At 45.8% G+C, this 57,671-nt stretch carries 53 protein-coding genes and 1 pseudogene (2 of these 54 cut by a window edge); 30 read left to right on the top strand and 24 right to left on the bottom strand.

Features of this window, described 5'->3' with window-relative positions; translation table 11 throughout:
- The 6 genes from C9I99_RS06390 to C9I99_RS06415 form a co-directional block, all read right to left on the bottom strand.
- Positions 1 to 1,280: the 5' end (the start) of a formate dehydrogenase subunit alpha gene (locus C9I99_RS06390; RefSeq protein ID WP_107348042.1), read on the bottom strand. It extends 1,576 nt beyond the left edge of the window; 1,280 of the gene's 2,856 nt are visible here — the first part of the coding sequence; the start codon lies at positions 1,278 to 1,280; its stop codon lies beyond the left edge, outside the window.
- Positions 1,281 to 1,293: 13 nt separating this feature from the next.
- Positions 1,294 to 1,533, bottom strand: a complete 240-nt coding sequence (locus tag C9I99_RS06395) for a twin-arginine translocation signal domain-containing protein (RefSeq protein WP_107348043.1) — start codon at positions 1,531 to 1,533, stop codon at positions 1,294 to 1,296.
- 184 nt (positions 1,534 to 1,717) lie between these two features.
- Positions 1,718 to 2,317, bottom strand: coding sequence for a TorD/DmsD family molecular chaperone (locus tag C9I99_RS06400; protein ID WP_107348044.1), 600 nt, complete (start codon positions 2,315 to 2,317; stop codon positions 1,718 to 1,720).
- A 9-nt stretch (positions 2,318 to 2,326) separates the two neighbouring features.
- A complete protein-coding gene (locus C9I99_RS06405; protein WP_107348045.1) occupies positions 2,327 to 4,006 on the bottom strand; it encodes a 4Fe-4S binding protein in 1,680 nt (559 codons plus the stop codon).
- Positions 4,007 to 4,291: 285 nt separating this feature from the next.
- Positions 4,292 to 5,038, bottom strand: coding sequence for a DUF3306 domain-containing protein (locus C9I99_RS06410; RefSeq protein ID WP_107348046.1), 747 nt, complete (start codon positions 5,036 to 5,038; stop codon positions 4,292 to 4,294).
- A complete protein-coding gene (locus C9I99_RS06415) occupies positions 5,028 to 5,498 on the bottom strand; it encodes a DUF3305 domain-containing protein (RefSeq protein ID WP_107348047.1) in 471 nt (156 codons plus the stop codon). The genes C9I99_RS06410 and C9I99_RS06415 overlap by 11 nt, the downstream gene beginning before the upstream one ends.
- A 251-nt stretch (positions 5,499 to 5,749) precedes the next feature.
- On the opposite strand from C9I99_RS06415, the gene fdhD reads away from it, so the two are divergent.
- From fdhD to pbpG, 7 genes are all read left to right on the top strand, one after another.
- Positions 5,750 to 6,667, top strand: a complete 918-nt coding sequence (gene fdhD, locus C9I99_RS06420; protein WP_107348048.1) for a formate dehydrogenase accessory sulfurtransferase FdhD — start codon at positions 5,750 to 5,752, stop codon at positions 6,665 to 6,667.
- Positions 6,667 to 7,581 (top strand): helix-turn-helix transcriptional regulator, encoded by a 915-nt coding sequence (locus tag C9I99_RS06425; protein ID WP_107348049.1) that lies wholly within the window; start codon positions 6,667 to 6,669, stop codon positions 7,579 to 7,581. Before fdhD ends, C9I99_RS06425 begins: the two co-directional genes overlap by 1 nt.
- Before the next feature lie 542 nt (positions 7,582 to 8,123).
- Positions 8,124 to 10,109: an SDR family oxidoreductase gene (locus C9I99_RS06430; RefSeq protein WP_107348050.1), complete on the top strand. Its 1,986-nt coding sequence runs from the start codon at positions 8,124 to 8,126 to the stop codon at positions 10,107 to 10,109.
- 11 nt (positions 10,110 to 10,120) lie between these two features.
- A complete protein-coding gene (locus tag C9I99_RS06435) occupies positions 10,121 to 10,639 on the top strand; it encodes a DUF2505 domain-containing protein (protein WP_107348051.1) in 519 nt (172 codons plus the stop codon).
- Positions 10,640 to 10,721: 82 nt separating this feature from the next.
- Positions 10,722 to 11,357 carry a TetR/AcrR family transcriptional regulator gene (locus tag C9I99_RS06440; RefSeq protein WP_244916301.1) on the top strand — a complete coding sequence of 212 codons (636 nt, stop codon included), beginning with the start codon at positions 10,722 to 10,724 and terminating at the stop codon, positions 11,355 to 11,357.
- 206 nt (positions 11,358 to 11,563) lie between these two features.
- Complete coding sequence (locus C9I99_RS06445; protein ID WP_107348053.1) at positions 11,564 to 11,935, top strand: hypothetical protein; 372 nt, start codon at positions 11,564 to 11,566, stop codon at positions 11,933 to 11,935.
- A 96-nt stretch (positions 11,936 to 12,031) separates the two neighbouring features.
- Positions 12,032 to 12,928, top strand: coding sequence for a D-alanyl-D-alanine endopeptidase (gene pbpG / locus C9I99_RS06450; RefSeq protein ID WP_107348054.1), 897 nt, complete (start codon positions 12,032 to 12,034; stop codon positions 12,926 to 12,928).
- A 79-nt stretch (positions 12,929 to 13,007) separates the two neighbouring features.
- Here pbpG and C9I99_RS06455 read toward each other — a convergent pair whose 3' ends face one another.
- From C9I99_RS06455 to C9I99_RS06475, 5 genes are all read right to left on the bottom strand, one after another.
- Entirely contained in the window at positions 13,008 to 13,898 is an 891-nt protein-coding gene (locus C9I99_RS06455; protein ID WP_243734335.1) for an alpha/beta hydrolase, read from the bottom strand.
- A 357-nt stretch (positions 13,899 to 14,255) separates the two neighbouring features.
- Positions 14,256 to 14,615: a phasin family protein gene (locus C9I99_RS06460; RefSeq protein ID WP_107348056.1), complete on the bottom strand. Its 360-nt coding sequence runs from the start codon at positions 14,613 to 14,615 to the stop codon at positions 14,256 to 14,258.
- A 45-nt stretch (positions 14,616 to 14,660) separates the two neighbouring features.
- The gene (locus C9I99_RS06465) at positions 14,661 to 15,311 is read right to left on the bottom strand and encodes a phasin-related domain-containing protein (RefSeq protein WP_107348057.1); all 651 of its coding nucleotides are present in this window, start codon (positions 15,309 to 15,311) and stop codon (positions 14,661 to 14,663) included.
- A 232-nt stretch (positions 15,312 to 15,543) separates the two neighbouring features.
- Positions 15,544 to 15,825, bottom strand: a complete 282-nt coding sequence (locus C9I99_RS06470; RefSeq protein ID WP_107348058.1) for a polyhydroxyalkanoic acid system family protein — start codon at positions 15,823 to 15,825, stop codon at positions 15,544 to 15,546.
- A 170-nt stretch (positions 15,826 to 15,995) separates the two neighbouring features.
- The gene (locus C9I99_RS06475) at positions 15,996 to 16,511 is read right to left on the bottom strand and encodes a lecithin retinol acyltransferase family protein (RefSeq protein ID WP_107348059.1); all 516 of its coding nucleotides are present in this window, start codon (positions 16,509 to 16,511) and stop codon (positions 15,996 to 15,998) included.
- A gap of 253 nt (positions 16,512 to 16,764) precedes the next feature.
- Here C9I99_RS06475 and C9I99_RS06480 point away from each other — a divergent pair, with 253 nt between their 5' ends.
- Entirely contained in the window at positions 16,765 to 17,919 is a 1,155-nt protein-coding gene (locus C9I99_RS06480) for a transglycosylase SLT domain-containing protein (protein WP_166645367.1), read from the top strand.
- A 517-nt stretch (positions 17,920 to 18,436) separates the two neighbouring features.
- Here the strand turns inward: C9I99_RS06480 and C9I99_RS06485 are convergent.
- Both C9I99_RS06485 and C9I99_RS06490 read right to left on the bottom strand, forming a co-directional pair.
- Positions 18,437 to 20,476: a sensor histidine kinase gene (locus tag C9I99_RS06485; RefSeq protein ID WP_243734336.1), complete on the bottom strand. Its 2,040-nt coding sequence runs from the start codon at positions 20,474 to 20,476 to the stop codon at positions 18,437 to 18,439.
- 8 nt (positions 20,477 to 20,484) lie between these two features.
- The gene (locus C9I99_RS06490; RefSeq protein ID WP_107348061.1) at positions 20,485 to 21,981 is read right to left on the bottom strand and encodes a sigma-54-dependent transcriptional regulator; all 1,497 of its coding nucleotides are present in this window, start codon (positions 21,979 to 21,981) and stop codon (positions 20,485 to 20,487) included.
- A 284-nt stretch (positions 21,982 to 22,265) separates the two neighbouring features.
- Between C9I99_RS06490 and C9I99_RS06495 the strand changes: the two genes are divergently transcribed.
- The 10 genes from C9I99_RS06495 to C9I99_RS06540 all read left to right on the top strand — a co-directional run bounded on the left by C9I99_RS06495 (position 22,266) and on the right by C9I99_RS06540 (position 35,053).
- Positions 22,266 to 23,078 carry an ABC transporter substrate-binding protein gene (locus tag C9I99_RS06495; RefSeq protein ID WP_107348062.1) on the top strand — a complete coding sequence of 271 codons (813 nt, stop codon included), beginning with the start codon at positions 22,266 to 22,268 and terminating at the stop codon, positions 23,076 to 23,078.
- Positions 23,079 to 23,780, top strand: a complete 702-nt coding sequence (locus C9I99_RS06500) for an ABC transporter permease (RefSeq protein ID WP_107348063.1) — start codon at positions 23,079 to 23,081, stop codon at positions 23,778 to 23,780.
- A gap of 13 nt (positions 23,781 to 23,793) precedes the next feature.
- Complete coding sequence (locus C9I99_RS06505) at positions 23,794 to 24,501, top strand: energy-coupling factor ABC transporter ATP-binding protein (RefSeq protein ID WP_107348064.1); 708 nt, start codon at positions 23,794 to 23,796, stop codon at positions 24,499 to 24,501.
- A complete protein-coding gene (gene mobA / locus C9I99_RS06510; RefSeq protein WP_107348065.1) occupies positions 24,485 to 25,069 on the top strand; it encodes a molybdenum cofactor guanylyltransferase MobA in 585 nt (194 codons plus the stop codon). Before C9I99_RS06505 ends, mobA begins: the two co-directional genes overlap by 17 nt.
- Positions 25,066 to 26,835 (top strand): bifunctional molybdopterin-guanine dinucleotide biosynthesis adaptor protein MobB/molybdopterin molybdotransferase MoeA, encoded by a 1,770-nt coding sequence (locus C9I99_RS06515; protein ID WP_107348066.1) that lies wholly within the window; start codon positions 25,066 to 25,068, stop codon positions 26,833 to 26,835. Before mobA ends, C9I99_RS06515 begins: the two co-directional genes overlap by 4 nt.
- A 652-nt stretch (positions 26,836 to 27,487) precedes the next feature.
- Complete coding sequence (locus tag C9I99_RS06520; protein ID WP_107348067.1) at positions 27,488 to 28,204, top strand: DUF3581 domain-containing protein; 717 nt, start codon at positions 27,488 to 27,490, stop codon at positions 28,202 to 28,204.
- A gap of 178 nt (positions 28,205 to 28,382) precedes the next feature.
- Positions 28,383 to 28,943 carry a hypothetical protein gene (locus tag C9I99_RS06525; protein ID WP_107348068.1) on the top strand — a complete coding sequence of 187 codons (561 nt, stop codon included), beginning with the start codon at positions 28,383 to 28,385 and terminating at the stop codon, positions 28,941 to 28,943.
- A 270-nt stretch (positions 28,944 to 29,213) separates the two neighbouring features.
- On the top strand, positions 29,214 to 30,392 hold the full coding sequence (locus tag C9I99_RS06530; RefSeq protein ID WP_107348069.1) for an efflux RND transporter periplasmic adaptor subunit: 1,179 nt from the start codon (positions 29,214 to 29,216) through the stop codon (positions 30,390 to 30,392).
- 13 nt (positions 30,393 to 30,405) lie between these two features.
- A complete protein-coding gene (locus C9I99_RS06535; protein WP_107348070.1) occupies positions 30,406 to 33,537 on the top strand; it encodes an efflux RND transporter permease subunit in 3,132 nt (1,043 codons plus the stop codon).
- The gene (locus C9I99_RS06540; RefSeq protein ID WP_107348071.1) at positions 33,530 to 35,053 is read left to right on the top strand and encodes an efflux transporter outer membrane subunit; all 1,524 of its coding nucleotides are present in this window, start codon (positions 33,530 to 33,532) and stop codon (positions 35,051 to 35,053) included. Before C9I99_RS06535 ends, C9I99_RS06540 begins: the two co-directional genes overlap by 8 nt.
- A 544-nt stretch (positions 35,054 to 35,597) precedes the next feature.
- Here the strand turns inward: C9I99_RS06540 and C9I99_RS06545 are convergent.
- Complete coding sequence (locus tag C9I99_RS06545) at positions 35,598 to 37,166, bottom strand: BCCT family transporter (RefSeq protein ID WP_107348072.1); 1,569 nt, start codon at positions 37,164 to 37,166, stop codon at positions 35,598 to 35,600.
- A gap of 254 nt (positions 37,167 to 37,420) precedes the next feature.
- On the bottom strand, positions 37,421 to 38,365 hold the full coding sequence (locus tag C9I99_RS06550; RefSeq protein ID WP_107348073.1) for a Gfo/Idh/MocA family protein: 945 nt from the start codon (positions 38,363 to 38,365) through the stop codon (positions 37,421 to 37,423).
- A 105-nt stretch (positions 38,366 to 38,470) separates the two neighbouring features.
- Here C9I99_RS06550 and C9I99_RS06555 point away from each other — a divergent pair, with 105 nt between their 5' ends.
- Positions 38,471 to 39,223 (top strand): phosphatase PAP2 family protein, encoded by a 753-nt coding sequence (locus C9I99_RS06555; protein WP_107348074.1) that lies wholly within the window; start codon positions 38,471 to 38,473, stop codon positions 39,221 to 39,223.
- 124 nt (positions 39,224 to 39,347) lie between these two features.
- On the opposite strand, the gene C9I99_RS06560 is transcribed toward C9I99_RS06555, so the two are convergent.
- The gene (locus tag C9I99_RS06560) at positions 39,348 to 39,704 is read right to left on the bottom strand and encodes a helix-turn-helix domain-containing protein (protein ID WP_107348075.1); all 357 of its coding nucleotides are present in this window, start codon (positions 39,702 to 39,704) and stop codon (positions 39,348 to 39,350) included.
- A gap of 272 nt (positions 39,705 to 39,976) precedes the next feature.
- On the opposite strand from C9I99_RS06560, the gene C9I99_RS06565 reads away from it, so the two are divergent.
- Positions 39,977 to 40,357: a hypothetical protein gene (locus C9I99_RS06565; protein ID WP_107348076.1), complete on the top strand. Its 381-nt coding sequence runs from the start codon at positions 39,977 to 39,979 to the stop codon at positions 40,355 to 40,357.
- Positions 40,358 to 40,474: 117 nt separating this feature from the next.
- Positions 40,475 to 40,924: a DUF411 domain-containing protein gene (locus C9I99_RS06570; RefSeq protein ID WP_107348077.1), complete on the top strand. Its 450-nt coding sequence runs from the start codon at positions 40,475 to 40,477 to the stop codon at positions 40,922 to 40,924.
- 69 nt (positions 40,925 to 40,993) lie between these two features.
- On the opposite strand, the gene C9I99_RS06575 is transcribed toward C9I99_RS06570, so the two are convergent.
- Positions 40,994 to 41,956 carry a hypothetical protein gene (locus C9I99_RS06575; protein WP_107348078.1) on the bottom strand — a complete coding sequence of 321 codons (963 nt, stop codon included), beginning with the start codon at positions 41,954 to 41,956 and terminating at the stop codon, positions 40,994 to 40,996.
- Between the two features lie 274 nt (positions 41,957 to 42,230).
- Between C9I99_RS06575 and C9I99_RS06580 the strand changes: the two genes are divergently transcribed.
- Together C9I99_RS06580 and C9I99_RS06585 are read left to right on the top strand one after the other, a co-directional pair.
- Positions 42,231 to 42,926 carry a DUF2786 domain-containing protein gene (locus tag C9I99_RS06580; protein WP_107348079.1) on the top strand — a complete coding sequence of 232 codons (696 nt, stop codon included), beginning with the start codon at positions 42,231 to 42,233 and terminating at the stop codon, positions 42,924 to 42,926.
- 212 nt (positions 42,927 to 43,138) lie between these two features.
- The gene (locus tag C9I99_RS06585) at positions 43,139 to 44,443 is read left to right on the top strand and encodes an inosine/guanosine kinase (RefSeq protein WP_107348080.1); all 1,305 of its coding nucleotides are present in this window, start codon (positions 43,139 to 43,141) and stop codon (positions 44,441 to 44,443) included.
- A 78-nt stretch (positions 44,444 to 44,521) separates the two neighbouring features.
- Here C9I99_RS06585 and C9I99_RS06590 read toward each other — a convergent pair whose 3' ends face one another.
- Positions 44,522 to 45,157, bottom strand: a complete 636-nt coding sequence (locus tag C9I99_RS06590; protein WP_107348081.1) for a LysE family translocator — start codon at positions 45,155 to 45,157, stop codon at positions 44,522 to 44,524.
- Between the two features lie 48 nt (positions 45,158 to 45,205).
- Entirely contained in the window at positions 45,206 to 46,045 is an 840-nt protein-coding gene (locus C9I99_RS06595; RefSeq protein WP_107348082.1) for a helix-turn-helix domain-containing protein, read from the bottom strand.
- 60 nt (positions 46,046 to 46,105) lie between these two features.
- Between C9I99_RS06595 and C9I99_RS27760 the strand changes: the two are divergent.
- Positions 46,106 to 46,237: pseudogene (locus tag C9I99_RS27760) on the top strand (MFS transporter); the annotation flags it as partial.
- A 219-nt stretch (positions 46,238 to 46,456) separates the two neighbouring features.
- Here C9I99_RS27760 and hrpA read toward each other — a convergent pair.
- Positions 46,457 to 50,371, bottom strand: coding sequence for an ATP-dependent RNA helicase HrpA (gene hrpA, locus C9I99_RS06605; protein ID WP_107348083.1), 3,915 nt, complete (start codon positions 50,369 to 50,371; stop codon positions 46,457 to 46,459).
- Positions 50,372 to 50,553: 182 nt separating this feature from the next.
- On the opposite strand from hrpA, the gene C9I99_RS06610 reads away from it, so the two are divergent.
- Positions 50,554 to 51,087, top strand: a complete 534-nt coding sequence (locus C9I99_RS06610; protein WP_107348084.1) for an LA_2272 family surface repeat-containing protein — start codon at positions 50,554 to 50,556, stop codon at positions 51,085 to 51,087.
- 430 nt (positions 51,088 to 51,517) lie between these two features.
- Complete coding sequence (locus tag C9I99_RS06615) at positions 51,518 to 51,973, top strand: tellurite resistance TerB family protein (protein WP_107348085.1); 456 nt, start codon at positions 51,518 to 51,520, stop codon at positions 51,971 to 51,973.
- Between the two features lie 96 nt (positions 51,974 to 52,069).
- Here C9I99_RS06615 and C9I99_RS06620 read toward each other — a convergent pair whose 3' ends face one another.
- Together C9I99_RS06620 and C9I99_RS06625 are read right to left on the bottom strand one after the other, a co-directional pair.
- Entirely contained in the window at positions 52,070 to 52,906 is an 837-nt protein-coding gene (locus tag C9I99_RS06620; protein ID WP_107348086.1) for a hypothetical protein, read from the bottom strand.
- A gap of 77 nt (positions 52,907 to 52,983) precedes the next feature.
- Positions 52,984 to 54,024 (bottom strand): DUF1214 domain-containing protein, encoded by a 1,041-nt coding sequence (locus tag C9I99_RS06625; protein WP_107348087.1) that lies wholly within the window; start codon positions 54,022 to 54,024, stop codon positions 52,984 to 52,986.
- A gap of 170 nt (positions 54,025 to 54,194) precedes the next feature.
- Here C9I99_RS06625 and C9I99_RS06630 point away from each other — a divergent pair, with 170 nt between their 5' ends.
- Together C9I99_RS06630 and C9I99_RS06635 are read left to right on the top strand one after the other, a co-directional pair.
- Positions 54,195 to 55,187 carry a LysR family transcriptional regulator gene (locus C9I99_RS06630; RefSeq protein ID WP_166645368.1) on the top strand — a complete coding sequence of 331 codons (993 nt, stop codon included), beginning with the start codon at positions 54,195 to 54,197 and terminating at the stop codon, positions 55,185 to 55,187.
- Positions 55,188 to 55,196: 9 nt separating this feature from the next.
- Entirely contained in the window at positions 55,197 to 56,123 is a 927-nt protein-coding gene (locus C9I99_RS06635; RefSeq protein ID WP_107348089.1) for a LysR family transcriptional regulator, read from the top strand.
- 55 nt (positions 56,124 to 56,178) lie between these two features.
- Here C9I99_RS06635 and C9I99_RS06640 read toward each other — a convergent pair whose 3' ends face one another.
- The gene (locus C9I99_RS06640; RefSeq protein WP_107348090.1) at positions 56,179 to 56,616 is read right to left on the bottom strand and encodes a MarR family winged helix-turn-helix transcriptional regulator; all 438 of its coding nucleotides are present in this window, start codon (positions 56,614 to 56,616) and stop codon (positions 56,179 to 56,181) included.
- A gap of 100 nt (positions 56,617 to 56,716) precedes the next feature.
- On the opposite strand from C9I99_RS06640, the gene C9I99_RS06645 reads away from it, so the two are divergent.
- Together C9I99_RS06645 and C9I99_RS06650 are read left to right on the top strand one after the other, a co-directional pair.
- Entirely contained in the window at positions 56,717 to 57,208 is a 492-nt protein-coding gene (locus C9I99_RS06645; protein ID WP_107348091.1) for a DUF2798 domain-containing protein, read from the top strand.
- Between the two features lie 54 nt (positions 57,209 to 57,262).
- Positions 57,263 to 57,559 (top strand): DUF3861 domain-containing protein, encoded by a 297-nt coding sequence (locus tag C9I99_RS06650; RefSeq protein WP_107348092.1) that lies wholly within the window; start codon positions 57,263 to 57,265, stop codon positions 57,557 to 57,559.
- A 50-nt stretch (positions 57,560 to 57,609) separates the two neighbouring features.
- Here C9I99_RS06650 and C9I99_RS06655 read toward each other — a convergent pair whose 3' ends face one another.
- On the bottom strand, positions 57,610 to 57,671 hold the 3' portion of the coding sequence (locus C9I99_RS06655; RefSeq protein ID WP_107348093.1) for a helicase-related protein. 2,317 nt of this gene lie beyond the right edge of the window; only the last 62 of its 2,379 coding nucleotides appear in the window; its start codon lies off the right edge, out of view; its stop codon occupies positions 57,610 to 57,612.

The raw sequence follows: 57,671 nt of genomic DNA on the forward strand, positions 1-57,671 counted from the left end.
TAGTCGACATCCCAGACTTTTGCCCAGTGTTTCCAAGCACCTTCAGACAGGCCGTAGTAGCCCGGTAGGTTGTCAGAGAGTACGCCAAAGTCAGTTGCACCCTGTACGTTATCGTGACCACGGAAAATATTAGCACCGCCGCCTGATTTACCCATATTGCCAAGCGCCAGCTCGAGAATACAGTAAGCTCGGGTGTTATTATTACCTGTCGTATGCTGAGTCCCCCCCATACACCAAACGACACAGCCTGGGCGGTTTTCAGATAGCAGTTTCGCTGTTTGGTAAACATCCGCTTCTGGTACACCACTTACGCGTTCCACTTCAGCGGGTGTCCACTTAGCCACTTCAGCTTGAACGTCATCCATCCCCCAAACACGCTGACGAATGAACTCTTTGTCTTCCCAGCCGTTTTTGAAGATGTGGTACAGCACACCCCAAACGAAAGCAACGTCTGAGCCCGGACGAAGAGAAACATAATGATCAGATTTTGCCGCAGTACGAGTACGACGCGGATCGGCAACTACAATCTTACAGCTGTTACGCTCTTTCGCGATCAAGATGTGCTGCATAGCGACGGGATGCGCTTCTGCTGGATTAGAGCCGATGAACAGGATCGACTTACAGTTGTGCATGTCATTGAGCGAGTTAGTCATCGCCCCGTAACCCCAAGTGTTTGCTACACCGGCAACCGTGGTCGAGTGACAAATACGCGCCTGGTGGTCAACGTTGTTAGACCCCCATAGAGAGACCATTTTACGGAAAAGGTACGCCTGCTCGTTGTTATGTTTTGCTGAACCCAGCCAGTAAACCGAATCTGGCCCTGACTCTTCGCGGATCTTCTTAACCTGCTGGCTCACTTCATCCAGTGCTTGCTCCCAGCTCAGCTTTTTCCACTTACCGTCTACCAACTTCATTGGGTATTTGATACGCCGCTCACCATGGCCGTGCTCACGCAAGGCCGCGCCTTTAGCACAATGCCCACCCGCATTAAATGGGTGATCAAACGCCGGCTCCTGGCCTGTCCATACACCTTCCTGAACTTCAGCGTAAATACCACAGCCGACTGAACAGTGGGAACAGATTGTACGTTTTACTTCTACCGGCGCTTTAGGATCAACCTCTTTAGCTTCGGCTTTTTTCATCATGCCCGGCGCAAACAAACCTGCACCAGCCATACCACCAGCCGCCGCCAGTGATGAATTACGAATAAAGGAACGACGCGAAATACCTAGCTGGTTTTCGTCCTTGCTTACGTTGTCGGAACGTTTTGTCAGTTTCATTTATGGCTCCGCCTTACAAGGTTTCGTAGTAATCGCGAACGTGCTGGGTTTCGCGATAGCCAGTTGTATTGTCATCGTGATTTTTGGTATTGCCGTCAGACTGCTCGACCTTTGCCTGAACGGCTGTTGTCGCCCCTGCAGCAATCGCACCAGCAGCCACGCTCAAACCAATATTTTTCAGTAATTGGCGACGACTTTGACTAGTTTCATTATGAATCGCTTCATTGTTACTAGCTTTATTTTGCTCGCTCATAAAAGCTTGCTCCTTTATCGTGTTCCCGAATCCGAATATCTCGCTTCGGAAATCAATTTTTCTGCTAAGTTTCTCGTAATATAAATAACGACTTTTCAATTGTTTCCTCAGCTACATCCTGAGCACCCTCATTTGGTCGCTAAGTAGCGGTTACGTCGTCACAAAATCAAAAATTAGGTAAAGTCTAGTTCACCTCTATCAATCGTGTTTTTTCGACCAGCAGGAACTGCAAAGCCAGTTCAGCAACTGCACTATAAAACACCGCACTGTTCGCCTTTTTTAGGTCATTGCAGAGTCGTTCGAACCACGTCGCGATATGGCGATTGAAGAAAACTTGCTGAAGATGTCTATCTCCGCCTTCCACCAGCATCGCCATCACTTCAAGTAAGGCTGCAATATGGTCTTCGGGCTCTTTAACACTCTCATCACGTTGAAAGCCTAACTGCATAAGATCACGACGAAGATGCGCAAGCGGCATTTCCATCAACGAACCAGTCAAATACCATGATCCAAAAGGAACAATTTCACCGCGCCCGATCCCGATGAACAAATCTTGGTATTCCTCTTCTACAGCCAAAACAGTTGTTGTTTGAGCAGCAAGTTTCAGAACAGGCCAAGAAGCAGCCATGGTGTTAGACACATTTTGATTCGCTTCAACATCCAGTGAAGAAAGCCAATCGAGAACGGTTTGATCCGGTGCCTTACGAAACACATGTGCCAACAAGCCATAAATTTCAACACGCAGTGCACTTTCTTCTTGAGCAGTTTGAAGTACTGATTCCATTTACTATTCCTACACTTTTAGCTGACTTTCAGGATCATCGACGATCGTCGAGAAAATATCGCGAACACGACAGTCTTCGCACATATTCAGGCGTCGAATGGCCTCTCCCTGAAACTGCGAATGGTTTTGTAACTTTTCAGTCAGCATTTTCACCATCGAAGCCGGTGCAAAAGCTTTACCGCAACGGGTACAACACGCTGCTTCTTCTTCATGAAGAACCTGTGCTTCTTGACGAGTTTGTGCATTCCAAGTCACTCCCGGATTAAGAGAGATCACTTTTTCAGGACACGCCTTTTCACACATGCCACATTGCACACAATCTTGTTCAATAAATAGCAAGCCTGGACGATCACCAATGGCATGTAATGCCCGAGTTGGACACACAGACACACATCCCATACACAAGGTACAATCGTCTTCTCGACAATCTACCGAACCATAAGGGGCATTTTCCGTTACATCTGAACGTTCAGGTTTAACAGGAGCCTGCGCGTAAAGGGCATCAAGAACAGCAAATAACTTTTCACGTTTTGTCCCCTCAACAGGGCTAGCAATATTCAATAATGCAGAATCAAAACCTGTAAAAGACTTGGCTTCAGCAAAATCAAACAAAGCAATACGTTCAATGTCATAACCCATTTCAGCCAAGAATGACTGAGCAGTCGCTAATTCATCGCGAAGTACACGATCGATAGTGTCAGGAATATAAGAGGTATTCGTTGCTAAAAGCACTTGATGGGCGCCGTATGCCAATGCACTAAACCAAGTATCAATACCGACTGTGGCCAACTCTTCCAATGCAACCGGAATTACGGATTCAGGAAGATCGGAAAGGATCTCGTTTACCGTGGCTTCATCGCGATTACCATAGAAAAGAAGCGTCGGAGTTTCCCCACCCGCTTTTCGATAATTCGTAATTAAGCGATAAACAAAATGTTGCGTATTAGCCGGATCAGGAAGTGCATATGAAATAGCTTCTGTAGGACACGCAGTCGCACAAGTACCCACGCCTTGGCAAAGGTATGGATTAATTTCTATATGATCACCGGTACTTGACAATGCACCAGCAGGACAAGCATCAACACAGCGCTCACACCCGGTTACACCCCGCGAAGAGTGCGCACAAAGGTCGGGATCCAAACGGAAATATTTTGGCTTATCAAATGTGCCGACCATCGCAGGAAGATCTTCAATCACATTGGCCAGTTTCGCTTTTCCTGCTCCAACCGCATAATAGCCAGGAGCTGAAATCTCAACCTCAGATAAACCGTCTTCCGTCATATCAACAATTAAATCAAAACAATCTTGGCCTATAGCCACTTTTGCCAGATTCACTGTTGTCAGCATATTCTCAACATCACAAGACACTTCAAATGCGCCTAGGTAACCTTTGATGGTTGCCTTACTCGCATAATAAAGGTTGTTACGCTTAGCACTGTTTTTGGCATTCTCTAAAGATTGTGCTTTCGCTGTGGCAAGTAGGGTTACCGAGTTCAGCGAAGTAAACTGTGCTTCAAGTGTAGTGATAACGTCTTCTGCGCCCACCAGCAAAACATTCCCACGGCTTTCATAGGAAACCGTTGGTGGAATAAGGTTTGAAAGCTCAACGGTATCATTTATCGCCGCTAGCCTTGCTTTACCGTTTTGCTCATTGAACGCAGAAAGTGCTTCAAGTGTACTATTTAACATTATTATTCCTGTCTACTCGTCACCGTTAGTCAGTGTCGATTGAAACGCTTTGTTCAGAAAAGGATTTTCCGAACGCTTCGCTTCATACTCATTACTAGAGCAATAACCGATCCAACTTTTCACGGAATAAAATGACTTATAGGGAGCCAAAATCTCTTATGGACAGATTGACCAAGTCAAAAGACGACAATTTGTCCCACCCCTTAATGACTAGTGCGCCAAAATGTCCCGATCTTTTTTAAGGGTATTTATCCCTTTTTGTCCCAGTTCGAGGGCAAAATACCCTTAACCCTTTAGCAAATCGTTCTTATCGCTATGGAGTAACTTGCTATTAGAAATCGTGTCTGATTCTGTTTCAGTCTCTAGTTCAGTCGGGATCGCAAACGCAATCTCCGTTTCAACATTCTCTTGAACGTTCACCTTTTGAAGATCATCAACAGTCGTTGCCTCTTCTTCTAGTGCCCTATCCTTAGCTTGAACGCCATCAACAGCTGCGAGTGAATGGTCAGAGTCAGTCGCTTTAATCATATCTTCTGCTGTCTCTGCGACCTGATTTACCCACTGACGAAGCTGCTGAGTCACTTTAGTATCAAGCACAGGGATATTGGAGAAGTCCTCGGTATGATCATCCATATCACTGACATAGTTGAACTCATCAGAGTGAAAAAGTTTACGTAGTGCCGCTTTTTTCACTGACTTTTCAACACCTTCCTTCATAAAGGTCGACACGCCAGAATCGAAAGTCACCTTTGCAGCATCAGCCAGAGTTAGCTCAGGGAATTTTAAATCTGATTGCGTTGTTTGATGTTCTATTGTTTCCGTAATCGCTAGAGCTTGTTCATCATTGGCTTGCGTATTCAATGACGGATCAATTTCAACCTCTTGAACGGGTTGAGTGTCAGTGCCAACATCATCAACAATCGTGTCCATAGCAGATGATTTAGCCGTAGCGTTCTGATTTAATTGAACATCACCTTCATCCTTGGTGTGTAATTTGCGCTGAGACCAACGCTGGAAGAAGTTAGTTGCCACTTGAACGCCCTTTTTGCTCTTTGTTCTTACAACGTTTGCGACGATATTCGATTTGCTCGCCATGACGACCGATGAAGGCCTCCATCCACGCCTGGATCTGTAAGGGAGCTTTGATATGAAGAATTTGGTAATCGCCATCCATGTAACTACTCGCAAGCCCTTGCGCAGCAGTAATCAACAACGGTGAGAGCTGTTCATTTTCTTCTTCACAAACGATAAATAAGTGGGGATCACGAGAGCTAAGATTAAAGCGGTAATCTGACCGTTCATGGCGATGTAGCTCCAACGGCATCAAATAACCACCTTGCTCACTGGCCAATGACGCCTTGTCGTCATCGTTATACAAACAAACGTCTTCAATAGACCAAGAAAGTGTTGTCCAACGCCCTATTTGCTTTTCTTGCGACACCAAGCGAAACGCTATAGGCCACAATGACTCATTCTTATATTGTTCCGGCACATTCGCTCCCGAGCTTATCGTTATGGCTTATTGGATATGATTGACCTTTTCGGCCTATTTCAAGTAGCAAAGCAAATATTAGACCAACTTTAATTACTCCATTTAAATGCAGTGAAATTTTCCGATACAAATAAGTTGGAATGATGTTTGCTTACACACCAGACAACGACTTAATCTATGTTTTAAAAGTAGACGCTTCAGACCGTGTTGCGTATACATGAACACATCCATATCAACAGCAGGATAATTTGATGAGCCAATTGCCAAAAATAATTAAAACAAATTCATCGGTTAATCAGACGATGACCGTTCAGGTAATGGACGAGTATGGCGATATGATGGAAAAAGAAATTGCCTGCGAACATCCGCTTACCGTGTATTTGAACTGGGTAGAAATTGTTACCCTGATGACCCTGGGTGAACGCCCTTCTGCGCTGGTATTGGGTTACCTCAAAAACCAAGGTTTTATTGAAGATATCGATGCCATCGAGTCGCTGATCATTGACTGGGAAACCAACTCTGCAGCCGTTATCACCCGAGAAAACACCGACGGGCTAGAAAAGAAGCTGGAAAAGAAAACCGTCACGTCCGGTTGCGGCCAAGGCACCATGTTCGGCAATGTGATGAAAAAGCTCGAAGGTATACAACTGCCAAGCCCCACTATCCCTCAATCCAAACTATACGGATTGCTTGAGGCCCTTACTCACCATAACGAGACATATAAGGCAGCAGGTGCGGTTCACGGTTGTGCGGTATGTAAAGACACCGACATCCTGTCATTTGTAGAAGACGTCGGTCGTCATAACGCAGTAGATACTCTTGCCGGCGAGATGTGGCTTAAAGGCGAGCAAGGCGCAGATAAGATTTTCTATACGACAGGTCGACTGACCTCCGAAATGGTGATTAAAGTCGCGCAGATGGGGATCCCAGTATTGCTCTCCCGCTCAGGTGCAACCCAGATGGGTTATGAGCTTGCTCAGAAACTCGGTATTACCATGATTGCCCGTGCAAAAGGACACCGTTTCCAAGTGTATAACGGCATGGATAACCTGATCCTTGATATTAAGGGAGAGAATAACGGCCAATCGCTGGATGATTCAAATAAGCCTGCGCACAAGGGCGAGACTGATCACCGAAAAGTAAACCACCAGCCAGGCAGTGATAAGTAATGGAGAGTGCCTACCCAGAATTCATGAATGCTAAGCAAGTTGCTGAGTACCTCGACTTAAATGAAAAGAAAGTCTACGCACTTGCCAATGACGGGCTTCTTCCTGCGACAAAAGTTACCGGAAAGTGGTTATTCCCCAAGGCACTGCTGGATAAGTGGTTACTGGAATCCTGTCATAACGGCGTTTTGAACGATCGGCTGTTGATTGCTGGCTCCGATGACCCCTTGTTGCAAATGATTGTAGGTAACATGGCGAATAAGCTTGGTAGTACTGCGCTTATTGGCTATACCTCCACCGGTACTCGCCAGGGTCTGGCCATGTTAAGTAAAGGCCATGTCGATATGTGCGCCATTCACTGGGGGCATGCACAAGAGGCAGCCCTTCGTCATCCTGCGTTACTTCAGCAATACAGCGGCCATCGTAACTGGGTACTGATCCACGCTTTTGAACGCCAGCAGGGGCTGGTCGTTTCGCAGGAAGTCGCAGATTGCGTCAATAACCGCTCGATTCAACCTCAAGAGTTATTATCTTCACGTTGGCGTTGGGCGCTACGCCAAGAAGGCGCTGGCAGTATGCGCGCGCTGTCGGAATGGCTTCATACCCATGCCTTTACTATCGACATGCTCACAAGTGTTGATACTTGCAATAGTGAACGGGAACTTGCGTCATATATTGCTCGCGGTGATGCTGACGTGGGGTGTGCGAGTCAAAGTACCGCCGGAGAATTTGGTCTCGGCTTCATTCCTTTGTGTACCGAGGCATTCGAGCTGGTGATCCCTAAAAACATCTACTTCAGGGATCTGCAACAAAAGCTATTGCATGCCTTGAGCGACAGTAATACCCAAGGTAAGGGTGACCAGCTCGGTGGCTATAACTTCAGTCGCAGTGGTCAGCAAGTATGGAGCGGGAAATAAGGGGGCTACCCCCTTATTCTACCCCCAGCATCCCTAAACGGCACACTTTGATAGCAAATACAGAATCATTCCCTTATACCACCTTCAAAGATTGCAATCTTTCGCGTATCCCCACCCCCCGCATGACCCAATTTGCCATCACTGGAGATGGGATTCCCCCAATACGCCACTTTGCATGATCTCACACCAATCCGACGGCTTTAATCAATCCATTTATGCTGGCATATCACTTTTTTACAGATAGATTAATCAATAAAGTCAAGGTGCACGACCGTTTAAGCTATATGCATTTATTAATATTTACCTTACGTCATATATACGATATTTATCACTGGTCAGATGTGACAAATGAAACCCAAAAAGAAAAAACGTGAGCAATTACTCTAAATCGCGATATTCCCCTTCGGAATCTTGATCTATGCCACAGTTTAACAGGTTTTACTTTGAGGATTTGTGCCACTAGATGCACACTGAAGTCGGTCATCTGACCAGTAAATTACTCTGCAAATGAATGTAAAATGAATACCGCGTAAGGAGTGGTCATGAATTATTTCATCACCGGCGCAACTGGATTTATCGGTTCTCAGTTATTACAACGTCTGGCTAAACGACCTGGTGAGATCTATATCCTCACCTATGACAAGATTTCTGAAGATAGACTGGAAGCACTGTTAGAAAAACATCATCTACCTAAGAACAAGTTCCACTGTATCAAAGGTTCGATTACTGAACCCAACTTAGGTATCTCAGCTGAAGATACGAAAAACCTGACAGGAAAGATTGATCAATTTTTCCATCTCGCAGCCATCTATGATTTGACGGCTAGCGAAGAAGATATGATGCGCGCCAATATTGAAGGCACTGAACATACGTTACGTTTTGCCGAGCGCATTAATGCAGGTTGCTTCCACTACTTCAGCTCAATTGCTGTTGCGGGCCAATACCGTGGCTGGTTCCGCGAAGATATGCTTAATGAAGCAACTGGACTCGAGCATGCTTATTTCTCCACTAAGCACAATGCAGAGAAACTGGTACAAGAAACGGCAACGATTCCTTGGCGTGCTTACCGCCCGGGTATTGTTATCGGTGATTCAAAGACGGGTGAAGCCGACCGTGTTGATGGTCCTTACTACTTCTTTAAAATCATCCAGAAGCTACGCCGTGCACTTCCTGAGTGGGCACCGTTGCTTGGCCTTGAAGGCGGCCGCCTGAACCTAGTGCCGGTTGACTATGTTGCCGATGCCATCGATCACATCTCTCATAAACCAGAGTTGGACAATCAGTGTTTCCATATTGTGGACCCTGACCCATACCGCTCTGGTGAAGTGATCAACCTGTTTGCAGAAGCTGGCCATGCTCCGCGTATGGCAATGCGACTGGATATGCGTGTTTTCCGCATGATCCCTTCTCACTTCTGGTCTCAGCTCGGTCAAGTCCCGGCGCTAAAGCGTTTTATCGATGCCATCAGTAAAGAGATGGATATGCCGCAAGACGCGTTAGGCTACTTTAACTACCCAACCCAATTTGATTGCAGCAATACGCTCAATGCGCTGTCTGACAGTAACATTTGCTGTCCTCGTCTTGCCGATTATGCTGACAAAATTTGGGACTTCTGGGAGCGTAACCTTGATCCTGAATTGCATGTTGAGAAAACACTGCAAGGGTGCGTCAATGATAAAGTTGTCGTTATTACCGGCGCCTCTTCAGGTATCGGCTACACTACGGCACTGAAACTTGCGAAAACCAAAGCTCGCCTTGTACTGATCGCCCGCGATCTTGATCGTCTGCAGCAGACTCGAAACGAAATCGAACGCCTTGGTGGCCACGCATCCATTTATCAATGTGACCTAAGCCAAGATGAACCATCGCAAGCAGTGATTAAGCAAATCAAGCATGATCACGGTAAGGTTGATATTCTAATCAACAACGCGGGCCGTTCAATTCGCCGTTCAGTAGAGAAAGCGACTGACCGTCTGCACGATTACGAACGCACCATGCAGATCAACTACTTCGGTTCACTTCGCATGATTCTGGGTAACCTACCAGAAATGATCGAAGCGGGTGAAGGCCATATCATCAACATCTCCTCGATTGCGGTGTTGACCAATCAGCCATTGTTCTCTGCCTATGCCGCGTCGAAGTCTGCACTGGATACGTTTACGCGTACCGCAAGTACAGAGCTAGGTGGCCAAGGTATTGATTTCACCACAATCAATATGCCGCTTGTTGAAACACGCATGATTTCTGATCACTATCGCGAGGCTGAAGGGGGTATTCCACTACTGACTCCTGAAGAAGCAGCAGACTTGATCATCAAAGCGATTATTGAGAAGCCAAAACGCATTGCGACTAAGCTAGGTCTGTTAGGTGCCTTTATTCACGGTGTTTATCCGAAGTTGGGTGAGTTGCTCATGGCAACGGGTTATAACCCAGAACACGGAAAGCATGACGGAGATAATGCGGAGCCTAAACAGCCTTCAGCAGATGTAGTAGCCATTAATAGCATCATGCGCGAAATACACATGTAAGGATCAGAGCAATGCAAGTTTCAGCAATACATGACTACAAAGAAGATCTTGATACCTTGTTGCGGTATTTCAGCGAAGAAGAACTGATCACTGAAAAATACCAAAAATTAGGCGGTAATAACGTTCGAGTTACGATGCTGGAAGAAACCGCGGATGGTTTCCGCGCTGAAACCCAGCGTGATATGCCAGCCAATGTACCTGCTGTGCTTAAGAGTCTGCTGGGTAGTTTCAATACTATCAAACAGAAAGAGTCTTGGCACTGGCAAGAAAATGAGCAACTAATTTGTAAACTTCAAATTGAGATCTTGGGTGTTCCGGCCACAATTACGGGTCAAATGGTGTTCAGTGAACCTGAGACTCGTCCGGGCATTGCAACATCAAACCATGTCACTATGGACGTGAAATCAGCGATCCCACTGGTGGGTAGCACGCTCGTCTCGTTCATTTGCGGTGACATGAAAGATCAGATGCAAGCGGAATACGACTTCCTATGTGAAGTACTACCCCAACTGGTTGCTGAAGAGCAATAACGTTCATCCCGTCACCTTCGGTAGCCCCAAATAATGTTATTGGTGGGGTTGCCGAATGTGAAGCTCGAATAACAAGGAAAAAATGATGAAAACCAAAGATCGGATTTTGTCAGTTAGTCTTGAGCTGTTTAATCGTGATGGTGTTGGCCAAGTCAGTACGTTAATCATCGCCACCGAGATGGGGATCAGCCCAGGAAACCTTTATTACCATTTCCGCGGCAAAGACGAAATTATTGCGACACTTGTCAATGAATTACAGAACTCACTGACAACCATTAGCAATGAATACGCAAGTCAGGTCAAAGACTTTGATGATTACTGGCCCTTTATGCATACCGTAATGGCGCTATTCACCCATTACCGCTTTTTGTTTAGAAACTTAGACAGTCTAAACGGTCAGAATCCGCAAATTAAGCGGAAAATCAGAACCCTGATCCTTAAGCTTCGTCATCTCTGCAATGACATGCTCAAGCATCTCGTCGAGTTGGACAAGTTAAACTGTGACGCACAAAGCTTGCCACTTCTGGCTGACAATTTATTGCTCGTTAGCCTAAACTGGCTCAACTACCAAACACTGCTTGATGATCATTACAGCGAAAGCGACCTCGCTCGCTCGGGTGTACTGCGCTTAATCTCTCTGGTAGAGCCTTACCTGACTGAAAATGCGAAGTCTCCATTCTTTACCCATCAAGATTTGGTTCAAGAGTTGGTGACCTAACGGCTTTAGAGCAATGCTGAACATTTAATTAAACACCCCTACTACTTATATGGGGTGTTTCTGTTTATTTTCCTGTCAAAGATGTAATAAAAACATTCCCGTTTAGCACTTTCACTTAACTGCAAATACACTCTTACACATTGAAACATGAACCTACGGTACAGTATGTAATTCTACTATGGCGCGTTAATTGTGAGTGAATATAGATGAACGTTAAGTTATTAAAAAATCTATCAGAATCGACTCTCTGCATTGCCGTATTCTACACCTGTTTCCACTGGCTAATGGTGAGGTTTACCGGCGATTTTTATACCGATACCTTAGGAAAATTCTTCCGCTTCTATATCGCTTCCTCGGTCTTGTTTATCGTCTTGGAGATACTGCAGTTCTATCGAGGCAGCGCCTGGGGATACATGGCCTATGCCTTTGCCACAATTGCCATAATGACGTCCTCCTTTGAGCCGAACGTCATGAATGAACTCGCCCTTCAACTGATGATGAGCCTTGGCGCTTTAGGGTTTGTGTTTTGTATGTATCAATGGTGGGAAGACAAAGGATGGGAAGATAGCGAATATTAGCTGACCCGATAATTAACAAGAAACTCACTTTACCACCACCTGCTACCAAGCTACTCTTGTCAAGAACTTGTAATAAACCATTACGACAAACAAGGAGTGGTTTTGTTTCGCCATCTCAATATACTCGTTACCCTCAGTCTGGCCTTATTTATAACAACCTCCCATGCCAGCAAACTGCAGACGGATAACATTCAGACCGCATCAGTCAGCACGTTTGTGACTGATCTCGATGCCAATAAGACGTTATTCCAGAAAAATGCCGATATCGTGATGCCTATTGCCTCATTAACCAAAGTGATGATGGCAATGGTTGTGTTGGACGCCAAACTGCCACTGGATGAAGCGATTTCATTTAATAAGATAGATAAAGAAAGGATATACGACGGCTATTCACGCATCAGGATGGGTTCAACCCTCAGCCGAGGTAATGCCCTTCACATTGCCCTCATGTCTTCTGAGAACCTCGCAACGGCGGCCCTGGCGCGGCAATACCCTGGCGGTTATGAAGCCTTCATCAAAGCCATGAACACCAAAGCCAAAGCATTGGGTATGACCGATACTGTTTTTGTCGATAGCTCTGGCTTGAACCCAAACAACGTTTCTACTGCCGCAGACATCACTAAAATGATCAAAGCCGCTTATCAGTATCCCAAGATAAAAAAATACAGTACCACACCGGTACATACGGCTTATTTTAAAAAACCACGCTACAAACTGGGCTATACCAACACTAATGCCTTGGTCAGGGGCCAGAAGTGGGATGTCGAACTAAGCAAAACCGGGTATTTGGATATTGCGGGTCACTGCTTGGCGATGATCACTCACGTGGAGGGCAAGCAATTACTGATTGTGACGCTGGATGCTTACGGCAAGCTCACGCCGATTGGTGATGCGGGAAGAATCAAGAAGTGGTTACAAAGCGGTAAAAGCGGAAACGTATCAGAATCAGCCATGCACTACCAAAAGCAAAAGCTTTCAACACTGGTCCATTAAACGTTCAGTTGCTATTGAACCAATAGAGCCCTGAAATAGGGCTCGGTTGATCCAAGAAGCCTAAATAAGCATGGGGACGTTAGCTCGCTTTCTTATCAATCGACTCACCAGCCTCTTTGAATTTATCTTGAATAAACCCAGCCATTAGCTTTACTGCATCCCTTGCTTCACCAAGTTGGTAAAACAGCGGATACACATGCGGCACGCCTTTGACAACGTTGATCGTCACATCATTGCCCGCTTCACCTAAGCGCTCCGCTAAATGGATAGCATCATCCATCAAAAGCTCTTCAGTACCACAGGTGACAAAGGTCGGAGGAAGGTCATGATGTTCTGCGTAATAAGGCGATATATCGGGGTCACAGGGGTTCTGCATACCGATATAGTTATTGCGCATCAAGAGCAAGGTGCTCAAATCAAAGAAAGGATCATCCTTACATTTCTTAAAAGCCGATTCTCCGGTTACCGCCATATCCGATACTGGTGACATCAAAATACCACCAGCAGGCTGAGGCAACTTGGCTTCACGGATACGTAGCATGGTTGTCAGCACTAAATTACCGCCTGCAGAGTCCCCTGCAAAGAAGATCTGGTGTGGGTGGTACCCTTTGACCAGTAACCCCCGATAAACCGCAAAGCAGTCGTCTGGGGCCGCAGGATAAGGGTTTTCCGGTGCTAACCGATAGTTAACCATCAGACCGCGCGATTTAGTGTGGTTGGCCAGTCGGCCCAGGAGCGCACTGTGGATTTTCGGGCTATGGAAGCAAAAGCCCCCACCATGGAAGTAGAGGATGATCTTGTTTCCGCTACTTTTAGGCATATCGACCCAATCACAGGATACGTCAGAAAAACGAGTCGGCGTGATCTCCATCCCCTTTGGTGCAGCAATAAATGGTCCATAGTTATCAATAGATAATATGAGATCTCGCATCTCTTCGGTTGATTCACAGTTTGCAAGACGTTGCCGCATGATTCGGAATAAAACCTTGTTGAAAGCCCTATTACGCCAACTCTCCATATACGCCACCTACTATTTACAATTCATTTACAAAGTTAGAATTAAACAAGGGGTTTGGTCAATATCTGGTCGCAAAAAAATGATGTGTTTCGAAAAGAAATGCCTAATATTCTGTAATTTAAGGCTCAAATAATTATTTTTTCAGGGTGTAAAAAAGCTCTGCCGGTAAAGGCAGATAAAATGCAAAAAAGGTGCGCGTGCATGGCCCACGCGCAACCTAAAGGCTTTACAACCTGCAGACTGGGAACGGTTGCTCAGCCCGGGGCTACTTCTTGTCTGGCTGGCATTAACGTAGCCCCGTATTGGCAGTTACTCTGCTTCTGCCAATTTCTCAACGGCTTGAGTCAGTTTGTCGATTTTCTCGTCCATACGCTCAAGCTTCTCACGGTCAACGCCACTCAGACGGTAGAACAGATCATTCATACCTGCTTCTACTTCTTCTGTTGCTTTTTCCGTGTTTTTACCAATGCACTCTTTTGCTTGAATTTCCACTTCTTTACCGCGTTCTACAAGCTCATCAAACATATTGTTTGATTTCTCATTGATCTGCTGCGCTTCTTCCAAGCTACGGCTGTAAATACCAAGGCCTGCTAACCAAATGTTACGTGCAATGCCTTCACCACTTTCTACGACATTTTTTGCCGCTTTCACTACTGTATTGTTGCTCATAATCCTATCCTCTTACGTTATCTTGCTTTAAGCACGCTCGTATGCTTATACCACTTCAGGTTTTGTACTTTCAGTTGGCTTGCTCGCGCTTTGAGCCACCTGGACTTCAGCTTTTGCCTTAGGTTCCGCAACAGCGTTAGTTGCTGCTACGGTCTGTGGCTTTACCGGCGCTTCAACCTCTTTCTTCTCTGCCTCTGGTTTCGCGGCAGGAACAGGCTGAGCGGCTTTCACGGCTTTACGGCGTGCAACACTTGGTTTCTTGGCGGCAGGTGCTGCTTTCTCAGTCGCTTTCACAGCGGTGCGCTTACGTGGTGCCGGCTTTTTCTCAGCTTGCGCCTGATGACGCTCCACTAACGCTTCAATGCTGGCGGTTAGCTGATCAATCTTGTCGTCAACACGGTCAAGGCGATCATTATCCAGGCCAATGAATTTCTGAACCATGTTATGCATGCGTTCTTCAATCGCGACAGAAGTCTGGCTGCGTGCTGTGTGAACTCGCTCTTTGGTTTTTGATTCAACCGCGCGTCCACGCTCAATCAACTCATCGAAAAGGCTCTTGCCCTTGTCAGAAATCTGATTCACTTCCTCAGCGCTCTTAGCATAAGCACCAAGGCCTGCTAACCAAATGTTGTATACCATTGCGTCACGAATCTGCTCTTTGTTTGATTCTTCCGCAGTCTGTTTAAAAATGCCCATCAGTTTCCCCTCCATACTTTTGCGATAGTGCCAGCCAGTGGGTTTTGCCTGACTGCTTGTATGTAATTTACGAATTTCAATTAGAATGTTCTCCCTAAAACAACACTTTATCGTTTTAGAGGTCATGTATTTGATATGGATCACAGAGGGGATGGAGGAAAGCAAGAAAAATCATAGCGATAAAAAAAGAGCTCGAAATGAGCTCTTTGGGAAATACATAAGATGCTGTCAATTAACTCGCCAGCAAATATCTATCAAGCTGTTCTGTAATATGGCTTTCGATTGTTGGGCCAAAAAAAGCAGCAGCGAAACCGACAAGCTGAAGCTGAATCGTTATTTTTCCTTCTTCAGCATGTAAGTAACCTTTTGCTGAAGAGTGTTTGATATGCATTTTATCGTCTTGCCAGGACCAAGTAAGGCCATACTCCTGTTCAAGCTGACCTGCAATTTTCTCGCTTAGCATAGTAATGTCATCATGTGCTCTGTCATGATGACGTTCAATTAAAATCGTCACAGAAGTTCTCGCGCATTAGTGTATTTACTCAGTCACCTTTTGTTAACATACGACCTAACCACAAAAATTTCTGTGGGCGAGATCTAACAAATTGAAATTTGTTGCAGATGCCTCATAGGAATAGTCCTCACCTGTCAATATTACGGATGATTAACCAACGGTTGTACACATTACAGAATACGACGTAGCAATGTCGGTAAGATCAAACTAGCCCCTACCGCCAGTTTCGCACCTTTTACTGCATTTTGATAAGGCTGTTTTTCCGAGGAGGTGAGAACGGCACCAAGAAATAACCCCATCCCAGCCATTTTTATTAATGTCGAGGGAGCACTAAGCGTCATATACCCACCAGCTGCCGCAACAACCAGTCGCTGAAACTGGGTACATTCAATGGGTAACCCATGGGCTTCACGAACAAATTGCTCACAGTTTTGACTGAATAAGTTATAGCTCCGCCCAAGTTTCGATCTGGCATAACTTACAGCTTGTCGTGGGTTCTCCCCGGCAATATCACTCACCTCAATCCGTCGGCCTTCAGAAAATTCAGGCTCTGTTTCCCGCTCTATTCGCCGCCATTTTTTCGAATTATGAATAACATAGCCATACCCATCAGCGATTCCGTAGTGCCAGTAAGTACTACAGCGAATCCTTAATACCGTACCGGCTGGGAAATTCGTGCTGTGCATAAATACATCTATCCAAGTCGCTATCAGTATCGTAAAGCCTAGCTGTTGCTGCGCAATAATGTGAAATTTGTCTCATTTTGAGTAAGAACAGATTTTATCGGCAAATCTTGCGCATTACCTTTGAAACTTGCTACCAATCCTTTCGAACACTGCTACCATAAAATTAACGTCAAAATAATGACAGAAAACACAATAATTTTTTGACTGACGATACTTTATTATGATCATTAGAATATTATTTTTGTATTTGTTCATGAGTTTCGCAATTGGATGCCAAACAGTTCCGACGGTAGATCAGGCCAATGCAATCCCCCCAACGCCTTCAATCCAGCCTCTGCCTGATGATGCTAATGACCAATGTGAAATCGACAGTCGATTATTTGCAGGCAGCTTCATAGCCACAGGTTCCGCTGTTGAAGCCTCTCACGAACCCGATATATGGGATCTCTTGGCGAGCGAATTTAGCATGACAGTGCCCAATAACCGCACAATCCGTTATTACAAACGCTGGTATGTGAACAACCCCTACCATATTGAGAAGGTTACCGCCCGTGCGGAACCGTTCCTCCACTATATATATCAACAAGTCAGTGCCCGCGACTTACCCATCGAACTGGTACTGCTGCCCTTCGTCGAGAGCAGCTTTGATCAATTTGCCTATTCCCATAAAGGGGCGGCGGGTCTATGGCAATTTACTGAACCAACCGGTAAAACATTCGGCCTAGATATTATCAAAGGCTATGACGGCAGGCGGGATATTGTCTCTTCAACCGACGCCGCGCTAGATTTATTGGAATACCTTTACGATAAGTTCGATGAAAACTGGCTCCACGCCATCGCCGCCTATAATACCGGCGGCGGCCGGGTCAGAACGGCTATCAAGCAGAATAAAAAACAGGGAAAATCTACTGACTTCTGGTCTTTAGAGTTACCCAAAGAAACACGCCATTACGTTCCTAAACTCTTGGCCATGGCAGACTTAGTCAAACACCATGACTACCGCTATGACATTCCCCTGCATCCGATAAAGGCTGAGGCCGTCCTCGATGAAATCACAATCAGTAGAAGGGTAAAACTTGGCACAGTAGCTGCCTACTCAGGCTTATCCAGCAAGGAGCTTTATCATTACAACCCAGGCTTCACAGCGGGATATACCCTGCGAGACAAAGACAATAAAATATTAATGCCCATAAAAAACAAAACCCAGTTTTTTGAACATAAAAATGCACGAACCTATGCTAAACAAACCTATGATGTCTACGACATTAAAGTGGGCGACTCGCTGAATCAACTCGCTTACATCAACAACATTTCAGTCGATTTACTTAAGCAAGTTAATAATCTTAATGGGGCGACTATCTTTGCAGGACAAAAACTACTGATACCAAAGTTATCGCTGAACGAATAACAAATGCCTAACAGCCAACATGCAAGCCATCGCGGCAACTGATACGAGTGTCGCCAGATGGATCCCCTCCGCTAAACCTGAGTAAAAAGCAATATAAAGGCAAAGAATTGAAGCAAGGCTCCGAGTGATAAAACTGCAATTTTCAGATTCATAAAATAATGCCCGAAATATTTATGCGCAGTCAGAATAGGTCATACAAATTGGATAGTATCCACAAATTCATCAAATAGTGCTTTATTCATGAGAAATTTGATCTATGATGAAAAAGTGAAAATAAAATCACAAAGATCTTCAATTTGTCATAAAAGGGTAATATATGCAGCATCAGGAAATGATTAATCCCACTCACACTGGCATTATCACACGCACGATTTTCACAAGTCTTGCCTTTATGGTTATCGGCCTTGTACTTATGTAACCACCGAACGGTAATTAGCAATGAAACTTTTACTATTAAAGCGTTCATTAAAGTAAAAAGGGCATGTTAACAACATGCCCTTTTTACTTTTCGTCACAATCAAATTGTTTCTAAATCAACAGCCATCTTGTCGTCACTATTCGCTTTTTCCGGAAGATAGACAGTAAACACCGACCCTTTCCCTATTTCCGACTCCACTATGATTTCCCCGCCGATACCACTAACAATACCTTGGCTTACGGAAAGCCCGAGCCCGGTTCCACTTCTTCTGGTGGTATAAAATGGATTAAAAATCCGCTCTATATGCTCTTCGCTAATCCCGCAGCCGTGGTCAATGATCTTCACCATCGCCCCGATAGGCTGACCGCTTGCATCCAACCAGTCTTCCGTACAGACATGCAGTACGCCTCGATCATCCATCGCATGAATACCGTTCATCTGTAGGTTCACGAGCACTTGGAGCATTTGATGGCGGTTCACTTCAACACTACAGCGTGCATTAAGCGCAGTATGGATCTCAACATCAAATTTTTTCGTCCCGCTTCTCACCAAGGTTAAGCTTTCTTCGACAATCGGATTCAAATGCTGCCAGGTTACTTCATCTTGCACGCCGCCTTGGCGGCTGTATTGCAATAAACTACGGGTAATATTTCGAATGCGATCTATCTGCTCATGAATGGCTTCTAGCTCTTCACGAACTCGTTCGGTTTCATTCCCCAACTCCAATTGCATCAACTCTACGTTGCCCAAGATAACCGCTGTCGGGTTATTGATTTCATGGGCAATCCCAGCAGTAAGCTCACCTAACGCTGCCAGTTTTTCATTACTGACCAATTTACTTCTGGCTTGGTTCAACAATTTAATGTGCTGCTCTAACTCTTCGGTTTTCTCACTTAAACTTTGGGTACGCCTCTGTACCTTGTCTTCGAGTTGGACCGACGCCTGCTTTATCGCTTCATTACGCTGGTGCAATTGGTCCAGCATGGTATCAAACTGTTTGCCGAGAATTTGTAGCTCATGGCCACGGGTAAGATCCAAACTTCCTATACGGCGATCAAGCCCTAATTGAATAGCCGAAACAACTTGGTGCATCTTTTCGATGGGCCTGAACAAATCTCTGGCACCGCGATATACAACGCCCCCAGAGATCAGTAAGACAATGAGGATCCCGGCTCCTAGCTCAACAATATTCGTCAGGTAAATCTTAATCATCGGCCATTCTAGATATCCGGTATAAAGCATACCGATAATGTTGCCGTTGTAATCTTTCAAGGGCTCATAAGCAGAAACATACCAATCGTCATAGACGAAGGCCCGATCCACCCACATTTCACCCTGCTTGAGTACCGACGCTTTAACGTCATCTGAAACGCGTGTCCCTACCGCTCGCCCGTTTAGTTGGCTACTGTCCAAAGGCACATTAGTACTGACCCGTATATCACTCATAAACAACGTAACGGTGCCAATACTCCCTTCAGGCAAGGTGTCTGAGGCATACACCAAATCACGAATACGATCGACAAGCTGAGTACTGTTATTGAGCAAAATCCCACCATCAACAATCCACTGTAAATCGCCGGTCTGGTTGAAGATCGGAATCAAGCTGCGGCTTATCAAGCCATCGGATACCAAGGTCTTTTCACTCAACAATGGAATTTGAGCCCGAGCAGGGAGATCAGAATGAAGATAATTCAATTCGTGAGCGGCTAATCGCTCGAAAAAGGTTTGCTCCTGGCCCTTTTGCAGTAACTGCCGATTCGCTTTTGGAAACTCCCCTAAGGCTGACGCCGGGTGGATCACCACAAAATCCAGATCGTATTCACCTGCCTGCCGTTTGACCCAGTCAATAAGTTGGCTTGGATCCTTTCTTAGCAAGGTCTGAAATTGGTAGGATCCCGTTAGCGACCCAAGCCGCATTCGCTGCTCTTTTTGCAACAATTCCATACTATGATGCGCAACGGCTAAATCAGCTCGGACATTCATCAGCGCATTTTGCCAAGTGTACATCACCGTCCAGTACATAGTCAGGGCGATCAATGCCAACAAGGTAATGACAATGGGCACAGACGTTAGCAGGAGTAGCCGGTAACGTACCATAGTCCGAAAGCGTCGAACCCAAATCGCAATGCATTGTTTCATCGTTAACCTTATTGTTCTGTTGCGCTCAGGACGTCATCCGTCCATTCCTTGAATTTGCGCTCCAGCGTTTTACGCGCCACACCGAGTTGTCTCGCGGCGGCCGACTTATTGCCAGCATGGGAATCAACGACCTGCATGATATGCGCTTTTTCCACATCTTTCAGAGTCCAATCACTAGGGTAACAATAGGTTGTCTCTCCACTGTCAGTATCATGGCAGCGGCAAGGCTGGTGGTTTTCACTGCCTTTTGTGGCAATTGTATCATCAGGCAGCGGTTCACGTTCAGTGACAGGGTCACTGGAAATATCAGTCCCAGAAGGAGCTTCACCAGCCAACTCGCGCCAATAATCTGCAGGTGGCTTGCCCAGCAGCAAGCAGCGTTCCATCATATTGCGCAGCTCACGTATGTTGCCCGGCCAATCATAGGCTTGCATTGCACTGATATCTTCATGCATCCAGTTCACCGGTTTAGAGCCAAGATCTTTAGCCAACTGCTGGGTGAAGTGGTGCGCAAGCGCAGGAATATCATCTAACCGTTCACGTAACGCGGGTAACTCGATGGTCAGCACATTTAGGCGATAATACAGATCACGGCGGAACCGTCCTTCTGCCACTTCTTCTTTTAAGTTTCGGTTAGTCGCCGCGACAATCCTGACATCGACCTTCACTTCGCGTTCTGCACCTACCGGGCGAATCGCTTTTTGCTCCAAGGCACGCAGCAACGAGGACTGCATCGACAGGGGCATTTCACCGATCTCATCCAGAAACAATGTCCCGTTGTTTGCTACCCGAAATAGCCCTTCACGCCCTTTCTTTGCACCGGTAAACGCGCCCGAGACATGACCAAACAATTCACTTTCGAGCAAATCCGGCGCTATCGCACCACAGTTAAGCGGGACAAAAGGGCCACTGCGATTGCTCAACTGGTGTAGCGCTCGGGCAACGAGTTCCTTGCCCGTCCCCGACTCGCCTTCAACCAGTACGGCAGCTTGTGAAGGCGCAATTTGCCCTATCAGCTTTTTCATTGACAGAGTGCTATGTGCATCACCAATAATATCAACCGGGTAACTTCGCTCCACATCGCGTTGCAAGGCAAAATTCTGCCTTTCGACCAAGCGTCGTTCAATACAGCGCTGTACCGACTGCATCATCTGATCCAAATTGAACGGCTTAAGAATAAAATCTGAAGCGCCAGCCCGTAGTGCCCGAATAGCCGTTTCTAAGTCGGCATAGCCGGTCATAAAAATAACATCACTACGGCGAGTCTGAGGGTCAAAGGCTTCATGCCACTCAATACCTGAGCGGCCCGGTAAATTAATATCCACGATGAGCAGATCAAAATGACAACGTTTACGAAGCGCTTCCGCTTCTTCAATACTTCCTGCAACATCAACCTGAGCAAACTGTTTGCTCAGCGCTTTTTTCAGAATGGCGCGCATCCCTGGCTCATCATCAACAACCAGAACTGAAACCGCAGACCATGACACCGACGCATTATCAGACATAAAAAAGTAAATACATTATGGTTATAGTGGTGAGACATTTTGTCCCAGTATCAATCTCTCTGTCAAAGATGTTTCAAAATGTTTTTTAGATATTATGAGAATTAAATATAATTTTGTTTTAAATCATTATCTTACAATCAAAACTATAGGTATCATACGCAACAAGTTCAAGTTGGCACTTGATTTGCTTAATGATTCGTTCATAGCAATGGGAATATCTCCTTTGGATAGCGCCCCTCACTTGCGTAGAATAAATAACAAATGACGTTCAGTCAGGAATACCTATGAAATTATTAAAAACAACTCTTATTGTGTTGGCCCTTGCTTCTTCAGCTACGATTCAAGCTGCAGAGAATATGACGGTGCGATTGGCGACAACGACCAGTACATATCACTCTGGTCTATTGGATTACCTGCTACCTGAATTCAAAAAAGACACCGGCTACACCGTCGAAGTGCTTGCCGCTGGGACGGGTAAGTCTCTTCGTATGGGTGAAAACGGCGATGTCGACTTGGTAATGACCCACGCCCCTAAAGCAGAGGCTGCGTTCGTTGAGAAAGGCTTCGGTGTGCTGCCGCGTAAATTGATGCACAACGATTTTGTGATTGTTGGCCCTAAATCTGATCCAGCAGACATCACTGATGTCACCGATGTCGCCAAAGCCCTGAAGACCATTGCTAACGACAACGAAACCTTCGTTTCCCGTGGTGACGATTCAGGTACCCACAAAAAAGAACTCAACCTTTGGGCGCAAACTAAGATAGAACCAAACTTCGGTGGCTACAAAGCAGTTGGCCAAGGCATGGGACCGACGCTGAATATGGCATCTGAGTTGCAGGCTTACACCATGACTGACCGTGGTACCTGGCTGGCATACCAAAACAAGCTTGATCTAAAAATCGTGCTGCAAGGTGACGCCCGCCTCTTCAACCCTTATCAAGTCATTCTTGTGAACCCAAGCCGTTACCCTGACATCAACTACCAAGGCGCAAAATCATTCAGCGACTGGTTGGTAAACTCAAAAGCACAAGCCATGATCAACAATTATAAGCGACACGGCGAACAACTCTTCGTCGCGGATGCTATTGCGCAATAAATGGATATCTGGCAAACCACACACCAAGCGATCCAACTCCTTATGGGCGGTGATCCCGCTCTATGGGGTATCGTTGGTGTTTCATTCTCGGTATCACTGCTGGCAATTGGCATTGTGCTATTGCCAGCACTGCTGATCAGCTTTGCCCTCGCCTACGGTCGATTCCCTGGGCGTTGGCTAATTCTGTCATTGTTCAATACCTGCCAATCAATCCCGACGGTGGTGATCGGCTTGTTGCTGTATATGCTACTTTCACGGTCTGGGCCGCTTGGCGATTGGAAAATGCTGTTCACCCAACAAGCTATGATTTTGGGCCAAATGCTAATTTGTTTACCGATACTCGTGTCTATGATGCATGCCGCTTTTCAAAATAGTGATAAACGGGCTTGGGAAACAGCCCTGACTTTAGGAGCCAGCTTACCAAGGGCCTTCATGAGCCTGATGTGGGAAAGCCGCTTCCCTCTTCTTGCCGCGATCATTGCCGCATTTAGTCGGGTGATCACAGAAGTTGGCTGCTCCATGATGGTTGGTGGTAATATCCTCAACTCAACACGGAATATTCCAACCGCCATTGCATTAGAAAGCTCCAAAGGGGCGTTTGCACAAGGTGTTGCCTTAGGAATGGTGCTACTGATTTTGGCATTAGGGCTAAACTTCTTCCTATCTGTTGCGCGTGGCAAAGCCCACCTGCGTACGAACTAAGCCGGAGAATTTGATGACACAACTCTCTATCGAGGCCACAGACCTATCGGTTAGGTTCAAAGACAGGCTCTTATTTCATATCCCTAACCTTGTTCTCGGACCAAGAGATGCTGTTTATCTAAGTGGCGATAATGGTGTAGGAAAAACAACGTTGCTAAAGATCCTTAGTGGATTACAACGTCCGACAACAGGCTCTATCAACATCAATAAGCCGTCTATCTTACGACGTTTATTTTGCGCCCAATCCAACAACGGGGTGATATATATGCACCAAACCCCTTATATGTTCGACGGTACCGTGCTGGATAATGTCTGTTATGGTCTTAAATTCACCGTTCGAGAACGTCGTAGCCGACGAACAGAGGCGATCAATGCCCTTCGTATGGTAGGCTTGGAAACATTGGCCGATGAACATATTTCTGTACTTTCCGGTGGAGAACGGCAACGAGTCGCTATGGCCCGAGCATGGGTCATTAAGCCTGCGGTGCTGTTGATGGATGAATCCAGTGCCAGTCTTGACCAAGAGTCGACCGAACGCTTGGTTATCCTGTGCAAAGATCTGCTCTCTCGCGGTTCCAGCTTAGTGATCACCAGCCACCAAAAGAATGCGCTAACAGAGTTATGCCGTCGCCAATGGACAATTTCAGACTCTCAACTCATTGAACGTGCTGATCTTCAGCTCGTTGACGAGGACAATAACAAATATGCCTACGCCGGATAACACAAGCTGGGTCATTTTGGCTGGCGGTCAAGCCAGCCGAATGGGTGGAAATGACAAAGGACTCGTCACGCTTGCTGGGCGAGCAATGATCGAACATGTCATCGACATCCTTGGTACACAAACCGCTTCTATCACCATTAACGCTAACCGAAATCAAGATACCTATCGTCAATACGGTACAGTATTTGGTGATCACATTAAGAACTATCCAGGCCCACTGGGCGGTATGCATGCCGCCTTACATCATCTTGATACGGAATGGGTTGGCTTTGTACCTTGTGACTGCCCCGCTCTACCTGCCGATCTCGTCACCAGAATGAGCAACGCCTGCGATAGCAATACTGATATTGCTGTCGCCCATGACGGCGAACATATTCAACCGGTCGTTACACTGGTTAACCGCCGCGTTTTGCCCAAACTTGAGCAGTTTTTGGAAAATGGCGACCGGAAAATCATTTTGCTCTATCGCCAGTGCAATATGATCACCGTTGATTTCAGTGATCAACCCAATGCCTTTGTGAACCTCAACACGCCTGAAGAACTGGAACAATTCGGACAAGCATTATGAACCCAATTCAATCTACCCTGCCGATACTTGGCTTTGCCGCATGGAGCGGAACAGGTAAAACGACACTGCTAGAAGCGATGCTGCCAAAATTAGTTGAACATGGTATTCGAGTCGCAGTGATCAAACACGCCCACCATAACTTTGACATCGATAAAGAAGGCAAGGACTCATACCGCCTCCGTAAGGCCGGTGCCGCACAAATGCTAATATCATCCCGATACCGTCGAGCGATGGTAACCGAGACCCCGGACGAAGAAGCTAGCCTGCCACAATTAATCGCTCAGCTTGATCTTAACGCGCTAGATCTGATCCTCATTGAAGGTTTCAAAAAACTGAGCTTTCCAAAGATAGAACTACACCGTGAAGAAATCGGCAAGCCTTGGCTATTTCCCGAAGACAAAAACATAATCGCGATTGCTTCTGACGTGCCGGCCGAGGCTGATCTACCCCAATTGGATATCAATGATCTCAGCAAGCTGACACAGTTTGTTGCCGATTATGCCCAACAGCACTCTGGCCAATCATTGCAGTGCAGCGACCTCGACCCGTCGGGTATGTTATCAGTGGCCGAGGGCCGTGATAGGATCTTGACCCAGATTGTCGCACCTTCCGCTGAAACAACCGTTGCACTTAAAGATGCTTTGGGACAAATTGTCGCAAATGATATTTTATCACCGGTAAATGTGCCCCAGCACACCAATTCCGCAATGGATGGCTACGCCATTCGTAGCGATGATTTAAACCGAGACAGTTACCAAGTCGTCGCGCAGGTGATGGCAGGCCATAGCTACGACCAGCCACTGGTCTCCGGTGAGGCCGTTCGCATCATGACAGGGGCGCCGGTACCGCAAAATGCCGACACCGTCATCATGCGTGAGCAAGCGACCCAGAGTGGTGACAGCGTCACCTTCGATTTAAGCATGGGGGCAATAAAACCAGGCCAAAATGTCCGCCAAGCCGGTGAAGATCTGGCAATCGGCCAAGCGGCTGTTCGTGCTGGAACACAAATCACGGCACCTGAACTGGGTATGATCGCTTCGCTGGGGTTAGACTCTGTGACTATCCGCCCTCAAGTTAAAGTGGCGATATTTTCAACCGGTGACGAAGTACAACACCCAGGTGAAATGCAGAAACCGAACTGTATCTACGATTCAAACCGCTACACTCTGCATGCCATGCTGAGCAAAATCGGCTGTGACGTGATTGATCTGGGTATCATCGAAGACAGTGAACAAGCACTGGAAGCAACGCTGACATCAGCTAGCCAGCAAGCAGATCTTATCCTCTCTTCAGGGGGTGTTTCGGTAGGCGATGCCGATTACATCAAAACGGTTCTCGACAAATTGGGGCAAATCAATTTCTGGCGTATCAATATGAGGCCAGGACGCCCACTCGCTTTTGGCCATATTGATACAACCCCTTTCTTTGGCCTGCCGGGTAACCCTGTCGCGGTTATGGTCGTATTTATGCAGTTCGTTGAGCCCGCCATTCGCAAGCTTCAAGGCATACCTGAATGGCAGGCTCCATACTTTAATGCTGTTGCCGAAGAGAAGCTACGCTCTCGCCCTGGCCGCACAGAATACAGCCGTGGTGTGTTTGGTATCGACGCCAACGGTCGCCTGACAGTAAGAAGTGCCGGCAAGCAAGGTTCAGGGATCTTGCGTTCAATGAGCGAAGCCAACTGCTTGATTGAGATCTTACCCGAGCAACCGGGTGTGGAGATTGGTGAAAAAGTACGCGTAATTCCGCTGGAAAACCGTATATAAACGGTCGAAGGGATGGTCTCTGCCCTGTTCAAACACAGTAGCAGAGACTTCCAACCTGAGAGATTTACTGCATTATTATGAGCACTCAGCAAACGGCGTGTAAGCCACCGTTTACTGAGTGCTTATTTTTTGCAGCTTCCGTGCTACTTTATTTTTCCTGAGCTTCTACACGTCTAGAAGTTGGTTTATTGTGCTACGTTTGTACATAGCCTCTTTGAATTGCTCAGATAAAGTAACCTAGCCATTGTTCGTCAATTACTGACAACCTGTCTGTATACCTGCTATCAAAGCCAGTCCAGCGACTAAACTGAACCTTCGCTTGTCAAGTTGGTATTAAACGACTTTCTATCATTATTGATAAGTGTTTGTATGTTATTGTCATTTATGTCGTTTTCGGCAATAGTACAAAATTATGTATTAAGTTGCACTAAAAAATTATTCTCACGCTATACTAGCAACCATAAGTGTGACATATATAATCGATCTTAGTGATTTGGAATAGCAATTGACCTATTACTAAGTTGAATTTGAGTCACTATCACCAAATTTTTTCATGTACTTCCTAGCATTTTTCACTGGCTAGACCATTTAACATGAAGATATCGGGTAGAATAGTTGACAGTTTAATTAATCCACTATCAGTACGTTAGGCATGTTTCTAGATTCATATTACTTAGAAGAGAATGGTGTATTCAGCTTTACCCGTGAGCAAGCGAGTCACTTTGCAAAAAAAATCGCTGGCGATTTCAATCCCATTCATGATGAAGATAACAAACGCTTCTGCGTCCCTGGTGATCTTTTGTTTTCTGTTGTGCTTTCCCGTGCTGGCATCAGCAAGAAGATGCGATTTGAATTTGCAGGCATGATCAACGATGGTGTCGGATTGAAAGCGCACCACAGTTGCTTCAATGATTTTGCGATTGTAGACGACGCAGGTAAAGAATACCTTCATGTTACCCGTGAAGGTGATATCAACACCGATAAAACCCTTATTGAACAAGTCACTAAAAACTATGTTCAATTCTCGGGAATGAACTTCCCACACATCATGGTGCCTTTGATGAAGTCGAAAGACATCATGATCAACACCGTACGCCCACTGGTTATCTACGAAAGCATGGAGCTTAATTTTGATCGTTTAGATCTCACCGCTCCTACCGTTGAGCTCGCAGAGTCTCAAATCGAAGTTGAAGGCAAGCGCGGTAGCGTGACACTGAACTTCCACTTCAAGGAAAATGGTGAAGTCGTTGGTACCGGTCGCAAGCGTATGCTGATGAGTGGCTTGAAGCCCTACAGCCAAGAAGCTATTGATGACTTGGTTGAACGCTTCAATGCACGCAAAACCCTGTTTTCTTCAGCAGCAGCATAAATCGTTTACTTAACAACAAATACTTTTAAAAAGCCGTCTTGATGACGGCTTTTTCTTTATATGTCCACCAGCACGAATTCCCATTCAATACCGTTATAGCCCCCTATACTTAATGTTGTCATATTGTAATGACAACTCAATCCATGATGATAATTTCAAATAAGACGGAGAATTAATCATGGTTAATCTCTTAAAATCGACTCTTTGTGTATCTGCAATTCTTTCAACCAGCCTGTTTACCTTTTCTTCCCTTGCCGAAGACAGCAAGATGACGGAAGATTTAATGACAGAAAAAATAGGCCGAGCTAAATCTGCCGCCCCAGCCTCTATCAGTGACGATGCAACAATTGTTATAGATGGTAAGGTTGTTGTTGAAGGCTCAAACGGTTGGACATGTATGCCTGATACTTTCCCTGGTGACGGTATGCCTATGTGCAACGATGCGGTTTGGATGGAAATGCTAACCGCAATGGTAAACAAGAAAGATTTTACAGCAACAAAAATTGGTATTTCGTACATGTTGCAAGGTGACCGCGGTGCCGGCGTTAGCAACTCAGATCCTTATCACGCCGATCCTAAATCCGCTGATGATTACGTTGAGACAGGGCCGCACCTAATGATCATTGTACCGAAAGCCATGCTCGACGGGCTTACCGACGATCCTTCTACCGGTGGGCCTTACGTCATGTGGAAAGACACACCTTACGTACACATTATGGTACCTGTTGCCGACAAGTAACTTAATGAACGTTAGATGCCATAATAACCAACCCGGTGGACAATAAGCCCAGCTATCAATAGCTGGGTTTTCTTTCGGTGGTGCGTAATGTCACCCGAACAGCAAGCAATGGCAATCGCCACCTGAGTCCTTGCCAACGAATTTTAGAGAATTCGTGCAAAGATAAGACACTACGCCAGCCTAAACCCGAATAAGCTATTCATTACTCTTGATGATGACTACATGACTTAATCACGCTTTAAGTTTGTAGCTCTAAGGTAGGTTGGCGTAATGTTCAGTGTTAAGCAGCAACTATTACAACCCTTTTTTTTGTTTTTAGCCCTGCTGAGCTTGGTATTTATACAGGGTTGTGAAGAAAAGCCGACTGCACCGCCACAAACGCCGCAATACGATATCGGATACGTCACGGTAGCAACGAAGACGGTTGAACTGCGTGATGAAATGCCAGGACGAACAATTGCCTCCTATCAGGCCGAGGTCCGCCCGCAGGTGGGGGGTATTATCCTCAGGCAGCTGTTTGAGGAAGGGACGATGGTGCAGAAAGGTCAGCCTCTTTATCAAATTGACCCGGCGCCGTTCCAACTCTTATTAGATCAAGCCCGTTCTGATTTAAATAAGGCGTCAGCGAATCTTGCTACAGCAAGGAACCGAGCAGACCGCTATCGCCGTCTGGTGAGGGAAAAAGCAGTCTCGAGACAAGATTACGACGATGCTGTTGCCACCTACCAAGAAGCGCAATCGAATGTCGCCAGTGCGAAGGCCAGTGTCGAAAACGCCAAAATCAACCTTAACTATACCAAAGTGAACACGCCGATTGATGGTCGTGCTGGTCGCTCTTCAGTTACAGCGGGGGCTTTGGTCACCGCAAATCAATCGGCACCTCTGGTCACCGTACAAACCTACAACCCGATGCATGTCGATCTTACCGCATCGAGCACTGAACTATTGCAGTTTAGGCGCGAATTGGCGCAAGGTGCCTTCAAGCGAACAGAGACCGAGCTTGGCGATATACAGCTCTCCCTCGAGGACGGCACAATATACGATCAATTGGGCACCGTCTTGTTTTCTGATATCAATATTGATGAAACAACAGGCTCTTTCGTTCTCAGAGTATCATTCCCCAATCCACAGCAAATACTTCTCCCCGGCATGTTTGTCAGGGCATCACTGCCTCGGGGAATTGTCGACAACGCCATTTTGATCCCTGCGAAAGCCTTAACCCGAACCCCAAAAGGCGATGCACAGGTGAGTATTATTGGCCAAGACAATAAAGTGGAAGTTCGCACCGTCAAAACTGAACGGCTTATAAATAATCAATGGTTGATCACTCAAGGGTTAAATGTTGGCGAGAAAGTCATCGTCGATGGCTTGCAGTTTGTCCGCTCCGGAGCACCTGTTAGTAAATCTCATGAAGTAAGCACCTCCAAAGTAAATAATCCATCGAAATAGATAGGACGGGGTCATGGCACATTTTTTTATACAGCGACCTGTTTTCGCGTGGGTGCTTGCAATTATGGTCATGCTGGCAGGCATTATCTCGATTATCTTGTTACCCATAGCCCAATACCCAACCATAGCGCCACCGGCGATTCAAATCTCGGCGACTTACCCTGGTGCATCGGCAAAAACAGCTGAAGATTCAGTAACTCAGGTGATCGAGCAGCAGATGAATGGTCTCGATAATCTGCTTTACATGTCATCGACATCCGATTCATTCGGTAATATCACCACCACGCTGACTTTCGATGCCGGTACCGACCCTGATATTGCACAGGTACAGGTGCAGAATAAACTTTCAGCCGCAACGCCGTTACTACCGCTTGAGGTACAAAACCAAGGGGTGAAGGTAGAAAAAGCAAGTAGCTCTATATTAATGGTGATCGGTTTTGTATCTGATGATCCCTCTTTAACCAATGAAGATATTTCAGATTACATCTCCAGTAATGTATTAGATCCCCTCAGCCGAGTAGACGGCGTGGGACAAACTCAGTTATTCGGGGCCGAATATGCGATGCGGATATGGCTCAACCCCTATCACCTTGAAAATTACGATCTAATGCCATCCGATATCGTGGCTGCAATTCAAGAACAAAATGCCCAAGTCTCGGCCGGCCAGCTCGGTGCAGCCCCCGCGGTTCCGGGCCAACAACTCAATGCCACTATTACGGCCCAGTCTAGATTGCAAACGGTCGCGCAATTTGAAAACATCTTGCTCAAGGTCAACCCTGATGGCTCTCAGGTTTTGATGGAAGATGTTGCCAAAGTCCAGCTGGGCTCTGCGTCATACCAAACCGTCTCGAATTACAACAAACAGCCAGCAACGGGGATCTCTATTGCCCTAGCGACCGGTAAAAACGCTTTGGAGACCGCCAAGGCCGTTAGGACAAAACTTGATGAGCTTGTCCCCTTCTTTCCCGAAGGCATTACCGTTGTCTACCCCTACGACACCACACCCTTTATTGAAATATCGATTGAAGAAGTGGTTAAAACCCTACTCGAAGCCATCTTCCTCGTTTTCTTGGTTATGCTGTTGTTCCTACAGAGTTTCAGGGCAACCCTGATCCCAACGATTGCAGTGCCGGTGGTCGTACTGGGTACCTTTGCCGTGTTGCTGACGTTAGGCTATTCGATTAACACATTAACCATGTTCGCGCTGGTGTTGGCGATTGGCCTGTTGGTCGATGATGCCATCGTGGTAGTGGAAAACGTTGAGCGGATCATGGAAGAAGAAGGGCTAGGTGCGAGGGAAGCGACTGAGAAATCAATGACCCAAATTACCAGTGCCCTGGTCGGTATTGGTATGGTCCTTTGCGCCGTCTTTATCCCCATGGCCTTCTTTGCTGGTTCGACTGGGGCTATCTACCGCCAGTTTTCCATCACCATCGTCACCGCCGTTGCCTTATCCGTTATGGTTGCTATTATCCTGACCCCAACCTTGTGTATTGGCTTGCTCAAAACAACCGATGGACACAAGACCACCGGGTTTGCCGGATGGTTTAACCGCAACTTCACTAAGGCAACAGACAAATACACTGCCGCAGTGACGTTTATCACCCACCGCAGTGCCCGCTTTCTGTTGATTTACCTAGGAGTAAGCGTTGTGATGGCTTTACTGTTCTTGCGTTTGCCCAGTAGCTTCCTTCCCGATGAAGACCAAGGCATCATGATGAGTATGGTGCAGCTTCCCAGTGGTTCAACCCAAGAACAAACATTAAAGATCCTCAGTAAGGTTGAAGATCACTTCCTCGACGCAGAAAAGGAAAATGTAAAATCCGTTTTCTCTGTTTCTGGCTTTAGCTTCGCCGGTTCCGGTGCCAACACGGGAATGATGTTCATTGCACTCAATGACTGGGATGAGCGCACCGCAGCCAGTGACAAGGTCAATGCCATTGTCAGGCGAGCGATGGCGGCCTTCACCGAAATACCACAAGCGCTGATTTTTGCCTTTGCCCCTCCAGCTATTATGGAACTCGGTAACGCCACCGGTTTTGATATGTTCTTGCAAGATCGCTCGGGGCTGGGCCATGAAAAAATGACCGAGGCGAGAAATCAGTTATTAGGCATGGCGGCGCAAAGCCCCAACTTGCTTCAAGTCAGGCCAAACGGACTCAATGATACACCGCAGTACCATATCCAAATTGACCAACTCAAAGCCCGGGCACTTGGGGTATCCATTAACGACATAAACAGCACACTCGGTACTGCGTTAGGCAGTAACTACGTCAACGATTTCGTCGATCGTGGCAGGATCAAGCAGGTCTATGTACAAGCTGATATGCCTTACCGCATGAACCCTGAAGATATCATGGAATGGAAAGTCAGGAACCAATCTGGCGAAATGGTGGCGATGCGGGTGTTCAGTAAAGGGGAATGGACCTATGGTTCCCCTCGCCTCGAACGCTACAACGGCACATCAGCCATGGAGATTTTAGGCGAACCGGCTGCCGGTGTCAGTACCGGTGAAGCAATGCTCGAAATGGAGCAAATTGTTAGCCAGTTGCCACAAGGCGTCGGGCTTGAATGGACCGGTATGTCATACCAAGAGCGTATTTCCAGTGGTCAGGCACCTCTACTCTATGCACTGTCGATACTTATCGTTTTCCTCTGTCTTGCCGCACTCTATGAGAGCTGGGCGGTACCATTTTCAGTCATTCTCATTATCCCACTTGGAGTATTGGGTGCCGTATCAGCGACCTTGCTTTTCGGGCTCGATAATGATGTTTACTTTCAAGTTGGTTTGCTGACAACCATTGGCCTTGGATCAAAGAACGCCATCATGATTGTTGAATTTGCCAAGGCCTATCATGACTCTGGTGAAGACATGTTCAAAGCGGCCATACATGCCGCCAAGATCCGCCTGCGACCGATACTCATGACCTCGCTGGCATTTGGAATGGGGGTGGCACCCTTGGCTATTTCCAGTGGGGCCGGTTCAGGTGCTCAGAATGCGGTAGGTACAGGTGTTGTTGGTGGTGTTATCACCGCGACCTTCCTCGGGATCTTCTTCGTGCCATTGTTTTTTGTCGTCGTAACAAGAGTATTCCACGGACCAGACACATCCCCTACACCAGCAGAGGAGACCCCGCATGACTAAACCAACGTCGCTGGTTTTCTGCTTTGGTCTGGCCACTAGTCTCGCTGGCTGTATTAACTTTATCCCGGCTTATCACCAACCAACAGCGCCAGTCGAAACTAAATGGCCTGTGGATGAGAGTGCCAATAGCTTTTCTATCTACACCGGCAGTAATGTCCCGGGTACCTCTAAGACACAGTCGCCGTCTCCGGCTGCGAGCAACCGGGTTTCCCCTAATGAAGACTGGCGGGCATTTATTCAGAGCAACAAACTGACTCAAGTTATAGAACTTGCCCTTCGCAACAACCGCGATGTGCGCATTGCGATTCTAAATATCCAGCGCGCAGAGGCTCAATACGGTATCCAACGAGCAAGCCGATTACCCAATATTGATCTTGGCGTAACCGGTGCCAACCAGCGCTTGTCGGAAAACGTCAATAATGGCAACTCAACCATTAGCCGCCAGTACAGTGTTGATCTTGGCGTCAGTAATTATGAAATTGATTTTTGGGGCCGAATTCAAAGCCTAGAGCAGCAAGCGCTGGAGCAATATCTATCGACTATCGAAGCTCGTAAAAACACCCAACTCAGTTTGATCAGTAGTGTGATTGAGTCATACCTCACCTTAATTGCCGACCAACGCCTGCTACGCTTAGCGGAAGAGACCCTCGCGATACAACGAGATTCTCTTGCCCTGACAGTGAAAAGCTTTAATAGTGGTGTCGCAACCGGTTTAGATGTTGCCCGAGCCAAGACGACGGTTGCTACCGCACTCAAAGATGTCGCGGTATTTACCAGCCAAGTGGATGTGGACATCAATGCGCTGAATACCTTGGTGGGTAAAGCCGTCCCCATATACCTTCTTCCCCAGTTAGCGGATAACATCGGGTTTGCCCCTATCCATGTCGGTGTCCCTTCAGATGTACTGCTGCGCCGGCCAGACATTTTATCTGCCGAACACCAACTTCGCTCCACCAACGCGAACATTGGCGCAGCACGTGCAGCGTACTTCCCGACCATCTCTTTGACGACTACAGGTGGGCTGCTCAGTACTTCTGCCGATGACCTATTCTCTGGCGATAGCCGAAGTTGGGTATTCACGCCAAACCTTGTTTTACCCATTTTCAATTGGGGTGAGCTGGACAGCCAACTAGATGTGTCTATTGCTGATCAGCAAATTGCGTTGAATCAGTACGAACTCGCTATCCAAACCGCCTTCCGAGAAGTGGCCGATGCTCTAGCTAACCAAGCGACGTTGAATGATCAGGTCTCAGCCCAGCAAATGCTGGTTGATGCCACCAGTGAGAGCTTCCGCTTATCTAACCTGCGTTTTGACGAAGGGGTTGATGACTACTTCACGGTGCTAGATTCACAGCGAGAGTACTATACCGCTCAGCAAGAACTCATAAACACTAAGCTAACCGAAGCGCTTAACTTGGTGACGTTATACAAAGTTCTCGGAGGGGGATGGGTAGAAAGTGATGTGCCAATGCCTGATTCATTGCCTTCGACAGGGGCGTTGTACGACAGTCAGTAATTCAAAAGAGACTGTCTCTTGAGCGTATTTCCGTGAATAACAAAAAGGGCTACTGATGTAGCCCTTGTTAATTAGTATTTATGTTGCTCTATTCAGACGTTGGTTCTTAAAGAAAGCCTTAAAGAGAATCGTCATATAGTTCAATCTGCGGTACGCGGACTTGAAGCAACCAGTATTTCGGAATGGCCGACAGACAAAAAAGCAATATACACCCGCCAACTTGTATAAATATCATACACTTACACAATGATAGTAAAGTCATCAACAAACCACCTGATATAAATCACGCTATTATTAATTACATTTTATTGTGATGTGTTTTCGGGAAATATTTAATGATTATATCGTTAAATGTTTAATTGGAATGAATTGCATTTTTATAAAATTGCGATCGTCTACATAGTTATTCATGAAAATTTTTAAGCATCAATTTTCATGAATACCGTTTTTAACGGTTACCGCATTGAAATCTGCTAACTTGTAAACAAAAAAAAGCGCAAGCCAATAATGTTGGCTTGCGCTTCAATGCTATCTAGTGCTGTCGTTACGACTGGCTAGCGACTTCAGCTTGCTCCCAGCCTTGCTGTGCTTGAGCTTCGGCTTTCTTACCCTGCATGCGCAGAACAGCAAGAGGGCCAGTAACCAAGGTTACCGCTACCAGCATAGACACAGGAACCGCCGTGATCACAATGAACGACTGTAACGCGTTCAAACCACCGTCACCAGCTAGCAGCAATACGCCAGCAATAACACCCATCGCCAACGCCCAGAACAAACGCTGTGATTTAGACGGCTGATTGTCACCAGATACAACAAGTGCAATCGAATAAGCCATTGAGTCACCCGTTGTAACAACGAACGTCGTTGTCAACACCAAGAAGGCAGGGATCAATAGATCATTGAACGGTAGTTGTGCCAATGATGCAAGTAGCACCGCAGGCAGACCAGAATCCGCTAGCGGACCTGAAATACTTCCTGGCATCTGAAGTTCAAAGAAGATACCTGTACCACCTAGTACGGTGAACCAGAAGTTAGTCACGATAGGTGCAGCCACAGCAATGGTCAGAATCAATTCACGGATACTGCGGCCTTCAGAGATGCGAGCAATGAAAATCGCCATCATAGGTGCAAAACCGATAAACCAGCCCCAGAAGAACCACGTCCACCATTGGCTCCAAGCAGGGCTATTCGCATTAACACTCATTTCAGGCAAGTGCTGAATATAAGAGGCGAATGCCAGGCCAAAGTGCTCAAAGATAAATTGAGTTGGACCAAACACCAACATCACCATCAGTAGAGCAAAAGCACCCACAATGTTAAAGCGGCTTAGCCATTGAAGACCTTTGTCCATACCCGTAAAAGCAGATAGCGAGTAAATCGCAACAACCACTGCCAATATCACCATCTGGCTGGAAGAGTTGTTTTCAATACCAGCAACAACTTCTAGGCTATAACCTAACTGAGAAGCCAAGAAGCCAATTGGACCGATCGTACCTGCCGCAACCGCAATGATTGAGCAAGCATCAATCACAGAACCCAGCCAATGGTTTTCTAGCTTGTTGCCAACGATTGGATAAAGCAAAGCTCGAGGACGTAATTTTACCCCACCTTGGTGGTGCGCATACATCAACACAATCGTCGCTAGTGTGCCTAGGGCAGCCCATGCCAAAAAGCCCCAATGCATAAAGCTTTGGCTTAGAGCGGGTACGGCAGCTGCAGCAGACTGTGCTTCGACACCCTCGAAGCTCGGCGGCATCGTCATAAAGTGATAAATAGGCTCTGCAGCAGACCAGAATACACCGCCACCAGCGAGCAGAGTACACATAATCATTGCCAACCAGCGGAATGTACCAATTGTTGGCTTACTGTTCACGGCACCTAGGCGCTGTTTACCATATGGGCTTACCGCAATCACTAAGGCGATCACGAGGTTAATCACCATTAGCCACTGCCAAAATTGGCCAAATGCAGCTGTCGAATAGGAGAAGGCGGTATCAATAACCTGACTAACAAATGTCAAATCATAGAGGGATAAGAGGAGGAACAGTCCTAGGAAACCAATAGTTAGAACTGAAACTGTTTTGTCGCTACCTTTTAGGGTATTGCTTAGCATAATTATCTCACGCTGTGTGTGAGGGACGGCACTCTAGCAGCTCATCTCCCGACACACCAGTGAAATATTTCTTAATAATTTATAATTACAACTCAAGCACCTAGCTAAGAAAACAGGCACCCTATAAAAATAGTTAAACATTATAGGGAGTTATATCACTCGTTACTTTCTATGCAGCAATTGTTTTGAACACGAAATATTTTTTGTGATGCGGTTCAATAATACGACAAAATCGACACATTAAATTGCTTAAGTTACTCACCTCGTTTTACCTGGCTAACCAAGTACTCCGCTAACCGATGGCTATGGAGATTTCGCTGCGTGAAACACAGTGCCTGTTTGCCCGCACTGACCACCTCTAGCCAATGCTCAGCCATTGCGTGAAAGCCTTTGGTCGCCAGCATCGGTGTCCAGTCAGCAAGCTTTAAACGTTCTTCTGCATTGTGCCGCCAACAACTCCCCTCGGTGAAAGAATCAAACCGATAGCTGACATTTTCATAATTAGCAGAAACGGTTTCCACTGTCGCACCATGCTGTCGGTTCATAGATGCGTGAAACAACGCACCTTCTTGTTGCCACTGCACATCGAGACGCCCAAGTAATGGCTGCACTCCTGTTACGGTGGATTGGTAAGTAATATAAAGATCGTCCGGTTCAATGTTCGCATTCACGTTAATGCTATCAAGCGGGTGAATGAAATCATCAAACACGAAGGTTCGTATTTCACCGGGCAAATCATTGCGGTGTTTCTCCCAGCGCAATGACAATAGAGGGGCTGATGCCTGCGTTTTATCCGTTACTCCTGGAAGGTGCTGTTTATAAAGAGGGATATACCGACGGTTAAACCCCATAAACAAGGGCACTTGCTTACTTTCAGCAAGATCATATAGTCGCTCACACTGCTCGTAACTATCGGCAAGGGGTTTATCAACAAAAACCGGCAAACCCAGACGCAAAAAAAACGCCGCCAACGTTGGGTGAGAAGATGTGGCGCTATGGATCATCACCGCATCGATTCCGGCTTTGGCTAAATCCCGGTAGTCAGTATAAGTTTCAGTGACATGGTATTGCTTAGCGAGCTGTCGCAGCCGCTCTCGGTTGCGGGTACAGAACACCCATTCAACATTCGGCAACTGACTTAACACAGGTAAGTGCGCCTTTATTGCAATATCGCCTAATCCTATAAGGGCAATCTTCATTTCAATCCTTACTAAACTTAAACTAACTGTTTATGACACTTATTTTACTTTTTAATCCGTATAGTCTGCTAGAATTCCGTCTCCATTTTATGAAGTGTATTGATTATGTTCATCCGTCCATTCATTCAACAAAAGCGCCCTGGTCTTATCGCATTATTGCTGATGAGCTCTCTGTTATCTGGAGTTCTGTTTTTTTATTCTCAAGCAAACTTGAATGGGCCAGTCTCCGACCTTAGCGGTATGCTCTTTTCATTACTGACCCACTCTGCAGGTAACCCCGGGTTCTTAGTGACGGTCGGATTGTTCATGCTGATCCCTATCGCGCTTAAGCTTCCCCGTAAGACACTGGTGATGTTGGGCGTTCAATTTGCCCTACTGCTTGCATTGAGCTTTGTTGCTAAAACGGTAATGAAACATATTACTGAAGTTCCTCGGCCTTATACCTATCAACTACAAGCGTTGAACATTGTAGAGAGCCCACAAGCCTTTTATGCGCTAAGTGATATAGAAAAAGATGAAGTGGTTAAACAGGCAAGCGAAACTATCAGTCACTGGCGGATCGCCCACTGGCAAGGCGAAACAAACTACTCGCTGCCATCGGGTCACACGATTTTCACTGCTGTCTGTGTCGCATTCTGGGGGGGCTTTTTCCTAAGACGGCGTCAACTTATACCGGCTGGTATAATTATTGTCTGGGCTGTTGGTGTTGGGATCAGCCGTATTTGGCTGGGTATGCACTGGCCGACTGACCTCTTCGCATCAATCTTTGGTGCGGCTTGTTTATACCTTTGTATCCCAGAATGGGAGATGTCACCCGTAAAAAAGTTTGACAACCAGCCAGCACAACAAAGCAAATAGCCCCATTTGCTATGCAGGCCAAAGCTTTCATTGCCTTGGCCTGCCAAATAGGTATCACAGAAGAGCGGGCATCATAAAAGTTTTACACCCAGTGACTGTCAGTTATCTGGGCAAATAAAATGTATTAATGCACTTCAACGCTATGAACGTATTCAACAACCAGTTGATTACCGTCGTAACGTACATTCTTAATTTCACCGTCGACAATAAAGGTATTGGTCAGCGTCACCGAATTGGGCAGTTCTCCACCCATTTGGCGGCGAAGTGACGGTAGTGTCAGCAAAGGATCAACACCGATATAGTTACAAAACTGGTTAACAAAACGGTGCTCAAGTGGGACACTGCCGCGAAGGATATCTGAGAATACCAACTGACTGACGCCAAGACGCTTTGCCATTTCAATTTGGGTAACTCGCATCTTAGCCTTATAACTCATCCAGGTGTCGTGAAGAATCTGACGGTCTTGTTCAGTATATTGCATCATCGTTTCCTTGCGCACTGTGCCTGGCGCATTAGTATTTTTTCGTTGCACTTATTTAAGCCGATTCTTAAATCAGTTTTGTCAGAGAAAAGTAAGGCTTAACCGCTTTCAAAGCCGCGTCACATAAGGCTTGAACTCAGTTTCATTAAAAACAAAAGGGCGATCATAGACTTGTCATTTTTTGTCCAAACGATAGCCAGTCTTGTACTTGAGATTGTTCAATTGACTAAATGCTGGATATAATGTGCTTGTATGTTCGATTAAGGCTCTCTATGCGCTTACAAAAGATGGTTGCCAATGTTGTTATCTTCATTATGCTGTTTGTATCAGTGGCATTAAGTGCATCTGTATCGCCATATTCCTCAATAAACAATGATGACTGCAACACACCAATAGCGATATCTCATTGCTGCAGTCCTGTATCAACGAATGTAATTGTTTCCGATACCGGCAGCAGCTGTAGTCTCATAAAAGCAACCCCCACAGATAACTGTTGTAAAGACAACCAGTGCCATTCTGGGCAAATTCCTGTGGCCATACTTGCCGAGGAGCTTGTCGTGGTTCCCCTTGTTGGATCATATCGCTTCAAAGAAATTGAAGGTAGTCACCGACTCATTCAGCGGATCATCTTCCGCCCTCCTGTCATTGCTTAACTCTTGATGGTACCAATCCGCCACTTACTGGCACTCCCATTAAAAGGAGGCCGATACGTGGTTCGAATTAAGCACAAAACTCTTTATTTATAAAATGGCCTAATGGCAGGAATAACTATGAAAACGTCTTTAAAAGCCCTCATTGCAACCGTATTGTTCGCAACAAGCACAGGCTCACTGGCACAAGTGATCAAAGGCACCAACTACCAATCGCCTTACTGTGGCTGCTGCACGGAATGGGTAAAGCATATGGAAGATAATGGCTTCGAACTTGATGTCGTTTACAAAGAAAACATGACCCCAACCAAAATCGAACTCGGTATCCGACCTCAGTATGCATCTTGCCATACCGCAGAAATTGAAGGCTATTCGTTTGAAGGCCACGTCCCTGCAGAAGATATCCTGCGTTTTATCGAATCTAAACCAAAGCGCATGGTTGGCCTAGCGGTTCCGGGCATGCCAATGGGTTCTCCAGGTATGGAGTATAACGATCAAAAAGACCCGTATGAGGTGTTGGCCTTTGACGAAAATGGCCGAACTATGGTGTGGTCTCGCCAGAATCAATAAGATAGACTTTCTTTACAACAAAGGCGCCGCTTGGCGCCTTTTTGTTCGGTAGCGTAATGCGTTCTCTACCTATAACTTATCAAACCACGCCCGATTAGGGTCGTGATGCTCAGCCCACTCTGGCTCAAGCTCTCGCTGTTCAAGATATATTTGCATCGCTGTGAAGTACGTGAAAGCCGTTAACTCTGAATCGGCACCGAAGTGCTTAAAAAACGCATCTTCTTGCTCAGCTAATTGATTCAAATTCTGGATACCTTGCTTGAGTACCCATTGCGTCGCATGCACCGGAATCAACGTCCGATGCAAAATCAACTCGGCAATATCACCCACGTTCACATCAATACCCTTTGTGCTCTTTCGCTCAGGGAGTGTCAATGCTGCTTCTTCTGCCAATAACGCTTTCAAGCTATCAATACTTGCTGCACGCTCTGCAGTTGAATACCCGTACGTTGTTTTGGCGAAGCGAATAGCATAAGACAAGCGGTCGCGCCCTACGACTTCCACCACTTCGTCTAAATACTGCTGCGGAATGTTGTAAGACTTTGCCAGTTGCTCAACAGCATGGCTGAGGCTGGTGTAGTTTATGCCATCAAACTGAACATGGAAACTGGTGCTCAGGCTCGCAACGGGCAGCCCGTCGATAGTTAATGGCCACCCCTGGAAATTCACTCGCCCTTTGGCAATTTCAAACATGTTCCAGGCACTTTCACGAAATCCTTCAAGTGCCTTACCTTCAAATTCTGATTGCTCTAACTCTTCCTTGGTCCAGTTCACCCCTATTTGCAAGTGCTTTTGATATTTACGGTGAAGCTGCTCTTTCACCTTATCGCGCAACAGTTCTAAATCACTCGCTTTAATGGCTCTGCAAATGCCATAACATTCTTGGCAACTTGGCAGTAGTACGGGGAGCTTTTGGTGATCATAGTTAGGCGATGGTAAGAAGGCGTACGATTCAAAATAAGGTTCACCACAAAACCAGCAGGTGTGGCGATAATCGAAAGGTACATCAACGGATTGGTAGGTCGCTGTCATAGCAAAAATACCCAAATGAAAAACTGTGAATATTATGCGTGGCATACTAACAAGACACAAGACGGCGCATGCTCAACGGACTGAATAATCTCAGCGCAAACCACTCTTCTTGCTATGTCAAAATTTAGGTATAGCAAAACAAACAGACTCTTTAACGACGGTGGTACCCGACCATCCTCAAGCTAATAACTGCATAAACTATCTGCTTAAGAGAATTGTGCTGGCTTAGGGAAAACGTTAAAATGTGTGCCCTTTTCTATCATGGTGTACTCGAATGTCTGAACAAAAGCGAAAGGCGCTGAAAAAAATAGCGAAATGCCTCGAGCTGGGTAACTCTGCAAACGTCAATGAAGCCGCACAAGCCATTAGGATGGCGCATCGTTTGATGCTGAAATACGGCCTTGAACAAGATGACATCGAATTTATCAAGATGGGTAAAACCAAAACCAAGACCCTGCTTCCAGCCGACATCAGCCAGCAGATATTGAAGATCATCCGCGGCATCAACCGCCGCTTCGGGGTTGAATGTGTACTAACCAATCACAAAGGCCTCAAGCAGGCTGAGTTTATTGGTATGGCTGAAAGGGCTATCTTCGCCGCGTTTGCGTTTGACATCGTATACCGTGAAATGAACCAACAAACAGGTCAGTTCAGAAACAGTTTCCAAGGCACAGGCACCAGCAATGCGGAAGTCTCTCGCCGTGTCTCTTCCTTTCTTGCCGGTTGGCTTGAAGGGGCACTGGAAAAACTGCCAGAGCTCAACACCGATGATGACCATGATAAACGCATGTCGAACTTCATCGATAAAGAGTTTGAAAATATTGACCGTGAAACCTTCAAGAAACAGCTGCAGGAAGCGATGAGTGCCCTTACCGATGATTACGAAAAAGGGATGAAGAAAGGTCGTTCAATTTCAGTTAACCGCCCTGTTGCCGGCGAGAAAGCGTTTAAACCTAAATTGCTGTCATAACCAAACGCTTTAAAAGAAACAGCCCATATTGAGGCTGTTTTTTTGTTTGTAAAATAAGCATTTATACCTAGTGCGTCAAGGCAACGATTTCCCTCTGGGCAAAAAAACAGCAACCAACCCCAAAATGTCACCTTAACGTCATGAAGTGGGATGTAAATCCCATTTTTATGATACAATGAAACAAAATCCCCTTTAACCGATAGCCTTCAAACATGAAATTCCCTGGTCAGCGTAAATCCAAGCATTACTTTCCAGTCAATGCCCGCGATCCATTAGTAGCTCAAATCCAGCAAGAAAATCCGCTATCTCGTACTCACCTTGTTGGTGTTGGCCAAACGATTGTTGATATCGAAGCACGTATCGACGATGATTTTTTGGCTCGTCACAATCTAAGTAAAGGCCATTCACTTGTTCTTGAAGAAGATAAAGCTGAATTACTTTACCAAGAGCTCAAAGAACGCAATCTAATCAGTCATGAATACCCTGGTGATACCATTGGTAATACCCTTCATAACTATTCTGTTCTTGCTGATGACAAATCTATTCTTCTTGGCGTAATGAGCCAGGATCTAAAGATTGGATCTTACGCTTACCGCTATCTTTGTAATACTTCTAGCCGAATGGATTTAGATTTCTTACAACCGGTTGAAGGCCCTATTGGTCGCTGCTACACCCTTATCACCGAAGACGGTGAACGAACATTTGCGATCAATGAAGGGGAAATGAACCAGCTTAAACCAGAATTCGTGCCAGAGTGTGCATTTGAAAATGCTTCTGCGCTTGTTCTCTCTTCTTATTTGGTGCGTGGCAAGCCTGGCGACCCAATGAAAGAGTCGGCACTTAAAGCTATCGAGCATGCCAAGAAAAACCATGTACCTGTTGTGCTGACCCTAGGTACTAAATACGTTATTGAAGGCATGCAGGATTGGTGGATTGAATTCCTAAAAGAACACGTTACCTGTGTAGCAATGAACGAAGAGGAAGCTGAAGCGCTAACTGGCGAGAAAGACCCACTGATTGCAGCTGACAAAGCGCTTGAATGGGTAGATCTTGTTTTGTGTACGGCTGGTCCTGTCGGCCTTTACATGGCCGGTTATACCGATGAAGAGCTTAAGCGCGAATCAACACTACCTCTTCTTCCTGGCCGCATTGCTGATTTCAACAAGTACGAATTCAGCCGTCCGATGAAGAAAGACTCGTGTGAAAACCCAATCCGTGTTTACTCACACATTGCACCTTATCTTGGCGGCCCAGTGGAAATTAAAAACACCAACGGTGCCGGTGATGCAGCACTTTCTGCGCTGCTACATGACATGTCGGCCAACCGCTTCCACAAGGCAAACGTTCCAAACTCAGGCAAACATATTGGTGAGTTCTTAAGCTACTCCTCTTTTTCCCAGATCTGCCAATACTCAAACCGCGTCAGCTATGAAGTATTGACTCAGCACGCCCCGCGCCTATCTCGTGGCCTGCCAGAGCGTGAAGACTGCCTAGAAGAAGCGTACTGGGAGCGTTAATTACCGCCAGTTTAAAATAAAAAACGGAGCACTCGCTCCGTTTTTTATAGGTAACAAAAGCTGATACCCAGACCGTCACTATGACACATAGTCAATCAGCAAGGCGGCCCCAAAAAAAATGAGTACTCCCCCAGCTCCCCTTTCCACCCAGTGTAAACCGCGCTGCAGATAACGCTGTATTTGTGGCCAGCCAATCGTCGTGGCTACCACTAAATTCCACATTAAAACAGCAATGAACATCCACAGCCCACAAGACATCTGTTGGACCAGCGTCACTTCGCTACCGAGAATAACCGTCATAAGACTCATATAAAACAAAGCATTCTTGGGATTTAGGAGTGCTGAATTCAGGCCAAGTAACAATTGCGTTAACGCTGAAGGCATTCGCCCATGCTCAACGTCATGAAGAGATTCATATTTTTTACTCTTCAGTAATCTTGAGCCAATCCAAAATAGGTACATTGCTCCGAGCACTTCGATCACCGAAAAGAGCACCGGGTTTTCTCGAATACTTGTCCAGCCAATAATTGCAAATGCGATATAGACAGCATTACCCAACGCAATACCGAGACAAATATACCGGCTTCCTCGTAATTTATGCCTGATTGAGTGAGAGACAATAAGAAAAAAATCTTGGCCGGGACTTAACAATGCAATGAAGTGGGCAACGGCCAAAGCTGGGAATGCAGCAGGAAAAAAAGTTGTGATCAACATCCATATTTACCTCAAGTTAAATTTTCATCGAACTATAGGTAAATTCATCTACAAATTATTGTCGGAAATTAACACTCCCTTCTGGTATTGCCTTGGCGTAGACGCCGTGTAGTTAACAAAAGCACGGTGTAATTGGCTTTGATCCGAGAACCCTAGCTCGTTAGCAACATCGACAATACTCATACCATTCTTCAACAGCAACTTAGCCTTTTCGATACGGCTATTATTGACAAAAGATCTCGGCGTGATGCCAAACCGCCTTTTGAAGCTACGGATAAGAGATTCTTTAGGTCGCTCAAGCTGTTGGGCAATGTGACTGAGTGAAGTTGGTTCAGCAATATTCTCCAGCAAATAAGACCTTAACTCATAGGCCAATTCATCTTCATTGCTGCGAACCGCCAACGGTGAGCAATAACAACTCACGATATGGAATAACGCATGCTCTATTTCCGATACGGTCTGCTGTGATACTTGGCCGTACAGCCTTTCTATTAATGCAGTGAGAGCCGTTTCGCTGTATTGAGATGAGATGAGCGACTGGTGGCAAGTAAATTGAGTGACCTCATAACCATAAATTGTCGACAACATCTTACTGCACCATGCGCTATCGATATATAGCATATAGTAACTTCTAGCTATACCATTGACAGGATTACAAGCGTGTACCTTATTCGGCTCAATAAGAATGATATCTCCTTCTTGCAGAAGAATATCTTTATCACCCATCGCTATACAAGTCATGCCTGACTGAATAATTCCAATAGAGAGCTCTTCGTGGCTATGGGCTTTGTAGCCCTGGATACTATCAGAGGTGCTTCGAATGGTCAGATATGGAGTATGAATACTACTCCAAAACCTCTGGTTGATATCACGAACAGTATGTGCCACTAAGCTATATCCCTCTACTTACGTTGAAATATCCTATTTCATCGTCCTATTGATGGCAATGTTTCCACTCGCCCTGATTCCTTGATTCAAAACCTCGGCATCATTCAGCTGATTGTGGGTATCACTGGCGGGTTCCTGTGGTTGCTGGCAAGAAATCGCCCGTTCGTTACCAATAATTTGGTTAAAGATTAATAAATTATAATCTAATAAAACAGGCTAAGGTTTTCGCCTTAGCCTGTTTTTAGCCTAGGGTTAGTGTGACAAATACCGCAGCAATCGAAACGGCCACACCATGACGAAATGCACCCAATACTGTCGCTAATACTCCGCCAGTAATGAAGACAGATATCAGCATCTGGATGCAACCCAAAATTGGGTTGCTCTTATATTGATTCAATGAAATAGATTCACTCAACAATCATTAATCGCATTACGAACACGCTTATCCGATACCGGATAAGGCGTACCCAACTGCTGGGCAAAGTAACTCACACGAAGCTCTTCAATCATCCAGCGAATTTCTTTCACCTTCTCAGGGACAGGCTGGCCTTTCGGGATCTTATTCAGTAGCTCTTTATAATCAGAAACAACTGATTCGATCTTCAGAATATGCATGCGGTCTTTATTCGGGTCGATTGGCAGCTTCTCCATACGGCGCTCAATGGCTCGCATATAACGAAGAATATCAGGTAGTTTTTTCCAACCACATTCCGTCGCAAAGCCTTTGAAGATCAAGCTTTCAATTTGTGCCTTAATGTCAGACAGCGCAAAGGCCATCGATAGATCAACACGGCCTTTCAGCTTCTTGTTGATATTGAATGCTGTGGTTAGGATCTCTTCAACCTGCTTGGCGATATCCACTACCGTATCACCGAGCTCTCCACGTACATGCTCTTTCAACACTTCGAACGCTTCAGGTTGCCAAACAATGCCGCCCTTTTCATCGATCAATTTATCGATACCACAAGCGATACAGTCATCAATCAAGTCCATCACTCGCCCGTAAGGGTTGAAGTACAGGCCCAGCTTCGACTTGTTCGGCAAGTTAGCATGCAGGTATTTAATCGGTGACGGTACATTGAGCAGTACCAATCGGCGTTGACCTTGCTGCATCGCCGTACGCTGCTCTTCTTCGGTCTCAAACAGTTTGATACCAACCGAGTCTTTGTTATCAACGATTGCAGGGTAAGCTTTCACTTCAAAACCGCCGCGTTTTTGCTGATAGCGCTCAGGTAACTGTCCAAAGCTCCAGGTCTTCAGGCCTTCCTGCTCGATATCATCATCAGCCACTTTCGATAGCGTTTCTTGCACCTTCTCTTTCAAACCGTCTTTCAAGCTGTAGAGATCTTTGCTCTCACGCAGCTTACGGTTGCGATGATCCACAACACGATAAGTGATCTTCAAATGATCCGGCACCTGCTCCAGGTTCCAGTCTTCACGCAATACTGTCACACCAGAAATACGCTTGAGCTCTTTTTCCATCGAATCAAGCAGCGGCATGGCCATCGCCTCTGCGCGGGACAAGAACGCATCGGCATAGTTCGGCGCAGGTACAAAGTTGCGACGTACCGGTTTTGGTAACGATTTAATTAGCGACACCACCAACTCTTGACGCAAGCCTGGGATCTGCCAGTCAAAACCATCGGGCTCAACCTGATTAAGGATTGGCAATGGTACGTGCACCGTTACACCGTCACTGTCTTCGCCTGGCTCAAATTGGTAGCTCAACTTAAGCTTCAAGTTACCTTGATGCCAAAAGTTCGGATAGTCCAAATCGGTAACATGGCTAGCATCACCTTTGAACAGCATTTCACGTTCAAAGTTAAGCAGCTCTGCATTTTCACGTGAAGCTTTCTTCCACCAAGCATCGAAATGACGGCCAGATACCACCGTGTGTTCAATGCGCTGATCATAAAAATTGAACAGCTCATCATCGTCGATCAATATATCGCGGCGGCGAGACTTGTGCTCGAGCTCTTCAACTTCACGCAACAGCTTGCGGTTCTGCTGATAGAACTTGTGCTTGGTGTCCCAATCCCCCTCGACCAACGCCGAGCGGATAAACAGTTCACGCGATATCACCGGATCAATTTGGCCGTAATTGACTTTCCGCTTGGCAACAACCGGAATACCATAAATCGTCACTTTTTCGAAGGCAGCGACAGATGCCTGCTTCTTCTCCCAGTGAGGTTCACTGTAACTACGTTTCAGCAAGTGTTCTGCTAGCGGTTCCACCCATTCAGGCTGGATCTTAGCCGCAATACGGCCCCATAAGCGTGATGTTTCCACCAACTCGGCGACCATAACCCACTTCGGCTGCTTCTTGAAAATGCCTGAGCCTGGGAAGATATTGAAGCGTGCATTACGGGCCCCTTGGTATTCATTCTTCTCCTGATCTTTTAGACCAATATGAGAAAGCATACCGGCAAGAATTGCAGTATGAATGCCCTGGTAGCTTGCTTCTTGTTCATTGATTCGGAACTCAAGCTCTTTGACAACTTGGCTAACTTGGAAGTAGATATCCTGCCACTCACGCACACGCATATAGTTGAGGTAATCTTTCTTACACTGGCGGCGGAACTGATTACCGGACAGCGCTTTTTGCTGCTCTTGGATATAATCCCACAGGTTAACAAACGTCACGAAGTCTGATTCTTTATCATTGAATCGACGGTGCTTTTCATCTGACGCTTGTTTTTTATCCGATGGTCGCTCACGCGGGTCTTGAATAGACAGTGCACAAGCAATGATCATCACTTCACGCAATGAACCGTTCTTAGGCGCTTCCAACACCATACGAGCAAGCCGTGGGTCAATAGGCAAACGGGCTAACTGGCGACCAATCACTGACAAGCGCTTACGCGGATCTTTTGCCTTGGGATTAATCGCACCCAGTTCTTCTAGCAAGCGGATACCATCTTGGATATTGCGGTTATCCGGTGCCTCGACAAACGGGAAAGCTTGGATATCACCAAGACCAATCGCTGTCATCTGCAAAATAACAGATGCTAGGTTGGTACGCAGAATTTCTGGGTCAGTAAACTCAGGGCGAGACAGGAAGTCTTCTTCCGAGTACAGGCGAATACAGATACCTTCTGCCACACGACCACAACGACCTTTACGCTGGTTTGCACTCGCTTGTGAAACCGGCTCGATAGGAAGACGCTGTACTTTAGTTCGATAGCTATAACGACTGATACGCGCAGTACCTGGGTCGATAACATATCGGATACCCGGAACCGTCAATGAGGTTTCAGCCACGTTAGTCGACAGTACGATACGGCGGCCAGCATGAGACTGGAACACGCGGTTCTGCTCTCCAGCCGACAATCGCGCGTAGAGAGGTAATATCTCGGTGTCGCGCAAGTTTCGCTTCTCTAGCGCATCGGCGGTATCACGGATTTCCCGTTCACCATTCATGAAGATCAGGATGTCACCCAAACCTTCATCGCAAAGCTCATCAACCGCGTCGAAAATTGCTTGAAGCTGATCGCGGTCGTTATCTTCGCTGTCTTCCGATACCGGGCGATAGCGTACATCTACCGGATAAGTACGGCCTGATACTTCAATGATCGGCGCATTGAAGAAGTGCTTGGAGAAGCGCTCAGGGTCAATGGTTGCCGATGTAATAATGACTTTTAAATCAGGGCGTTTTGGCAGCAATTCACGCAAGTAACCCATGATAAAATCGATATTAAGGCTACGTTCGTGGGCCTCATCGATAATGATGGTGTCATATTGGCTCAAGAAGCGATCGTTTTGTATCTCGGCCAGCAAGATACCGTCGGTCATTAGCTTGACCTGACTACGATCCGAGACTTTATCGTTGAATCGAACCTTATAACCAACATACGAGCCCAATTCACATTGAAGCTCTTCAGCAATACGGCTGGCTACCGAACGCGCTGCCAAACGGCGTGGCTGAGTGTGGCCGATCATGCCCTTGGTACCAAGGCCTAGCTCCAAACAGATTTTGGGAAGCTGGGTTGTTTTACCCGAACCGGTTTCACCGGCAACAATCACGACTTGGTTGTTCTTGATCGCTTCGGCAATTTGGTCTTTTTTCTGGCTAACCGGCAACAACTCTGGATAAGAGATTCGCGGGCGCTGGGTAGTACGCATGTGAACGGTTTGCATCGACTTGGCAATGTCTAATGCAATTTCATCAAACACGGCATGCCTTGCCGGCTCTTTTTTGATTCTGGCCGCACCTTGCACGCGCTTGTGCAAACGAAACTGATCGCGAATCATGCAATCTTTAATCGCGGCTTTAAGTGTTTTTTCGTTGTTTAAAACGTTAGCCTGAGGAGTATTCGACTGAGTCAATGGAATTCCTGATATTTCAGCTGGGTATTTCACAAAATTGCACGAATTCTACCACAAATCTGTTGATTTGCGGCATAGGAGAATCACAGCCCAAAATTGAGAGATTTTGTGTGACATAATTTGCAGCAGAATTATGTCTTCAGGTATTATTTTGTCGCAACTTCATACATAGAGTAAAAATAATGAAAAAAACACTAGTTAGCCTTGCGCTTGCAGCTGTGATGGCATCACCTGCTTTTGCTAACCAACCTGTACAGCTATCTGTTCCTGGCAACAACCTGCCTGATGGTAACGTTCACGGTTTCCGCGCATCACTTCTATATGGACAAACGCCATCGGTAACTGGTTTCCAGCTTCCTATGCTAGGTTTGGCTGAATCTCAAACGTTCAAGGGCCTAAGCTTTGGTATCCTGTTTGGTGCCAACCGTGTTACTGGTGATTCTACAGGTGTTAAATTCGGTCTAGCTAACTGGAACGACAACACAGCAACAGGTGCAGATTTTGGTTTTGCCAACTACACGGGCAGCCAGTTCACTGGCCTTCAGTTCGGTGCGCTTAACTACGCAGGGAGCCTAAACGGTCTTCAGTTTGGTTTCATCAACGCCACAGATCGCATCGAGAAAGGTGTTCAGATTGGTCTAATCAACTACGACAAATCCGGTACCTTTATCAGCAAAGATATCCCAGTATTCCCGATTATTAACGCCCGTTTCTAATCACCAATACTGAAAAATGATTGTAGTCTGGAGCCAAGTCTCCAGACTACTATTTCTCTTTCTTCAGTCTTAACGGCACATTCTCTCCGACCCTCCTTGTTGAACAACTGCTGACTAAACATCCAACTAAACAGCGCGCAAGGAACTCCAAGCCGCTCTAAAGAGTCATATACCCAAGTAACTTCAAGCTGAAAGTATCAGAGCTTCATCATGGTGTTCAGTTCAAGGAAAATAACCGAATGGAATAGGCGCCTATTTCGAGGTGATTTGACACAGGAATGGACACCTTGATGAGCTCCCGAAGGGCGAGATTACTTGGCCACGAGATATTCAAAGAGTTATTTTGCCAGAACTCAGTCATTCTCGCTGAGCTAAGCAGCGTGAAGTTACTTGGGTATATACTTAATAGAAATGAAACCTGAGGCTCAGCATGTTCAAACAATTGCGTACAATTTTCCGCCAAGTCATGAATGAAGGAACAGATGGCGGCGCTGTCGACACCCCTACTCTCCACCTTTCCATGGCATGTTTGCTATGCGAAGTGTCAAATGCTGATCACAGTGATGATCCAAGAGAAATCCAAGCCAAGCGCCACCAGCTTGTTTATTTGCTAGATATCAGTGAAGAGAATGCCGATGCGCTACTGGATAAAGCGCGAATGCAGAGTAAGTCGTCCGTATCATTATATGACTTCACCAGTAAACTACGTACCTTAGAGCCCGAGCAGCGATATGAACTCATTGAAGCAATGTGGCAGGTTGCCTATGCCGACGGTGTATTGGATCCGATGGAAGAAGCGGTGATCCGCCAAGTGTCCGAGCTTATCTATGTCGACCATTCCGAGTATATTCGAGCGAAATTGGCGGTGCAGAAGAAAGCTCAATAAGTTGGCGAACTCATTTATAGAATAGTTAAAAAAGGCTAAAGCCGTAGTTTTATACTACGGCTTTTACTAGTAGATAAACATTAAGCACAGTGACGGTTAAAAACGCCAATCAAAACCAACGGATACTTTTGTCTCTTCTCCGCGTAAATGACTAACGTTACCCGTTGGGTCGTTCACATCATTCACTTTAATATTCGTATACTTACCCTCAAGGTAAATATTGAACACAGCATCACCCAGTTGCGTACGCATACCCTGTAATAGTACTAAATCGACCATCTGCATATCTACGCCGCCATAACTGGAACCACCAAACGCTTGAAATACGGTATAATGAGTGTCATTCCAAGGCTGAAGGCCATATAGGTTTACCGACGCCACATGTGCGTGGTCGCCACCTAATAAGTGTTTTACATCAGCCCCTTGAAGTCGATGGCTATTACTTCCCATCGAGTACCCGCCAAGCGCACTGTTGCTGGCCTGCTCATTAAACCCATTCGCTATTTCTGCGGTGTCAAAATCTACATATGAGTAGTTAACCGATGGGAAAAATAACGTCGTTCCATTTGTTGCCGTGAGGGGGAGCATATAACCTGCAGTATAGAAATCTACCCCTTCAGTCAGATTCACATCGGCATATACACCGCCAAATCGCTCATCAAAGTTAGCTAGACGGAATCTGAAGTTTTCTGATTGGGTAAAATACTCACCAATCATTATTGTTTGTGTTGTGTAGTCGCCGCCGCCATAGAGATTATTAAATCCACCACCCGCAACGAGCTTTATTTCACCGTTATTATCCGTTGCGATACCACCACGCCACGCAGTATTTCGAGGATCTGCGTCGTGAACTTCATCTGCCGCGACCGTTGTTGCCGAAAGTGCCATTGCGGCTGCTAAGCCAACAGAAAGAAGTGTTTTGCTGCTTTTCATTTTTGTGCCTTTAATTTTAATCTTATAATTTTAATTCGTAATTAACAGACACGTCCTTGTGCGAATATTCCCTGAGTTTATTGCGTTGTGATTTCTGGCATTTTATATACGCCGTCAATAATTTTCTGAGCAGGTTCGTACACACGCATCAGCAGGTTCCAGCCCTCTGTCGTATCGAGACGGTTTGCTATATCACCACATACATCTGTGTTGCCGTAGTGCATCGTGAACGTACCGTCTTGATTCATTTGTGCAACTTCACTGTTAATGTTGTTGTTCTCTGAGAACATGTAGCCAGTGTCGTTGTAAACGGTAATAGACCAGAACGCATCGTTCTCAGGCACTTCATAGGTTGCGGTATAGCACTTATTTGTATCTAGATCAGGTGCTTGAGCGATATAGACCGTTTCAGAGCTAGGGAAGAGCCCCCACGACGTTGCAACGGCCATATTGTGACCTTCATAACGGTCAACTTCGCCACGCTTACCTTGCCAATCATTTGGATATTGAGTAATCGTTTTTCGCATCTCTTGCTCATAAGAAGAACGAAGTTCTAACATGCCAGCCCAATCCCAATTAGGTAGAACTTTCGGCTCCATACTTCCAGATTCAACTTTTACGCCAGCAAGAATGTCTCGAGCAATTTTAATGTCCGCTTCATCTTGTGCATCGAATAATTGGATGCGAGGAAGTGCAACGATGTAACGTGTATCTGCTTGTTTTTCAAACTCGTGCACCGAGTTTGAGCCCCTGAGGATTTCAATGGTTTTGTGCTCGTTATCCAATAGGTAGACAGTCACATAACGGTTTTCTGGATGTTCAGGAATCGTAATTGTGAAACCTTCAGATGTATCGACAGAAATACCGGCGTACAGAGTATCGCGATTCATACGTGGTACAGGTTGTAGGTCAACCGGCGTTGGCTCAGAAAAAACCAACCCCGTATTCATACCACCCGCATCAAAAAAGCGTTGAATACGTGCATCCATCTCAACTTCAGCAAAGTTTTCAACGGTAACCGGGATAGGTGCGTCGTTGGTTGCAAATGCGCTCGCAGCGCCCAAAGATAGTGCTAGTGTTGTTGCTAATGCGATTGGTGATTGAGTAAGTTTCCACATATTGTGCCCCTTATCGGTAAATTAAATGCCCATTCATGTTTGAGCTAAAGCGTTTCGATGCGTGTAATTTAACCGAGAGAATTGTTTTCTCAAATGGAATCAAGAGACTTTAAAAAAGTCCTCAAATTCATATATGATGAATGAAGAGGATAAACAGGGAGAAGGTAGCAATGAAAGATGAGGATATGTTCAGGCTAGACTTTAACACTCTGAAAATATTGAAAATACTCGGTGAAGAAAATAATACTCATCGAGCTGCTGATAGGCTTAAGATTGGGCAGTCTGCAATTAGTAAGGCTTTAAAGCGCCTGAGAGAGCAGTTTGATGACCCACTTTTCACTCGCACGCTACACGGCCTAGAACCGACCCCAAAATGTGAGCTGATTCTGTATAAACTCCCTCAAATATTGGGAGAAATAGGCGAATTATTCCAAGACAGCAATACCTTTGAGCCAGAGCATTATGAGGGCTCAATTAAGATCCACATTAACGCTTCACTGTGCCACCCTCTCACCAGTATTCTTATCGAACGTCTTCACCTATATGCGCCTAAGGCGATGCTTCAATTAGAAGATTGGTCATACGATACCGAGCAGCAATTAAAGGTTGGTCAAGTAGATTTAGGTATCAATTATCACCCCTTAGACGTTTCTCCTGAAATTTTTCAACAACCCATCTGTTATCAAAAATTTAAGTTATGCTGCGCGAAAGATAGCCCATTGGCTCAAATTGATAAAATTTCCCTCGAAGACATTGCAAATAGCCCTTTGATACTGGCAATCATGCCTGACTACGAAGTAAAAGAGAGCGAGGCCGAAACCTATTTGAAACGTAGGGGCTACCAACCCAATGTAGTACTTCGAACAGACAGGTTAGATATTTGTAGTAAGGTGCTTAAAAGTACTCATGCCCTAATGCCTGTCAGTGAGGTGGTTGCTCCAATCATGGATGAGGAAGGGTTAATATTGCTTGATATTGACCACCTGGATGTTGTTCCACACTATCCGATCGCATACTTTATCCATGATAGGGTCAAAGACTCAGCCTATTCAAAATGGTTAATAGAAATCACAACCCAGATTTTGAGCGAGCTTACAGCAATGTACCAAAACCCGAAATTTCAATATGCCTACCCTCGTTTGTCTAAAGATAGCTTTAAGTGAGGCGAGTACGTGAAAGATGAAGAATTATTCAACCTTGATTTCAATAGCTTGAAAGTACTCAAGGTGCTTGGTGAAGAAGAAAATACAAAACGCGCAGCTGAGCGCTTATATGTCACCCAATCAGCAGTCAGTAAAGCGCTATCTCGGCTGAGGGAGCAATTTGATGATGACTTGTTTACTCGAGGGAGAGATGGCTTAGAGCCAACGGAGAAATGCGCTCGATTGCTAAATAAGTTACCAAGCATAATGACCGGTTTGGACGAACTTTACGGCGAGATTAATCAATTTTCCCCAGCAAATTATGAAGGGACTATCCGGATACACATCAATTCAATACTTTGCTACGGCACAATGACTAAGCTCTTTGAGACTTTGCATCGTCTTGCCCCAAAAGCAACCATTGTACTCGAAAATTGGTCGGCAGGAACGGAGTTCAGTTTGCGAAAGGGATCTGTCGATGTTGGCCTCAATTTTTACCCCCTTGAGGTAGCAAAAGACATTAGTCAAATTCCGATTTGTTATCCCGAATTTAAGATTTGCTGCCATGAAGATAGCCCACTAGCGAAAGCTAAATCCGTCACGGTTGAAGACGCCGCCAAATACCCTCTCGTGTTAGCTATACAGCCACACTTTGTTCAAAAAGAGAGCTATGTCGTTAATTACTTCAAAAAAAGAGGCTATAGCCCGAATATCTTATTAAGATCGGATAAGGTAGATATTTGTTTAGAAACGATACGAAAAATACCCAGCTTCATGGCGGTTAGTGAAGTTGTTAAATCGCAGTTGTTTGAGGAGTTAACCCTAATTGATATCAATCACTGGGATGAAATAAATCATCGTCCTATCGCTTGCTATATGTCATATAAGTTCCGCTCTACGCCTTTTTCAAAGTGGCTAGTACATACAATACAAGAAGCGATTGAAGAGCTTTATTAAAATCACAGAAGCCTTCCATATTGATATAGAAGGCATTGGTAACTCAGCGCTCAGGTTACTTTAATGCTATATCTGTAAGGTTTGCTGCCATCAAGCCTGTTATGCGCTTGAACTCTTTCAGCTCTTCAGGCGAAATCCCTTTCATCATTTTCTCATTCATCTTGCCATCAATAATGGCTAGTTTCGCTAAAATCTTTTCTCCCTCGCGAGTAACCAACAAACGTTGGCTGCGTTTATCTTCTGGATTTGGCACTTTCTCGATCATGCTCTGCTTAATCAGTTCATTGAGCAAGCGGGTCACCTGAGCTTTGTCGCGGTTCATGAACTGAGCAATATCAACAGCAGTACATGTTTGTTTTCTTTTGATAATTTTCAGTACTCGTAGATGCATTGGCGTAATGCTCAAATCCAACTGTTCAATATGTTCATGCATTTGGCGCTTTAGCATATGGACTAAGTGAAACACGCTTTCTAATGACTTTGACTCTGACATCCAGGTATCCTTAAATAAAACTTAGTTGACATTATCAACCAAAATACTATAGTTGACATTATCAACTTAATTGAGAGCAAATTCAAGTCTGGAGAATAAGATGACTGTAGAAACAACAATGACAGCCCCATTTCCCACTCAAACGAAAACACCTTTGATCTACAAGATACTGGTCGTGCTAGGAATGATGACCTTGATGGGGGGAACGTTGACTGGAGTCATGACATACATGAACGTCGGTTTCACCGACACATTCTTAATAGACTGGCTAACTTCATTCCTTAAAACTGTCCTGGTAATGATGCCCGTCGGGATGGGCATGATGACACTGATCACCAAACTCGTTACCAAGCTTATGCCGAATGCAAGCGAGCATAAACGAAACCTCGTCGTGGGTTTGAATATGGCCGTAATTATGGAGTCGATTATGGCCTTTACAACGACTGCGAATAACATTGGCTTTAGTAACTTAAATCAGTTTACCCATAGTTGGCTACAAGGCTTTCTTGCAGCCCTGCCTGTTGGCCTAACTTTGATCACTTTGATCTCATTAACAATTAAACCGAAAATCGAACGCTTTCTAAAAAGCTAAATCATTCCATTGAATAAATTGGCGAATAAAGCATTGAAAAATCTGGAGAGAAACATGAAACAGCCACACAACTACCGTATTACTATCGAATGTACCAATGCTGAAAGTGAAAACAGCGCACAAACGTTGCAGTTTGAAATGCAAGACCGAGAAGATATGTTTGCTATTGTTGAAAAGCTAAAGCAAGGCAGCGGCTTGGATGAGAAAACGTCTACCCGTGTTGGTGTTGCATTGCGTCTACTTGGTCCTGCGATGATGCAAGACCGCAAGCACCCTGTATTTGTAGACTTCTTCCCGCACTTCAAGACATTCATGCAAAACTTGAAAAGCAAGTTGAAAAACAACAGTTAATCTTAAATATAGAGAAAACCAAGCTGCCCAACCTCCATAGACTAACCTCACTACCTCACATCAATCGTCCGGCTGGCTTTACGGTATTGTACCTTCCACCCTTGCCAGCGTG

Origin of the sequence: Photobacterium lutimaris, assembly GCF_003025555.1 — a bacterium.
In the GTDB taxonomy this organism is placed as follows: Bacteria; Pseudomonadota; Gammaproteobacteria; order Enterobacterales; family Vibrionaceae; genus Photobacterium; species Photobacterium lutimaris.

Excerpts from the sequence above, each read along its gene's own strand:
- C9I99_RS06575 (WP_107348078.1), bottom strand. The coding sequence starts at position 41,956 with ATGACAGCGACCTACCAATCCGTTGATGTACCTTTCGATTATCGCCAC.
- C9I99_RS06590 (WP_107348081.1), bottom strand. The coding sequence starts at position 45,157 with ATGTTGATCACAACTTTTTTTCCTGCTGCATTCCCAGCTTTGGCCGTT.
- C9I99_RS06650 (WP_107348092.1), top strand. The coding sequence starts at position 57,263 with ATGAAACAGCCACACAACTACCGTATTACTATCGAATGTACCAATGCT.
- C9I99_RS06540 (WP_107348071.1), top strand. The coding sequence starts at position 33,530 with ATGACTAAACCAACGTCGCTGGTTTTCTGCTTTGGTCTGGCCACTAGT.
- C9I99_RS06520 (WP_107348067.1), top strand. The coding sequence starts at position 27,488 with ATGTTTCTAGATTCATATTACTTAGAAGAGAATGGTGTATTCAGCTTT.
- C9I99_RS06500 (WP_107348063.1), top strand. The coding sequence starts at position 23,079 with ATGGATATCTGGCAAACCACACACCAAGCGATCCAACTCCTTATGGGC.
- C9I99_RS06615 (WP_107348085.1), top strand. The coding sequence starts at position 51,518 with ATGTTCAAACAATTGCGTACAATTTTCCGCCAAGTCATGAATGAAGGA.
- C9I99_RS06560 (WP_107348075.1), bottom strand. The coding sequence starts at position 39,704 with ATGCAATATACTGAACAAGACCGTCAGATTCTTCACGACACCTGGATG.
- C9I99_RS06505 (WP_107348064.1), top strand. The coding sequence starts at position 23,794 with ATGACACAACTCTCTATCGAGGCCACAGACCTATCGGTTAGGTTCAAA.
- C9I99_RS06425 (WP_107348049.1), top strand. The coding sequence starts at position 6,667 with ATGGAGAGTGCCTACCCAGAATTCATGAATGCTAAGCAAGTTGCTGAG.
- C9I99_RS06645 (WP_107348091.1), top strand. The coding sequence starts at position 56,717 with ATGACTGTAGAAACAACAATGACAGCCCCATTTCCCACTCAAACGAAA.
- C9I99_RS06620 (WP_107348086.1), bottom strand. The coding sequence starts at position 52,906 with ATGAAAAGCAGCAAAACACTTCTTTCTGTTGGCTTAGCAGCCGCAATG.
- C9I99_RS06545 (WP_107348072.1), bottom strand. The coding sequence starts at position 37,166 with ATGCTAAGCAATACCCTAAAAGGTAGCGACAAAACAGTTTCAGTTCTA.
- C9I99_RS06445 (WP_107348053.1), top strand. The coding sequence starts at position 11,564 with ATGAACGTTAAGTTATTAAAAAATCTATCAGAATCGACTCTCTGCATT.
- mobA (WP_107348065.1), top strand. The coding sequence starts at position 24,485 with ATGCCTACGCCGGATAACACAAGCTGGGTCATTTTGGCTGGCGGTCAA.
- C9I99_RS06400 (WP_107348044.1), bottom strand. The coding sequence starts at position 2,317 with ATGGAATCAGTACTTCAAACTGCTCAAGAAGAAAGTGCACTGCGTGTT.
- C9I99_RS06570 (WP_107348077.1), top strand. The coding sequence starts at position 40,475 with ATGAAAACGTCTTTAAAAGCCCTCATTGCAACCGTATTGTTCGCAACA.
- C9I99_RS06550 (WP_107348073.1), bottom strand. The coding sequence starts at position 38,365 with ATGAAGATTGCCCTTATAGGATTAGGCGATATTGCAATAAAGGCGCAC.
- C9I99_RS06485 (WP_243734336.1), bottom strand. The coding sequence starts at position 20,476 with ATGAAACAATGCATTGCGATTTGGGTTCGACGCTTTCGGACTATGGTA.
- fdhD (WP_107348048.1), top strand. The coding sequence starts at position 5,750 with ATGAGCCAATTGCCAAAAATAATTAAAACAAATTCATCGGTTAATCAG.
- C9I99_RS06640 (WP_107348090.1), bottom strand. The coding sequence starts at position 56,616 with ATGTCAGAGTCAAAGTCATTAGAAAGCGTGTTTCACTTAGTCCATATG.
- C9I99_RS06495 (WP_107348062.1), top strand. The coding sequence starts at position 22,266 with ATGAAATTATTAAAAACAACTCTTATTGTGTTGGCCCTTGCTTCTTCA.
- C9I99_RS06585 (WP_107348080.1), top strand. The coding sequence starts at position 43,139 with ATGAAATTCCCTGGTCAGCGTAAATCCAAGCATTACTTTCCAGTCAAT.
- C9I99_RS06530 (WP_107348069.1), top strand. The coding sequence starts at position 29,214 with ATGTTCAGTGTTAAGCAGCAACTATTACAACCCTTTTTTTTGTTTTTA.
- C9I99_RS06580 (WP_107348079.1), top strand. The coding sequence starts at position 42,231 with ATGTCTGAACAAAAGCGAAAGGCGCTGAAAAAAATAGCGAAATGCCTC.
- C9I99_RS06625 (WP_107348087.1), bottom strand. The coding sequence starts at position 54,024 with ATGTGGAAACTTACTCAATCACCAATCGCATTAGCAACAACACTAGCA.
- C9I99_RS06435 (WP_107348051.1), top strand. The coding sequence starts at position 10,121 with ATGCAAGTTTCAGCAATACATGACTACAAAGAAGATCTTGATACCTTG.
- C9I99_RS06455 (WP_243734335.1), bottom strand. The coding sequence starts at position 13,898 with ATGCGGCAACGTCTTGCAAACTGTGAATCAACCGAAGAGATGCGAGAT.
- C9I99_RS06490 (WP_107348061.1), bottom strand. The coding sequence starts at position 21,981 with ATGTCTGATAATGCGTCGGTGTCATGGTCTGCGGTTTCAGTTCTGGTT.
- C9I99_RS06475 (WP_107348059.1), bottom strand. The coding sequence starts at position 16,511 with ATGCACAGCACGAATTTCCCAGCCGGTACGGTATTAAGGATTCGCTGT.
- C9I99_RS06460 (WP_107348056.1), bottom strand. The coding sequence starts at position 14,615 with ATGAGCAACAATACAGTAGTGAAAGCGGCAAAAAATGTCGTAGAAAGT.
- C9I99_RS06555 (WP_107348074.1), top strand. The coding sequence starts at position 38,471 with ATGTTCATCCGTCCATTCATTCAACAAAAGCGCCCTGGTCTTATCGCA.
- C9I99_RS06525 (WP_107348068.1), top strand. The coding sequence starts at position 28,383 with ATGGTTAATCTCTTAAAATCGACTCTTTGTGTATCTGCAATTCTTTCA.
- C9I99_RS06535 (WP_107348070.1), top strand. The coding sequence starts at position 30,406 with ATGGCACATTTTTTTATACAGCGACCTGTTTTCGCGTGGGTGCTTGCA.
- C9I99_RS06610 (WP_107348084.1), top strand. The coding sequence starts at position 50,554 with ATGAAAAAAACACTAGTTAGCCTTGCGCTTGCAGCTGTGATGGCATCA.
- C9I99_RS06480 (WP_166645367.1), top strand. The coding sequence starts at position 16,765 with ATGAGTTTCGCAATTGGATGCCAAACAGTTCCGACGGTAGATCAGGCC.
- C9I99_RS06630 (WP_166645368.1), top strand. The coding sequence starts at position 54,195 with ATGAAAGATGAGGATATGTTCAGGCTAGACTTTAACACTCTGAAAATA.
- C9I99_RS06465 (WP_107348057.1), bottom strand. The coding sequence starts at position 15,311 with ATGGGCATTTTTAAACAGACTGCGGAAGAATCAAACAAAGAGCAGATT.
- C9I99_RS06440 (WP_244916301.1), top strand. The coding sequence starts at position 10,722 with ATGATGAAAACCAAAGATCGGATTTTGTCAGTTAGTCTTGAGCTGTTT.
- C9I99_RS06565 (WP_107348076.1), top strand. The coding sequence starts at position 39,977 with ATGCGCTTACAAAAGATGGTTGCCAATGTTGTTATCTTCATTATGCTG.
- C9I99_RS06395 (WP_107348043.1), bottom strand. The coding sequence starts at position 1,533 with ATGAGCGAGCAAAATAAAGCTAGTAACAATGAAGCGATTCATAATGAA.
- C9I99_RS06405 (WP_107348045.1), bottom strand. The coding sequence starts at position 4,006 with ATGTTAAATAGTACACTTGAAGCACTTTCTGCGTTCAATGAGCAAAAC.
- C9I99_RS06430 (WP_107348050.1), top strand. The coding sequence starts at position 8,124 with ATGAATTATTTCATCACCGGCGCAACTGGATTTATCGGTTCTCAGTTA.
- C9I99_RS06515 (WP_107348066.1), top strand. The coding sequence starts at position 25,066 with ATGAACCCAATTCAATCTACCCTGCCGATACTTGGCTTTGCCGCATGG.